At 72.5% G+C, this 56,385-nt stretch carries 53 protein-coding genes (2 of these 53 running past the window's edge); 24 read left to right on the forward strand and 29 right to left on the reverse strand.

Translation table 11 applies throughout. From position 1 onward, the window contains the following. Nucleotides 1-504 carry the 3' portion of a sensor histidine kinase gene (locus ACZ56E_RS37670; RefSeq protein ID WP_471221417.1) on the forward strand. It extends 804 nt beyond the left edge of the window, so only the last 504 of its 1,308 coding nucleotides appear in the window; its start codon lies beyond the left edge, outside the window; it ends in the stop codon at nt 502-504. Next, a complete protein-coding gene (locus ACZ56E_RS37675; protein ID WP_471221419.1) occupies nt 501-1,166 on the forward strand; it encodes a response regulator in 666 nt (221 codons plus the stop codon). The genes ACZ56E_RS37670 and ACZ56E_RS37675 overlap by 4 nt, the downstream gene beginning before the upstream one ends. On the opposite strand, the gene ACZ56E_RS37680 is transcribed toward ACZ56E_RS37675, so the two are convergent. Next, complete coding sequence (locus tag ACZ56E_RS37680) at nt 1,127-1,402, reverse strand: DUF6332 family protein (RefSeq protein ID WP_471221421.1); 276 nt, start codon at nt 1,400-1,402, stop codon at nt 1,127-1,129. The genes ACZ56E_RS37675 and ACZ56E_RS37680 overlap by 40 nt on opposite strands. Nucleotides 1,403-1,527: 125 nt before the next feature. Here ACZ56E_RS37680 and ACZ56E_RS37685 point away from each other — a divergent pair, with 125 nt between their 5' ends. Then, nucleotides 1,528-1,929: a MarR family winged helix-turn-helix transcriptional regulator gene (locus ACZ56E_RS37685; RefSeq protein ID WP_398308261.1), complete on the forward strand. Its 402-nt coding sequence runs from the start codon at nt 1,528-1,530 to the stop codon at nt 1,927-1,929. A 35-nt stretch (nt 1,930-1,964) separates the two neighbouring features. Here ACZ56E_RS37685 and ACZ56E_RS37690 read toward each other — a convergent pair whose 3' ends face one another. After that, complete coding sequence (locus ACZ56E_RS37690) at nt 1,965-2,708, reverse strand: maleylpyruvate isomerase family mycothiol-dependent enzyme (RefSeq protein WP_471221423.1); 744 nt, start codon at nt 2,706-2,708, stop codon at nt 1,965-1,967. A gap of 51 nt (nt 2,709-2,759) precedes the next feature. Further along, on the reverse strand, nt 2,760-4,124 hold the full coding sequence (locus ACZ56E_RS37695) for an MFS transporter (protein WP_471221424.1): 1,365 nt from the start codon (nt 4,122-4,124) through the stop codon (nt 2,760-2,762). Nucleotides 4,125-4,279: 155 nt separating this feature from the next. On the opposite strand from ACZ56E_RS37695, the gene ACZ56E_RS37700 reads away from it, so the two are divergent. Further along, on the forward strand, nt 4,280-5,524 hold the full coding sequence (locus ACZ56E_RS37700) for an ROK family protein (protein WP_468605634.1): 1,245 nt from the start codon (nt 4,280-4,282) through the stop codon (nt 5,522-5,524). 40 nt (nt 5,525-5,564) lie between these two features. Here ACZ56E_RS37700 and ACZ56E_RS37705 read toward each other — a convergent pair whose 3' ends face one another. The 6 genes from ACZ56E_RS37705 to ACZ56E_RS37730 form a co-directional block, all read right to left on the reverse strand. Then, nucleotides 5,565-6,779 (reverse strand): MFS transporter, encoded by a 1,215-nt coding sequence (locus ACZ56E_RS37705; protein ID WP_471221427.1) that lies wholly within the window; start codon nt 6,777-6,779, stop codon nt 5,565-5,567. A 127-nt stretch (nt 6,780-6,906) separates the two neighbouring features. Beyond that, a complete protein-coding gene (locus ACZ56E_RS37710; RefSeq protein WP_471221429.1) occupies nt 6,907-7,506 on the reverse strand; it encodes a TetR/AcrR family transcriptional regulator in 600 nt (199 codons plus the stop codon). Between the two features lie 106 nt (nt 7,507-7,612). Continuing rightward, complete coding sequence (locus tag ACZ56E_RS37715) at nt 7,613-8,542, reverse strand: phosphotriesterase family protein (protein ID WP_471221431.1); 930 nt, start codon at nt 8,540-8,542, stop codon at nt 7,613-7,615. Next, nucleotides 8,539-9,123, reverse strand: a complete 585-nt coding sequence (locus ACZ56E_RS37720; RefSeq protein ID WP_471221433.1) for a DUF4865 family protein — start codon at nt 9,121-9,123, stop codon at nt 8,539-8,541. The genes ACZ56E_RS37715 and ACZ56E_RS37720 overlap by 4 nt, the downstream gene beginning before the upstream one ends. A 56-nt stretch (nt 9,124-9,179) precedes the next feature. Next, nucleotides 9,180-9,575 carry a (R)-mandelonitrile lyase gene (locus ACZ56E_RS37725; RefSeq protein ID WP_471221435.1) on the reverse strand — a complete coding sequence of 132 codons (396 nt, stop codon included), beginning with the start codon at nt 9,573-9,575 and terminating at the stop codon, nt 9,180-9,182. Nucleotides 9,576-9,586: 11 nt separating this feature from the next. Beyond that, complete coding sequence (locus ACZ56E_RS37730) at nt 9,587-10,198, reverse strand: TetR/AcrR family transcriptional regulator (RefSeq protein ID WP_471221437.1); 612 nt, start codon at nt 10,196-10,198, stop codon at nt 9,587-9,589. Nucleotides 10,199-10,387: 189 nt separating this feature from the next. Here ACZ56E_RS37730 and ACZ56E_RS37735 point away from each other — a divergent pair, with 189 nt between their 5' ends. From ACZ56E_RS37735 to ACZ56E_RS37745, 3 genes are all read left to right on the forward strand, one after another. After that, nucleotides 10,388-10,681, forward strand: a complete 294-nt coding sequence (locus ACZ56E_RS37735) for an SHOCT domain-containing protein (protein ID WP_471221439.1) — start codon at nt 10,388-10,390, stop codon at nt 10,679-10,681. Further along, entirely contained in the window at nt 10,678-11,508 is an 831-nt protein-coding gene (locus ACZ56E_RS37740; RefSeq protein ID WP_471221440.1) for an ABC transporter ATP-binding protein, read from the forward strand. The genes ACZ56E_RS37735 and ACZ56E_RS37740 overlap by 4 nt, the downstream gene beginning before the upstream one ends. A 68-nt stretch (nt 11,509-11,576) precedes the next feature. Next, nucleotides 11,577-14,138: an ABC transporter permease gene (locus tag ACZ56E_RS37745; protein ID WP_471221544.1), complete on the forward strand. Its 2,562-nt coding sequence runs from the start codon at nt 11,577-11,579 to the stop codon at nt 14,136-14,138. 38 nt (nt 14,139-14,176) lie between these two features. On the opposite strand, the gene ACZ56E_RS37750 is transcribed toward ACZ56E_RS37745, so the two are convergent. Together ACZ56E_RS37750 and ACZ56E_RS37755 are read right to left on the reverse strand one after the other, a co-directional pair. Beyond that, nucleotides 14,177-14,650 (reverse strand): ATP-binding protein, encoded by a 474-nt coding sequence (locus ACZ56E_RS37750; protein ID WP_471221442.1) that lies wholly within the window; start codon nt 14,648-14,650, stop codon nt 14,177-14,179. Nucleotides 14,651-14,843: 193 nt separating this feature from the next. Beyond that, nucleotides 14,844-15,176, reverse strand: a complete 333-nt coding sequence (locus tag ACZ56E_RS37755) for a hypothetical protein (RefSeq protein WP_468605614.1) — start codon at nt 15,174-15,176, stop codon at nt 14,844-14,846. Between the two features lie 329 nt (nt 15,177-15,505). Between ACZ56E_RS37755 and cds1 the strand changes: the two genes are divergently transcribed. Further along, on the forward strand, nt 15,506-16,603 hold the full coding sequence (gene cds1, locus ACZ56E_RS37760) for an L-cysteine desulfhydrase Cds1 (protein ID WP_471221546.1): 1,098 nt from the start codon (nt 15,506-15,508) through the stop codon (nt 16,601-16,603). 21 nt (nt 16,604-16,624) lie between these two features. On the opposite strand, the gene ACZ56E_RS37765 is transcribed toward cds1, so the two are convergent. Together ACZ56E_RS37765 and ACZ56E_RS37770 are read right to left on the reverse strand one after the other, a co-directional pair. Next, the gene (locus ACZ56E_RS37765) at nt 16,625-17,137 is read right to left on the reverse strand and encodes an SRPBCC family protein (protein ID WP_471221444.1); all 513 of its coding nucleotides are present in this window, start codon (nt 17,135-17,137) and stop codon (nt 16,625-16,627) included. 62 nt (nt 17,138-17,199) lie between these two features. Further along, a complete protein-coding gene (locus ACZ56E_RS37770) occupies nt 17,200-18,081 on the reverse strand; it encodes a DeoR/GlpR family DNA-binding transcription regulator (protein WP_471221446.1) in 882 nt (293 codons plus the stop codon). A gap of 249 nt (nt 18,082-18,330) precedes the next feature. Here ACZ56E_RS37770 and ACZ56E_RS37775 point away from each other — a divergent pair, with 249 nt between their 5' ends. Continuing rightward, nucleotides 18,331-20,670, forward strand: coding sequence for a hypothetical protein (locus ACZ56E_RS37775; RefSeq protein WP_471221448.1), 2,340 nt, complete (start codon nt 18,331-18,333; stop codon nt 20,668-20,670). Here the strand turns inward: ACZ56E_RS37775 and ACZ56E_RS37780 are convergent. From ACZ56E_RS37780 to ACZ56E_RS37790, 3 genes are all read right to left on the reverse strand, one after another. Further along, nucleotides 20,630-23,044, reverse strand: a complete 2,415-nt coding sequence (locus tag ACZ56E_RS37780; protein WP_471221450.1) for a right-handed parallel beta-helix repeat-containing protein — start codon at nt 23,042-23,044, stop codon at nt 20,630-20,632. The genes ACZ56E_RS37775 and ACZ56E_RS37780 overlap by 41 nt on opposite strands. Before the next feature lie 157 nt (nt 23,045-23,201). After that, nucleotides 23,202-23,807: an Rv1733c family protein gene (locus ACZ56E_RS37785; RefSeq protein ID WP_471221452.1), complete on the reverse strand. Its 606-nt coding sequence runs from the start codon at nt 23,805-23,807 to the stop codon at nt 23,202-23,204. A 144-nt stretch (nt 23,808-23,951) separates the two neighbouring features. Then, the gene (locus ACZ56E_RS37790; protein WP_468605602.1) at nt 23,952-24,377 is read right to left on the reverse strand and encodes a DUF6643 family protein; all 426 of its coding nucleotides are present in this window, start codon (nt 24,375-24,377) and stop codon (nt 23,952-23,954) included. A 290-nt stretch (nt 24,378-24,667) separates the two neighbouring features. On the opposite strand from ACZ56E_RS37790, the gene ACZ56E_RS37795 reads away from it, so the two are divergent. Next, complete coding sequence (locus tag ACZ56E_RS37795) at nt 24,668-25,960, forward strand: TerD family protein (RefSeq protein WP_471221547.1); 1,293 nt, start codon at nt 24,668-24,670, stop codon at nt 25,958-25,960. Between the two features lie 4 nt (nt 25,961-25,964). On the opposite strand, the gene ACZ56E_RS37800 is transcribed toward ACZ56E_RS37795, so the two are convergent. Then, a complete protein-coding gene (locus ACZ56E_RS37800) occupies nt 25,965-27,167 on the reverse strand; it encodes a glycosyltransferase (RefSeq protein WP_471221454.1) in 1,203 nt (400 codons plus the stop codon). A gap of 58 nt (nt 27,168-27,225) precedes the next feature. Here ACZ56E_RS37800 and ACZ56E_RS37805 point away from each other — a divergent pair, with 58 nt between their 5' ends. Together ACZ56E_RS37805 and ACZ56E_RS37810 are read left to right on the forward strand one after the other, a co-directional pair. After that, the gene (locus ACZ56E_RS37805; RefSeq protein ID WP_471221456.1) at nt 27,226-28,029 is read left to right on the forward strand and encodes a glutamate racemase; all 804 of its coding nucleotides are present in this window, start codon (nt 27,226-27,228) and stop codon (nt 28,027-28,029) included. A 99-nt stretch (nt 28,030-28,128) separates the two neighbouring features. Next, entirely contained in the window at nt 28,129-28,695 is a 567-nt protein-coding gene (locus tag ACZ56E_RS37810) for a hypothetical protein (protein WP_468605596.1), read from the forward strand. Here ACZ56E_RS37810 and ACZ56E_RS37815 read toward each other — a convergent pair. Next, nucleotides 28,676-29,719 carry an O-antigen ligase family protein gene (locus ACZ56E_RS37815; RefSeq protein ID WP_471221459.1) on the reverse strand — a complete coding sequence of 348 codons (1,044 nt, stop codon included), beginning with the start codon at nt 29,717-29,719 and terminating at the stop codon, nt 28,676-28,678. The two genes, ACZ56E_RS37810 and ACZ56E_RS37815, sit on opposite strands and share 20 nt — an antisense overlap. 244 nt (nt 29,720-29,963) lie before the next feature. On the opposite strand from ACZ56E_RS37815, the gene lnt reads away from it, so the two are divergent. The 5 genes from lnt (at nt 29,964) to ACZ56E_RS37840 (ending at nt 36,688) form a co-directional block, all read left to right on the forward strand. Then, the gene (lnt, locus tag ACZ56E_RS37820) at nt 29,964-31,577 is read left to right on the forward strand and encodes an apolipoprotein N-acyltransferase (protein ID WP_471221461.1); all 1,614 of its coding nucleotides are present in this window, start codon (nt 29,964-29,966) and stop codon (nt 31,575-31,577) included. A 78-nt stretch (nt 31,578-31,655) separates the two neighbouring features. After that, on the forward strand, nt 31,656-32,138 hold the full coding sequence (locus tag ACZ56E_RS37825; protein ID WP_468605590.1) for an NUDIX hydrolase: 483 nt from the start codon (nt 31,656-31,658) through the stop codon (nt 32,136-32,138). Nucleotides 32,139-32,215: 77 nt separating this feature from the next. Next, nucleotides 32,216-33,385: a methyltransferase gene (locus tag ACZ56E_RS37830; RefSeq protein WP_471221463.1), complete on the forward strand. Its 1,170-nt coding sequence runs from the start codon at nt 32,216-32,218 to the stop codon at nt 33,383-33,385. 253 nt (nt 33,386-33,638) lie between these two features. Further along, the gene (locus ACZ56E_RS37835; RefSeq protein ID WP_471221465.1) at nt 33,639-36,029 is read left to right on the forward strand and encodes a phosphoketolase family protein; all 2,391 of its coding nucleotides are present in this window, start codon (nt 33,639-33,641) and stop codon (nt 36,027-36,029) included. After that, nucleotides 36,017-36,688 (forward strand): alpha-ketoglutarate-dependent dioxygenase AlkB family protein, encoded by a 672-nt coding sequence (locus ACZ56E_RS37840; protein ID WP_471221467.1) that lies wholly within the window; start codon nt 36,017-36,019, stop codon nt 36,686-36,688. Before ACZ56E_RS37835 ends, ACZ56E_RS37840 begins: the two co-directional genes overlap by 13 nt. A 30-nt stretch (nt 36,689-36,718) precedes the next feature. Here the strand turns inward: ACZ56E_RS37840 and ACZ56E_RS37845 are convergent, their stop codons facing one another. Further along, nucleotides 36,719-37,216, reverse strand: a complete 498-nt coding sequence (locus tag ACZ56E_RS37845; RefSeq protein WP_471221469.1) for a methylated-DNA--[protein]-cysteine S-methyltransferase — start codon at nt 37,214-37,216, stop codon at nt 36,719-36,721. Nucleotides 37,217-37,398: 182 nt separating this feature from the next. On the opposite strand from ACZ56E_RS37845, the gene ACZ56E_RS37850 reads away from it, so the two are divergent. Both ACZ56E_RS37850 and ACZ56E_RS37855 read left to right on the forward strand, forming a co-directional pair. Next, nucleotides 37,399-39,420, forward strand: a complete 2,022-nt coding sequence (locus ACZ56E_RS37850; RefSeq protein ID WP_471221470.1) for an NADPH-dependent 2,4-dienoyl-CoA reductase — start codon at nt 37,399-37,401, stop codon at nt 39,418-39,420. Between the two features lie 66 nt (nt 39,421-39,486). After that, the gene (locus ACZ56E_RS37855) at nt 39,487-40,029 is read left to right on the forward strand and encodes a PadR family transcriptional regulator (protein WP_471221472.1); all 543 of its coding nucleotides are present in this window, start codon (nt 39,487-39,489) and stop codon (nt 40,027-40,029) included. 19 nt (nt 40,030-40,048) lie between these two features. Here ACZ56E_RS37855 and ACZ56E_RS37860 read toward each other — a convergent pair whose 3' ends face one another. The 4 genes from ACZ56E_RS37860 to ACZ56E_RS37875 form a co-directional block, all read right to left on the reverse strand. Continuing rightward, the gene (locus tag ACZ56E_RS37860) at nt 40,049-41,167 is read right to left on the reverse strand and encodes a Gfo/Idh/MocA family protein (RefSeq protein WP_471221475.1); all 1,119 of its coding nucleotides are present in this window, start codon (nt 41,165-41,167) and stop codon (nt 40,049-40,051) included. Continuing rightward, complete coding sequence (locus tag ACZ56E_RS37865; RefSeq protein ID WP_471221477.1) at nt 41,164-41,931, reverse strand: sugar phosphate isomerase/epimerase family protein; 768 nt, start codon at nt 41,929-41,931, stop codon at nt 41,164-41,166. Before ACZ56E_RS37865 ends, ACZ56E_RS37860 begins: the two co-directional genes overlap by 4 nt. 164 nt (nt 41,932-42,095) lie before the next feature. Continuing rightward, the gene (locus ACZ56E_RS37870; protein WP_471221478.1) at nt 42,096-42,599 is read right to left on the reverse strand and encodes a hypothetical protein; all 504 of its coding nucleotides are present in this window, start codon (nt 42,597-42,599) and stop codon (nt 42,096-42,098) included. 220 nt (nt 42,600-42,819) lie between these two features. After that, complete coding sequence (locus ACZ56E_RS37875) at nt 42,820-43,251, reverse strand: nuclear transport factor 2 family protein (protein ID WP_471221480.1); 432 nt, start codon at nt 43,249-43,251, stop codon at nt 42,820-42,822. 102 nt (nt 43,252-43,353) lie between these two features. On the opposite strand from ACZ56E_RS37875, the gene ACZ56E_RS37880 reads away from it, so the two are divergent. Continuing rightward, on the forward strand, nt 43,354-43,926 hold the full coding sequence (locus ACZ56E_RS37880) for a PadR family transcriptional regulator (protein WP_471221482.1): 573 nt from the start codon (nt 43,354-43,356) through the stop codon (nt 43,924-43,926). Between the two features lie 57 nt (nt 43,927-43,983). On the opposite strand, the gene ACZ56E_RS37885 is transcribed toward ACZ56E_RS37880, so the two are convergent. Further along, nucleotides 43,984-44,979, reverse strand: coding sequence for a fibronectin type III domain-containing protein (locus ACZ56E_RS37885; protein ID WP_471221483.1), 996 nt, complete (start codon nt 44,977-44,979; stop codon nt 43,984-43,986). 401 nt (nt 44,980-45,380) lie between these two features. Beyond that, on the reverse strand, nt 45,381-47,357 hold the full coding sequence (locus ACZ56E_RS37890) for a BTAD domain-containing putative transcriptional regulator (protein ID WP_471221485.1): 1,977 nt from the start codon (nt 47,355-47,357) through the stop codon (nt 45,381-45,383). Nucleotides 47,358-47,766: 409 nt separating this feature from the next. Here ACZ56E_RS37890 and ACZ56E_RS37895 point away from each other — a divergent pair, with 409 nt between their 5' ends. The 4 genes from ACZ56E_RS37895 to ACZ56E_RS37910 are packed head-to-tail and all read left to right on the forward strand — an operon-like array spanning nt 47,767 to nt 51,974. Further along, on the forward strand, nt 47,767-49,140 hold the full coding sequence (locus ACZ56E_RS37895) for an aminotransferase family protein (protein WP_471221487.1): 1,374 nt from the start codon (nt 47,767-47,769) through the stop codon (nt 49,138-49,140). A gap of 19 nt (nt 49,141-49,159) precedes the next feature. Next, complete coding sequence (locus tag ACZ56E_RS37900; RefSeq protein WP_471221489.1) at nt 49,160-49,804, forward strand: nitroreductase family protein; 645 nt, start codon at nt 49,160-49,162, stop codon at nt 49,802-49,804. Nucleotides 49,805-49,813: 9 nt separating this feature from the next. Next, nucleotides 49,814-50,818 carry an aldo/keto reductase gene (locus ACZ56E_RS37905; protein WP_471221491.1) on the forward strand — a complete coding sequence of 335 codons (1,005 nt, stop codon included), beginning with the start codon at nt 49,814-49,816 and terminating at the stop codon, nt 50,816-50,818. Between the two features lie 16 nt (nt 50,819-50,834). Further along, nucleotides 50,835-51,974 carry an acyl-CoA dehydrogenase gene (locus tag ACZ56E_RS37910; protein ID WP_471221493.1) on the forward strand — a complete coding sequence of 380 codons (1,140 nt, stop codon included), beginning with the start codon at nt 50,835-50,837 and terminating at the stop codon, nt 51,972-51,974. 32 nt (nt 51,975-52,006) lie between these two features. On the opposite strand, the gene argJ is transcribed toward ACZ56E_RS37910, so the two are convergent. The 4 genes from argJ to ACZ56E_RS37930 all read right to left on the reverse strand — a co-directional run. Then, the gene (gene argJ / locus ACZ56E_RS37915; RefSeq protein WP_471221495.1) at nt 52,007-53,194 is read right to left on the reverse strand and encodes a bifunctional glutamate N-acetyltransferase/amino-acid acetyltransferase ArgJ; all 1,188 of its coding nucleotides are present in this window, start codon (nt 53,192-53,194) and stop codon (nt 52,007-52,009) included. Nucleotides 53,195-53,299: 105 nt separating this feature from the next. Continuing rightward, nucleotides 53,300-54,274, reverse strand: coding sequence for a clavaminate synthase Cs1 (cs1, locus tag ACZ56E_RS37920; protein ID WP_471221497.1), 975 nt, complete (start codon nt 54,272-54,274; stop codon nt 53,300-53,302). Continuing rightward, nucleotides 54,271-55,221 carry an agmatinase gene (gene speB, locus ACZ56E_RS37925; protein ID WP_471221499.1) on the reverse strand — a complete coding sequence of 317 codons (951 nt, stop codon included), beginning with the start codon at nt 55,219-55,221 and terminating at the stop codon, nt 54,271-54,273. Before speB ends, cs1 begins: the two co-directional genes overlap by 4 nt. Before the next feature lie 38 nt (nt 55,222-55,259). Further along, nucleotides 55,260-56,385: the 3' portion of an asparagine synthase-related protein gene (locus tag ACZ56E_RS37930; protein ID WP_471221501.1), read on the reverse strand. It continues 449 nt past the right edge of the window; the window shows 1,126 of its 1,575 coding nt (coding positions 450-1,575); its start codon lies off the right edge, out of view; its stop codon occupies nt 55,260-55,262.

Consider the following 56,385-nt stretch of genomic DNA (forward strand, 5'->3'; position numbering starts at 1 on the left):
GCGAGCAAGGAGGCGCTGGGGGAGGTGCGGCAGGTCCTGGGGACCTTGCGCGCCCCCGGGGAGGCGCCGCGCGCGCCGGCGCCGGGCCTCGACCGCCTGCCCGAGCTGGTCGAGCAGGCGAAGAGCGCGGGGCTGGCCGTCGAGGTCACGACCGAAGGCGCGCGGGCGAAGGTGCCGCCGGGCACCGACCTCGCCGCGTTCCGCATCGTCCAGGAGGCGTTGACGAACGTCGTACGGCACTCCGGTTCACGCCACGCGCGCGTGCTGGTGCGCCACGGGACGGCGTCGCTCACCCTGCGGATCGACGACGACGGACCCGCTACCGCCTCCGACGCGGGCGGCAGCGGCAACGGACTTGCCGGGATGCGGGAGCGGGCCGCCGCCCTCGGTGGCAAGATCGAGGCGGGCCCGCGTCCGGACGGCGGCTTCCGCGTCACCGCCGTACTGCCGATGGCGGCGGGCCGGGATCCCGAGGCCCGCACCGCACCCCGGGAGGCCCAGTGATCCGCGTACTGCTCGCCGACGACCAGTCCCTGGTCAGGGCAGGCTTCAAGGCGCTCCTCGACGCGCAGCCCGACATCCGGGTCGCCGGGGAGGCCGCGGACGGCGAGGAAGCGGTGCGGCTGGTGCGGGAACTGCGCCCCGACGTCGTCCTGATGGACATCCGCATGCCCCTGCTCGACGGGCTCGCCGCCACCCGCCGCATCACCGACGAGCCGGCACTCGAGGAGGTGAAGGTGGTCATGCTGACCACCTTCGAGCTCGACGAGTACGTCTTCGAGGCGATCCGCTCCGGAGCGTCGGGGTTCCTGGTGAAGGACACCGAACCGGAGGAACTGCTGCGTGCGGTACGGGCGGTGGTCGGAGGCGACGCGCTGCTCTCACCCGGGGTGACGCGCCGCCTCATCGCCGAGTTCGCGGCCCGCTCCAAGGAGCCCGCGGCCGCCGACGCCCTGGGCGCGCTGACCGAACGGGAGCGGGAGGTCATGGCCCTGGTCGGCATCGGCCTCTCGAACGAGGAGATCGCCCGCCGCCTCGTGGTCAGCCCGCTCACCGCCAAGACGCACGTCAGCAGAGCCATGGTGAAGTTGAACGCCCGGGACCGCGCCCAACTCGTCGTACTCGCCTACGAGTCGGGGCTCGTGCGCCCCGGCTGGCTGGGCTGACGCGTCGCGCGCCGGTGTCGTACGAGGATCGTCACCAGGGCGGCGACGAAGACGCAGGCCCCGGCGATCAGGCCGGCCCTGACCAGGGTCCCTTCGCTGGGCGACCGCACTCCGAAGAAGAACGCCGGAGACGCCACGGCCAGTACCGTGCAGCCCGCGAGGGACGTCGCGATGAACAGGGCGTAGGCGATCTCGACCGTGTTCGCGTCGCGCTCGGCCTGTGTCCGTCGCCCCATCCTTGAAGTGTGCGGTGCGCGGACTATGCGGACAAGCGTCAGGTGGTGGCGGGGCCTCTCATGTGAATGCATGTGCAATAAATGCTAGTGCAACGAATCGGCGGATCTCTGCTACCGTGCGTGTCATGGCGGCGAAAACGGCCGAGCGTGGGCTCGTGGATCAGTGGCGGGGCATCCTCGCGGTGCATGCGCGCACTCTGTGCGAGCTCGACCGGGAGCTGCACCCGCATGGGCTCGGGGCGAGCGACTTCGAGGTCCTCGACGTGCTGGCCGAGGGATCTTCGGACGACGGCGGCTGTACGTTCCGTGTGCAGGAGATCTCCGCGCAGGTCCATCTGAGCCAGAGCGCGCTCTCCCGCCTCATCGGGCGTCTGGAGAAGGACGGCCTCGTGGAGCGCGGCATGTGCAGCGAGGACAGGCGGGGCGTGCGCGTCTCCCTCACCGACAAGGGGCGCGCCCTGCACCACGAGGTGCGGCCCCTGCAGCGGGCGGTCCTCAAACGGATGCTCGACGCCCCCGCCGACTGACGGCCACCCCTGTCGCCGGCCACTCCTGTCGCCGGTCACCCCATCACGATCGCTGACCTCTCCCGCCACAGCGCCGCCAGTGCCTGGTCGCCCGTCACCCGCGGGAACGGCAGCCGGTTCCACAACGCCAGATAGAGCCGCGCCGCGGGTCCCGACACCTCGCAGTCGGCGGGCGCCGCCCTGCCGCGCTCCGTCACCGGCGGCCCGTCGGAGAGGCGTACGGTCCAGCACCGCTCGTCCGGCGTGTCCGTGGCCCGCACCCGCAGCACGCTCGGCACATCACTGCGCACCCGGCTCTTCTCGCGGGCGTGGAAGCCGAGCAGCAGCTCCTCGATCCCGTCCACGGCGAAGTCGACATCGATCGGCGCCGGGGTGCCCGAGCGCGCGGACTCGGCGTCCACCCGGTGGATGGTCGTCTCGTTCGCCTGCCGGCGCGCCCAGAAGGCCAGCGGTGAGGGAGCGGGCAGGAACGCCCAGCACTCGACGTCGGGCGGCGCCGTGGTGAGCGTCTCGACCAGCGCGGCGTGCCCTTCGCGGAACCAGTCGACGAGCTCTTCGCCGTCCAGGTCGGGGAGTTCACCGCCGAGCCGGTACGAGGTGCGCCGCTCGGTGATGAACGCGGCGGCCCAGCGGTGCACCATCCCCGTGTGCCGGAGCAGGTCCCGCACCTGCCAGTCGGGGCAGGTGGGAACCTTGGCGTCGGTCCCCGCCTCCGAGGCGGCCCGGGCCAGCAACAGGCCTTCCCTGTCCACGACTTGTATGTGCTCGGAAATATCCATGGGGGGATTGTGTCGGACGGAGCGCGCTGGAACCGGAACCTCCGGGTGATGTCAGACCGATTCGGTACGCTCCCCGGTCTCCGTACGTCGGGTCGCGAGGCCGATGACCGAGGCGACGGCGGCGAGCAGCGCGACGCTCGTCAGGGCGGTGGGCAGTGAGTACCAGTCCGCCATGAACCCGATCAGCGGCGGCCCGACCAGCATGCCGCCGTAGCCGAGCGTCGACGCGGCGGCGACCCCACCGGGGCCGGCGAGCGCGCCCGCGCGTTCGATCGCCACCGGGAAGATGTTGGCGAGCCCGAGCCCGGTGACGGCGAACCCCGCCAGGGCCAGGCCCGTCGACGGGGCCAGCGCGCCGAGCAGCATTCCGGCACAGGCCGTCGCACCGCCGCCGACCACCGTCCGGGTTCTGCCGAGCCGCTCAAGGAGCGCGGTGCCGGAGAGCCGGCCGATCGTCATGGCGAAGGCGAAGCACGAGTAGGCCGCGGCGGCGACGCCCGGGTGCGCGTGCAGGTCCTCCTCCAGGTGCAGCGGACCCCAGTCCGCGATGGCGCCCTCGCCGTACGCGGTGCACAGCGCGACGAGCCCGAAGACCATGACGAGACCGCGGGTGCGGCGGTCCATGCGGGACGAACCGCCGCGCGCGGCGGAGGCGCCGGCGGTGGTATCCGCAGCCGTATTTCCAGCCGCCGCGCCGACAGCGGTGTCCGCAGCCGTACTCTTGGCCGCCGCGTCCGCAGCAGTGCTTGCCGCAGCAGTGCTCTCGCTCTTCGCCGCCTCGGTGGCTCCGCCGAGACCGGCCGCCGCCCCGTGCCGGAGCAGCGCGGGCGCCGTCACTGCGGTGATCGCGAGGCCGACGACGGTGATGCCGAGCAGGTGCGGGGTGGGGGAGAGGTGCCCGGCGACCAGTCCGCCGAGGCCCGCCCCGAGCATGCCGCCCAGGCTGAACGCCGCGTGGAAACTGGGCATCACGGGCCGCCGGAGGGCACGTACGAGATCTACGGCGGCGCTGTTCATCGCCACGCTGATGCCGCCGTACGCGGCCCCGAAGAACAGCAGTACGAGACCGAGGACGACGACCGAGCCCGTCAGCGGCGGCAGCGCGACGCTCAACGGCAGCGCCACCCCGCACGCCACCGTCATCGGGATGCTGCCGAAGCGCCGGCAGAGCCGCCCGGTGAGCGTCATGGTGACCACGGCCCCGGCGGAGACCGCGAGCAGCGCGAGCCCCAGCTCACCGGCCGAGGCTCCCGTCTGTTCCTTGATGGCGGGGATGCGGACGACCCAGCCGGCGAAGACGAAGCCGTCCAGGGCGAAGAAGACGGTCAGGGCGATGCGCAGGCGGCGGAGGTCGGGAGCGGGGGCGGGGACGGAGGGCCGCGGCGCTGCGAACCCGAGTTTGTTTAGTAGCGGCACAAAGTCAGGGTAGGGTGCGCGCGGGGGCGTGTACAAGACAGTGGTGCGGCGGTGTACGAGACGGGTGTCACTTCTCGCGCGGCGGTGCGGGGGAGGAACGAACAGATGACGGCTGAACGGCGAGGCCGTGTACGGATCATGGGAGACTCGCCCTCATGAACGGCAAGGCTGACCCCCGTGCCGAGGGGGAAGTGACCACGCGTACCCGCCTGGAGCGAGGGCGCGGCGCGCTGGGCCCGGCGCTCGAACTGGTCCACACCGGACGCGCTCCCACCCGTGCCGTGCTCACCGCCGAGCTGGGCGTCACCCGTGCCACGGCCGGTGCCGTCGCCGCGGAGCTGGAGGCGCTCGGGCTGATCCGGATCGACGCGAAGCCGAGTGCGGCCGCGGGCTCGCAGGGCCGGCCCTCGCACCGGCTCGCCGTCGCGGACGAGGGGCCCGTGGTGCTCGCCGCGCAGGTGCACGCCGACGGTTTCCGGGCCGCCCTGGTCGGGCTCGGCGGGAGCATCGTGGCGACCGCGCCGGGCTGCGAGACTGTGGACGCCGACCCCGCGCAGGTGCTCGGGGCGGTCGTCGACGCGGGTGCGCGGCTGCTGCGCGAGACCGGCAGGCGCTGTGTGGGCGCGGGCCTCGCCGTGCCGTCCGCGGTCGCGCAGCCGGAGGGCACCGCGCTCAACCCGCTGCATGTGGCGTGGCGCGCGGGCGCGCCGGTCAGCGAGATCTTCGCGGACCGCGTACGGGACGCGGGCATCACGGGGCCGGCCTTCGCGGGCAACGACGTGAACCTCGCCGCGCTCGCCGAGCACCGCCACGGCGCGGGCCGCGGCGCCCGGGACCTGCTGTGCGTGGCGACGGGGCACCGCGGTGTCGGCGGCGCCCTCGTCCTCGACGGGCGCCTGCACACGGGGAGTTCGGGTCTCGCCCTGGAGGTGGGGCACCTCGCCGTGAACCCCGAGGGGCGCCCCTGCCACTGCGGCAGCCGGGGCTGTCTGGACGTCGAGACGGATCCCCTCGCCTTCCTGACGGAGGCGGGCCGTGAGCCAGGCCCGGAGGGGCTGCTCGTGCAGGCGCGCGACCTGCTCAGGAACGCGTACGGCGACCTGTCGGTGCGCTCCGCCGCCGAGGCGCTGATCGACCGGCTCGGCCTCGGGCTCGCAGGTCTGGTCAATATCCTCAACCCCGACCGGATCATCCTGGGCGGGCTGCACCGCGCCCTCCTGGAGGCCGACCCGGAGCGGCTGCGCGCCGTCGTGGCGGACCGAAGCCTGTGGGGACGCAGCGGCGGCGTCCCGATCCTGGCCTGCACGCTGGACCACAACAGCCTGGTGGGGGCCGCCGAGCTGGCCTGGCAGCCGGTGCTCGACGACCCCCTGGGGGCGCTGGGGCGGGTGGACGCTTAGCCGGGCTCCGCCGGGGCCGGTGGACGGGGCCGGTGGATGGTCAGGCGGGCTGGGGTACGTCGTCCGCTGTTTCGCGCGCGGTGTCGGCGGGCGCGATCCGTCCCCCGGCCGAGGTCCGGCCGCGCAGCAGGTCCGGCAGCAGGGAGAGCAGGCCGAGAGCGGCGAGGCCCGCGCCGATCCACAGCGGCGCCCGCAGCCCGAACGTGTCGATGGCGGGGCCGCCGACGGACGTGGCGATGATGATGCCGAGCGTGATGAACGACGAGTGGACGGTGTTCACCAGCGACCGGGCGTTGCCGACGCGCTGGACGCGGGTCACCAGGGCGGGATTCATGGTGACGCCGACCAGGCCGATGCCCAGCATGAACACGACGGCGGGGACGCTCAGCCCGGCGAAGAGCGCGAATCCGACGAGGAAGGCCAGGTTCAGCGTGAGGCCGACGACGAGCACGGGGACGGTGCGGCGGTCGGCGAGCCGACCGACGACGGTGTTGCCGATGACGGTGGCGGCGCCGTACGCGATGAGGAGCAGCGGCACGGTTCCGGTGGAGAAGCCCGTGAGTTCTGTGAGAATCGGGTTGAGGTAACTGAAGGCGGAGAACGTCGCGCCGATCACGAAGGTGCTCGTGGTGAGGACGAGCCACAGCCGGGGGTTGCGGAAGGCGCCCAGCTCCTGCCGGAGGCCGCCGCTCTGCTCGCCCGCGCCGTCGTCGCCGCTCGGCACGCCGACCAGAGTGGCCGCGGCGGCGAACAGGGTCAGGACGGTGATCGCCCAGAACGCGGCGCGCCAGCCCAGGTGTTCACCGACGACGGTGGCGAACGGAAGCCCGAGCAGCGTGCCCAGCATCAGCCCGTTGAGGGCCACCGCGACGGCACGGCCGCGCACTTCGGGCCGGGTGAGGCTGGAGGCCAGCGAGATCGAGACGCCGAAGAACGCCTGGGAGGCGATGCCCGTGAGCACGCGGGCGACCAGCATGGTGCGGTAGTCGGGCGCGAGGGCCGCGAGCACATTGCCCGCCAGGAAGACCCCGAACAACAGCATGAGGGCGGACTTCTGACGCATCCTCAGCACGGCGACGGTGAGGAAGGGCCCGCCGAGGGCCATCGCGGCGGCGAAGGCGGTGATGAGATAGCCGATCTCGGAAATCGTGGCGTCCAGTCCGTCGGCCATCTGCGGCATCAGTCCTGCGACCACGAATTCACTGGTCACCATGGCGAAAATGCCGAGGGCCAGTACGTATACGGCGCGGGGCATGGCGGAGTGCTCCTGTCGGGTGAGGGGCGAGTTTTGGATTAGTCAGTACAGAATGAAGGCATGGAAGGGCGCGGCACGGCGCTAGGGCTGGCCGTGGCCGGGATTTAGGGGGGGAGGGCCGGTGTCGCTACCGGGCCGTCAGGGCATCCAGTGCCGTCTCGGCAATGGCCCGCAGGCTCGCTCGGTCGGCGCCGCCCTGTGCGGAGACCCGCATGCCGCCGATGACCGCGTTGAGGTAGCGGGCGAGGGTGTCGGCGTCCCGTCGGGACGTGATGTCGCCCGCCTGCTGGCCGGTCCGGATCGTGTCGCGCAGGGCGGTGAGCCGCGCCGCGAGGTCGCGCTCCAGCATGCCGGCGGCCTCGGGGTCGCGCCCGGCCAGTTCGACCGTGGTGTTGACGGTGAGGCAGCCGACGCTGTGGCCGTTCTCGCGGTGCTCGAACTCTCCGTCGATGATCCGGGTGAACAGTGCGCGGATGCGCTCCGTGGCGGACCGCTCCACATCCCCCAGAATCTCGACCTGCGAGGCGTTCATCATGTCCATGTACCGGGACAGGGCTCGCCGGAACAGGTCGTGCTTACTGGTGAACGTGTTGTAGATGCTGCTGCGGCCCAGGCCGGTGGCTTCGCACAGGTCCTGAGTCGAGGTGGCCTCGTAGCCGTTCGCCCAGAAAGCGTGCATCGCCGCGTCCAGGGCCCGCTCCTCGTCGAAACTCCTCGGTCGGGCCATGTCGGTACCGTACAGGTTTTGGAACGGACGGTGCAATACGTGTCCCGCGGTCCTGCGATACGTGGGTGATGGCAGTGCTACACGTCGCTGACGGCGAGGCGAGGTTCTATCTCCACTCCACCCCGAAAGCGCGCCCCGGATTCACCGCCAGGATCCGCTCCACCAGTTCGTCGCCCACCTCCAGGGCCAGCCGGGGCCGCACCCTGCGCAGCAGATACGGCATGCCGGGTCCTCCGTCGACCGACCGTGCCGCCGCGGTCGTCGTGTCGCCGCCCAGGAGGAGTTGGTCCCCGAAACCCGCGTCCGCCAGGGAGCGCACGGCGTCCGGCATGCGCCAGTCCGTGGCGTGATGGGAGCGCGACGGGCCGTCGAAGGCCAGATAGGCACCCGACTCGGCGGCCCGCAGATGGTCGGTGAGATCGGGGGCGCGGTTGAGGTGGCCGAGGATCACCCGGTGCGGCGGCACGGCGAACTCGCCGCAGAGCAGGTCGAGTACGTCCGGAGCGCCGGTGCCCAGCTCCAGATGGACGGCGATCGGCGCACCCGTCGCGTGGTGCGCCTCGGCCGCCGACGCCATCGTCCGGCGCGCATGGCCGTCGAGGCCGTGGAAACCGCCCGCGACCTTGATCAGTCCGGCTCGCACGCCGGACCCCCCGATGCCTTCGGTGAGTTCGCGGACGAAGAGATCCGTGAGCCCGTCCGCGCGGAGCCCGTCGATGAACTCCGGGGTGTAGTGCACCGCTTGATGCAGCCCTGTCGCGGCGACGAGGTGCACGCCCGTCGCCCTGGACAGCTCGGGCAGCCGTCCGGCGCACCGCCCCATCCCGTGGGGTGTCCACTGCACGACGCTCCGGCCGCCCGCCGCGCGGAACGCCGCCAGCTCGGCGGCCGCGGCGTCGGCCGAGTCCAGTTCCTGGCCCGGCAGTTGGGGGCTGCGCAGGAAGAGATGGTCGTGGGCGTCACAGACGCCTAGGTCGGTCGGGTCGATGTCCCCGAGGACGGTACGAACCCTGCGAACCGGCTGCGTTTCCTTCACCACTGCCGCCCGCGCGGCAGCTTCTCGCGCTCGGGCGCCGAGAGGTGCAGTACCTGGAACACGTCGCCGAGACCGTCCGGTGCCTCGTGTTCCCAGAGCGAGAAGTGCACGGCCTCCCAGGTGCGCGGGTCGACGGCGGCCAGCGCGTTCGACGCGCCGTCCTCCCGCACCGTCCGCCGCGCCTCGGCGGCGAGTTCGCCCGCGAGCTCGGGCAGCCTGGCCTGCGAGGGGATCCGCTGGCGCCGGCGGACGGCCACCCTCGGTACGGCTCCGGGTGCGTCGGCCTCCTCGTACGCGAGGACGGTCCAGTTCTGCACCACCGGCCGCCCGAAATCGTCGACGAGCCCCTGGAACCCGGGCCCCCAGAGGAAGGAGTTCATGCCCTCGGCGGTGTTCCAGAGGTAGAACGGCGCGTACTGGTTCACGGGCGAGCCGTCCCTGCCGCGCTCGCGCATCAGATACGCCTTGAACCCGAGCCCGGGGAACGTGTCGAGGAGGTGGCCCTTCGACGCGACTCGGTGACGGATGACGCCCATGTCGTAGTCGGCGGGCAGGGTGATTTCGTACTGCATCGCATGCACGGTGGTGTACTCCCTTGGTGGCACGGTGAGTTGGGTCGGGATCAGTTGGGGCAGCCTCAGTTGGGGTAGGCGCCGGCTTCGACCAGGGCGCCCCATTCGGCGGTGGTCCCGTCCGCAGCCGCCTCGACCACGGCCAGGTGCGTCATGAACGTGCGCGGACCGGCGCCGTGCCAGTGCGCTTCGCCGGGCTCGATCCGGACGGTGTCGCCCGCCCTGATCGACTCGACCGGGCCTCCCTCGCGCTGCACGAGTCCCTCGCCCTCGGTGACGTGCAGGACTTGGCCGTGGGGGTGGCGGTGCCAGGCCGTGTGGGCGCCCGGCGCGAAGTGGACGTTGAACAGGCGCAGCCGTGACGGGGGTTCGGGCGCGGCGATCTCGTCGAGCCAGACGGTTCCGGTGAAGTGTTCGGCGTTCCCGCGCACGCTGTCGGGTCGGTTCCGGGTGATGTGCAACGCAGGCATCCTTACGCGGGGGTGGTGGAGGCGGGGGAGGAGGTGGCAGGGGGCGGGGTGGTCGTACGAGAGGCCGCGAGCAGCGTGAGCAGACCGCGTACCGCCGCGTCGAAGGCGGCCGGCGCGCCCGACGAGCGGGCCAGGACATAGCCGCCCTGCACCGTCGCGACGATCGCCGACGCGGTGTCCCGCGGGTCGAGCGCCGCAGTGAACTCGCCCTGGGTCCGGCCTTCTTCGACGATTCCGGCGAGCCGGTCACGCAGCCAGTCGAGCGTCTCGGTGACGGGCGCGCGCAGCTCGTCGCTCGCGATGACGTCCGGATCCATCGTGAGCCGGCCGACCGGACAGCCCTTTAACACATCGCGCTCGCGCAGCAGATAGGCCTCGATGCGCGGGTACGCAGGGCCGTCGCCGCTCAGGACGGCCTCGGCGGTGGCCCGCATCTCCTCGGCAGTACGCCGGATCGCGGCGAGCGCGAGGTCGGGCTTGCCCGCGAAATGGTGGTACATGCTGCCCTGCCCGGCGCCCGCGTGCTGCTGGATGGCCTTGGGGCTCGTACCGACGTACCCCCGCTCCCACAGCAGCTCGCGGGTGGACTCGATCAGACGCTCCGGAGTGCTCATGCGCTCACTGTACATACTAGTAGGTACAGAGATCCATCAGGCGGTGGAAGCAGGCGCGCACGCCGCACGTACTCCCCGGGTGGTACGCGTGGTGCCGCTGGCCGTACGACGACGTGAGGGCACCTCAGGGGCGAGTTTGGAGGCATCAGGCAGCACACCCGAAAACCGCTTCGTAGGAGATGAGTTCAGATGCAGACCCTGGCGCACTGGGACGGCGGGCCCGGCCCGTGGATCCTCTTCTTCCCGCTGATCTGGGCGGCCGTCGTCATCGGCGCCGTCACCCTGCTCCGCCGCACCGTGTGGCGCGGCCGTCGCGGACCGCTCCGGGCGTCGGGCGCTCCCGTCGGCATCGACGAGAACTCGCCCATCGCCGTGCTCGGCCGCCGCTTCGCCGCGGGTGAGATCGACGAGGACGAGTACTGGCGCAGGCTGACCGTCCTCAACGAGGAGTTCGGCGGCGCGTCCAAGGGCGGCGCGGCATGAGCGCCGGGACCGGTCGGCCCACCCACCCCGTGGAGACAGCCACCAGCGCCGGCGCCGACGCCGCCCGCGTCGCCGACGCCGTGAAGGTCTACGGCAGCGGAGACACCGCCGTACGGGCCCTCGACGGGGTGAGCGTCGCCTTTCCTGCCGGGCGGTTCACCGCGATCATGGGCCCGTCAGGATCGGGCAAGTCCACCCTGATGCACTGTGCGGCAGGCCTGGACACGCTCACCTCGGGTGCCGCCTTCATCGGCGACACGGAGCTCGGGAAGCTGGACGACCGGCGCCTGACGCTGCTGCGCCGGGACCGCGTCGGCTTCGTCTTCCAGGCCTTCAACCTGGTCCCGACGCTGACCGTCGCCGAGAACATCACCCTGCCCATGGACCTCGCGGGCATCGACGGCGACCGCGAGTGGACGGACGCCCTCGTCGACGTCGTCGGGCTGCGCGACCGGCTGCACCACCGGCCCGCCGAACTCTCCGGCGGGCAGCAGCAACGAGTCGCCGTGGCACGGGCGTTCGCAGGACGGCCCGACGTCGTCTTCGCCGACGAGCCGACCGGCAACCTCGACTCGCGCTCCGGTGAGGAGGTGCTGAACCTGCTCGGCGACGCGGTGCGCCGGATGGGCCGCACCGTCGTCATGGTCACCCACGACCCGGTGGCCGCCGCCCACGCCGACGAGGTCGTCTTCCTCGCCGACGGACGTCTCGTGGACCGGATGGCGGGGCCGACCGCGGACAAGGTCCTCGACCGGCTGAAGGCGTTCGACACGAAGCAGCCCACGCGCCCCGCCCCGGGCACCCGCACGAAGGGCCCGGCGTCATGAACTCCCCGAACTCCCCGGACTACCCGAACACCCCGGACTACCCGAACACCCCCAACCATAGAAGGGCCCTGACCGCCTCCGCGCGCATCAGCATGGCCTCGCTGCGTGGCCACAAACGCCGCTTCGCCGGTACGTTCCTCGCCGTCATGCTCGGCGTCGCCTTCCTCGCGGGCACGCTCGTCATGGGCGACACCCTGCGCGCCGGCTTTGACACCATGTTCGGCAACGCCACCAGCGGCACCGACGCCGTCGTCCGCAGCGCCGCCGCCATCACCACCCCCGACGACAGCCAGGGCACCCGCGAGCCCGTCAGGACCGACCTCGTCGAGAAGATCGGGAAGACGGGGCCGGTGGCGGCCGCCGCCCCCAGCATCGAGGGCGCGGGCCAGCTCCTCGGCAAGGACGGCGAGCCCATCGGCGGTCAGGGCCCGCCCACCCTCGCGGGCAACTGGATCGACGACGAGGAGCTGAACGCGTACCGACTCGCCGAAGGCCGGGCCCCGGCGCGCTCCGGCGAGGTCGTCGTCAACCGCGGCGCCGCCGAGACCGGGAACCTGAAGATCGGCGACACGACGACGCTCCGCACCCCCGACCCGGTCGAGGTGAGGATCGTGGGCCTCGCGACCTTCGGCGGCGAGGACGGCATGGCGCAGACCACGTTCACCGGCATGACGCGGGCCGACGCCGAGAAGTACCTCATGCCGCAGCCCGGCGAGGCCTCGGCGATCCGGGTCCGGGCCGGCCCCGGCGTGAGCGAACAGGAGCTCGTCGACGCGCTGACCCCCGTGCTGCCGCGCGGAGTCGAGGCCATCACGGGTGAGGCGTCGGCCGCGGAGAACACCGACAACATCTCGGGCCAGTTCCTCGACCTCTTCACCAGCTTCCTGCTGGTCTTCTCCGGTGTGGCGCTGCTGGTCGCCACCTTCAGCATCCACAACACCTTCGCCATCGTCGTCGCCCAGCGCACCCGCGAGAACGCCCTCCTGCGCGCGCTCGGCGCCTCGCGCCGCCAGGTCACCGCCGCCACCCTCGTCGAGGCGAGCGCCGTCGCCGCGGTCGCGTCGGCCGCAGGCCTCGCGGGCGGCGTCGGGGTCGCGGCCGGGCTGCAGGCGCTCTTCCCCGCCATCGGATTCCCGTTCCCCGAGGGCGAGTTGGTGATCAGCGCGCTCTCGATGCTGCTGCCGCTCGCCGTCGGCGTCGTGGTCTGCCTGGGCTCCGCGGTACTGCCCGCCGTACGGGCCGGGCGCACCGCCCCGCTCGCCGCGCTGCGCGAGACCGCCGTCGACCACTCGGGCTCCTCGCGCCGCCGCGCCGTCGTGGGCGCGGGCCTCGCGACCGCCGCCGTGGGGCTCACCCTGACCGGCGTCCTGGTCAGCCCCTCGGTCTGGCTCGCCGGGGCCGGGGCGGCGCTGGCCCTCGTCTCCTTCGTGGTGCTCGGCCCGGTCGCCTCCTCGCGAGCCGTACGCATCCTCGGCGGGCCCCTGGACCGGCTGCGCGGCGTCACCGGCGGCCTCGCCCGGCGCAACGCCCTGCGCAGTCCGAAGCGGACCGCGGCCACCGCGAGCGCGCTGATGATCGGCGTCGCCGTCGTCTCCCTCTTCACGGTCTTCGGCGCCTCGCTGAAGGCCACGATGGACCAGACCGTGAACCGCTCCTTCGCCGGTGACGTCGCGGTCAGCGCCCCCGGCTTCGGCGGGGGCGGCGCCGGTCTGAGCCCGAAGCTGGCCCCCGCGCTCGCCGAGCGGCCGGAGGTCGAGACCGCCGTGGGTCTCGGCAGGGGAGCCGCCGAGGTCGACGGGGAGGGCCGCGCGCTGACCGTCACCGACCCGAAGCCCTTCGCGGACTCCTTCGACCTCGGGAAGGTCGAAGGCGCGCTGGGCGCGCTCGGCGACGACGGCATCGCGATCACCAGGACCGAGGCGGAGAAGCAGGACCTGAAGGTCGGCTCCCGGGTCCGGCTGGCCTTCGCCGACGGCAAGAAGGAGACCTTCACGGTCCGCGCGGTCTACGGCCTCTCCGAACTCGCCGGTGACTACGTCATCACCCGTGAGGCCTGGGCTCCGCACCGCGTCCAGGACGCCGACAGCGTCGTGTCCGTCACCTTCAAGGACGGCGTGAGCACCGCCGAAGGCAAGGCCGCCATCGCGGGGACGGTGCGGGACCACGGCGATCCGGACGTGCAGACCCGCTCCGAGTACGCGGCGGCCTCCGCGGGCGGCATCGACATGATGCTCACCCTCGTCTACGCGCTGCTCGCCCTCGCGGTGCTCATCGCACTGCTCGGCATCGCCAACACGCTGACGCTCGCCATCCACGAGCGGACCCGCGAACTGGGTCTGCTGCGCGCGGTCGGCCAGACCAGGGCCCAGCTGCGGGCCATGGTCCGCTGGGAGTCGGTGCTCGTCGCCGCCTTCGGCACGGCCGGCGGGCTCACACTGGGCGGCTTCCTCGGCTGGGTGCTCGTCAGGGCGTCCGACGGCGCGACCGCGAGCGCCTTCGCGTTCGCCGTGCCGCCGACGCGGCTCGCGGTGGTCGCCCTGGTGGGCCTGGCCGCGGGCGCCTTGGCGGGCCTGCGCCCGGCTCGGCGGGCGGCCCGGCTCGACGTGCTGCGGGCCATCGCCACCGAATGACGTGCCTGTCGCACACGGAACGGGACGTCACCGCCCGGTCAGCCGACAACGGCCGACCGGGCGGGAGTCTTCTCGACCACCCCGCACACGGGATACGGGGACACGGTCACCGCGGGGGAGGGGGCCGGAAGCGTGAACCACACGACCTTCCCCGCGTCGCCCTGCGGGCGGACGCCCCAGCTCTCGCTCACCGCGGCGACCATCGCGAGCCCTCTGCCACAGGTGGCGAGCGACTCCGCGTCATGGACCTGGGGAAGCCGGGGATCGTGGTCGTGGACGGAGACCGTGAGCCGGTCGAGCAGCAGCTCGATCTCCACGGTGCACAGTTTGTCCGGCTCGGCGTGCAGGTGGACGTTGGTGAGCAACTCCGTCACACCGAGGGCGGCCTGGTCTATCAAGGGATCGAGATGCCAGTAGCGCAACTGCGCAGATACGATTCTGCGGACCTGGCGGATCCGCGACGGCAGGGCTTGGAGCTCTACCGTGCAATGCCTGCTTGGCTGGCTGATCACGGCTGCGACTCCCCGAATTGAGGTCCGGAAGAAGACGACGATCGGATCCAGCAGGGGCCGCGTGGTCTGCCGCCTGCTGTGTGGCCGGCGGGGCTGGTTCGCAGCGTCATCGCCGGTAAACCCAGAGTGATGTGAGACCAGAGTGACCCAGGGGGTGGGGGCGTGCAAGTCGCGCGTCGTGCGGCGAGTCCGCTCAGCTCCGCGGACGCTGGTGTTCCGTGGCGCTGCGCACCGCCTCGATGAACCTGCGCACCGTCGGCGGCCCGGCCTCACCCGGACGTGGTTCGTGGTCGGCGAGTGTGAGCAGATAACGGGTGCCGTTCACCTCGGCGAGAGCCCGGTCCTCCGGGGCGAACCACGGCTTTCCCGTCCGCACCGCCTGCAGCGGCGCGCTGTCGATCTCCGTGCCGTAACTGGTCAGCAACTCCAGCCTGCCGTCGGCGATACGGACCTGACCGGCACGCGTGAGGGAGCGCAAGCGCCGCCCGATCCGCACGCCCGTAGCCGTGAACTCCGGCTCCGCCATGGCTCTGTGCCCCCTTGTGCGTTTCGGTGAATCGCTCCGACCGGGACAGGCGTCCCGTGCGGTGAAGTCTGCACGCACCCGGCGGCGAGCACCAGTGCGCACGGGGGTGCCGGGCAGGCACTTCGGAGCGGCCCACAGCGGTGCTCCGCGCGCTCCCCCCGTGGCTGCGCCAGCTGTGCCTTTGAGGTGCTCAAAGGTGTGTTTATGCAGGTGAGAAGCGTGTGGCGGGTGTTTAAGATCGAGGTGTACGGCCGCGTCGAATCGCGTCCGGCACGACGCGAAGGAGCCCCGCCGTGAGCACCCCACAGCAGATTCGAGCCGACGAGCCGATGCCGACGCTCGACGTCGACCACAGCGACGAAACGTACCGTTCCTGGCTCAAAGAAGCCGTTCGCAAGGTCCAGGCGGACGCGAACCGTTCGGCCGACACCCACCTGCTGCGCTTCCCGCTGCCCGAGCAGTGGGGCATCGACCTGTACCTCAAGGACGAGTCGACCCACCCGACGGGCAGCCTCAAGCACCGCCTCGCCCGCTCGCTGTTCCTCTACGGCCTGTGCAATGGCTGGATCCGCCCGGGCCGCCCGGTCATCGAGGCGTCCAGCGGGTCCACGGCCGTCTCCGAGGCGTACTTCGCGAAGCTGATCGGGGTGCCCTTCATCGCGGTGATGCCGCGCACGACCAGCGCCGAGAAGATCCGCCTGATCGAGTTCCACGGCGGCCGGTGCCACTTCGTGGACGACCCGCGCACGATGTACGCGGAGTCCGCGGCCCTCGCCGTCGAGACGGGCGGGCACTACATGGACCAGTTCACCTACGCGGAACGGGCCACCGACTGGCGGGGCAACAACAACATCGCCGAATCGATCTACCAACAGCTCAGGCTGGAGCGCTATCCGGAGCCCGCGTGGGTCGTCGCCACGGCGGGCACCGGCGGCACCTCGGCCACCATCGCGCGCTACGTCCACTACATGCAGCACGACACCCGCATCTGCGTCGCCGACCCGGAGAACTCCTGTTTCTTCGACGGCTGGACGAAGAACGACCCGGACGCCACGAGCGACTGCGGCTCCCGGATCGAGGGCATCGGCAGGCCCCGCATGGAGCCGAGCTTCGTGCCCGGCGCGATCGACCGCATGATGAAGGTGCCGGACGCGGCGTCCGTCGCCGCGGTGCGCGCCCTGGAACAGGCCATCGGCCGCAAGGCGGGCGGCTCGACCGGCACGGGCCTGTGGAGCGCCCTGAAGATCGTCGCCGAGATGGTGGCCGCGGGCCGCACGGGCAGCGTCGTGACCTTGATCTGCGACCCCGGTGACCGCTACCTGGACAAGTACTACTCGGACACGTGGCTGGCCGAGCAGGGCCTGGACATCGCGCCGTACACGCTCGCGATCGACACGCTGCTGACCACGGGGGCGTGGCCCGAGTAGCCGCCCTCCCCGACCCGGAGCCTATGCCCCTGCTGCGGCGAGCTGCCGGTCCAGCGCCGTGACGGCGTCGCGGAACGACCGCCCGAGGCCCGGGCGTACGAGCCTCATGGCGCCGCGCAGTGGCGCGGTGCCGTCCATGGCGAAGGTCCACTGCACCCGGGTGCCGGTGGCTCCGGCGTCGGTGGCTCCGGTGGTTTCGGCCCGGGCCGGGGCCAGCCGCCACTCCTCGACGAGGGCGCGCAGGCCTGGCGCGTTCGTCTCGTCGACGCGATAGGTGTACCGCTCAGGCCCGTCGGCGGCGAGGATCGACTCCTGGAAGCGCGTCCCGCCCTTGAGCCGGACCTCGCGGCCGGTGCCCCCGCCGGTCGGCCGGCACAGGGTGACCGCGGTGAACCACCGGGGCCAGCCCGTCACATCCTCGGCCAGGGCGCGGTAGACCACCTCGGGCGGCGCGCTCACCTCGCGTACGAAGACCAGGCGTACCGGAGCGGAATCCACGAACTCAAGCCCCACGGGGCGAAGTCGGCGCGCCATGTAACTCTGCCCCCCAGCGGACGGACGGTTGACCGAGCACCGTCACCATAGCTGGCGGGCCGTCAGATGTCTGCGTCGTCCTCGGAGTTGTCGGCGCCCGCCGCGGCGGAACCGTCGGTCTCTTCGGACGTCGCCTGCTCGCCCGTGATCATCAGCCGGTTCAGATGCTCGGAGATCTCCGACCGCGCCTCCGCGGGCAGCCCCGCGTCGGTCACCAGCGTGTCGACCTGCGAGAGCGTCGCGAACGAACTCAGTCCCACCGTCCCCCACTTGGTGTGGTCCGCGACCACCACCACGCGCCGCGCCGACCGCACCAGACGCCGATTGGTCTCCGCCTCCGCCAGATTCGGCGTCGACAGACCGGCCTCCAGAGATATGCCGTGCACCCCGAGGAAGAGCACGTCGAAGTGGAGCGCCCCGATCGCCTGGTCCGCGACCGGGCCGACCAGCGAGTCCGACGGGGTCCGCACGCCGCCCGTCAGCACGACCGTCGCCGCGCCCTGCCGCTGCCCCGAGGTGCGCTGCGCGGAGTGGAAGACGTCCGCCACCCGCACCGAGTTCGTCACCACCGTCAGGTCCGGGACGTCCAGGAGATGGTGGGCCAGTGCGAACGTCGTCGTACCACCGGACAGGGCGATCGCCGTGCCGGGCGCCACCAGGGACGCCGCCGTCCGCGCGATGTCCTCCTTGGCGGTCGGCTCCAGGCCCGACTTGGCCTCGAACCCCGGCTCGTGCGTGCTCGCCTCGACCACCGGGACCGCGCCGCCGTGCACCTTCTCCAGCACACCCTGGCGGGCCAGCGCGTCGAGGTCGCGGCGGACCGTCATGTCGGACACCCCGAGCTTGCGGGTGAGTTCATTGACACGGACGCCGCCGCGGCGGCGCACCTCGTCGAGGATCAGGGCGCGGCGCTGCTCGGCGAGGAGGTTCTGATTGTCGCTCACGCCCGGTCCGGCCCTTCTGCCTCGTCACGTCCGTCGCGCCCACCCGGCGCGCTGCCTCATCCTCGCACGCGCGACCGACAGCAGTGCCACCGACCGGCGGCCCCCGCACGGGCCGCAACAACCGGAAACAGCCGGAAACAGCCGCGAAGCTCACCAGGAAGGAGGAGATTGCGTGACGAGGGGTGCGCGGCGGGCCCCGACCCGAGATCCTTGTGCTCTCACCATGCGCATCTCGGGGGAAGCGGAACAGTGGAGCGTGCCACGCAGGACGAGACCGCCCTGGAACTCCTGGTCCATGGAGTCGGGGGAACCACACCGGAACGCATGCTGGACGACCCGCGCACCGTGCGGATCACCGGCGACGACACGGCGGCCATGTTCCGCCGCACCGAGGACGCCGACGCGGAGCGGCGCCCCGACGACTACCGGGGCAAACCGGTGCCCGAGGCGTACGTCTGGTGCAACCTGACGTCGGGCAACGGCTCCCGCGCCCTGTGGCTCCTGCTGCTGCCCTTCATGGTCGTCAACCTCGCCCACTGGATGCGCCCCACCTCGCGCCACCGCAAGCGACTCGTGCGCACCTACGGCCTCCTGGTGCGGCTCGTCGGCCTCACCCTCACCGTGCTGCTCGTCGCCGCCGCCTGCGAGCTCGCCCTCGACCTCACGGCGTGGCAGTGCGCGGGCACCCCCGAGTGCGCCGACGACCGCTCCTGGCTCGGCTTCCTCGCCACCGACGCCACGGGCCATGGCGGCTGGTGGTCCCAGCCCGGCCGCCGGCTCGCCGTCGCCGCGCTGCTGCCCGCCGCGCTCACCGGCCTGCTCTGGTATCTGTCGCACCGCACCTGGAGCGCGTACGAATCCCAGCAGCCGCTGCCCCAGCAGCCCGACCCGGAGGAGGAGACCAGCCGCACCGCGCTCGGCAGGCCCGGCTTCTGGTACGGCCGGCGCCTGGTGGCCCGGCTGCGCGCCGCCCACACCGCCGCGGGCCTGCTCACCGTCGCCGCCGCGGTCGGCACGGCGGCTGCACGGCACGACCGGCGGCCCGGCGGCCCCGCCCCGCTCGACGCCCTCGGCTGGGCCCTCGGCGCGACACTCGTCCTGAGCGGGGGAGTCGTCGTCTGGGTCGTGTGCCGCAGGGGGCGCACCGAGAACCGGCTCGACCGGAAGCTGGACCGGACCCTGGTGCGCTGGCTGCCGCTGAGCGCCCTCGCCCTCCTCACGCTCGTCCTGGTGTACGCGGGCTGGTCCCGCCCCGGCTGGCGCTCCGCGGGCAGACTGCCCGGTGACGCCACCTTCGGCGGCATCGCGCTCGTCCAGGGCCTCCTCGTCCTGTGCCTCGCGGTGGCCGCCCACCTCCTGTACCGCACCTCGCCCGACTCCCGCACCGCCATCCGCGGCTTCGGAGGACCCGCCGTCGCCATGCTGTCCTGCGCGCTCGGCGGCGTCATGACGGGCGGCGGCGCGCAGCGCGTGTCCGACTGGCTCGACGGCACCCAGGGCTCGATCGCGGGACCAGCTGTGGTGCTCACCTGGCAGGCCTCGGTGATTCCACTGCTCCTGGTGGTCGTCGCGGTGCTGTGCGGCTGGTTCGGCGTCCGCACCATGCAGCGCAAGCGCCGCGAGATGGCGCAGCTGGCGCGGGACTACCCCGACGAGCGCACCGACCTCACCCGCACCCGCCGCATCGCGGGCACCCGCGCGCGGGCCGCCCTCACCGACCGCGCGCCCCTCCTCGTCGGCATCATCTCCGCCGTGACGCTGCTGCTCGGCGCCGCCGCGCTCACCGGCGCATGGGTCACGGACGAGGTGCCCGCGCAAGCGGCGCACGGCGCGCCGAACGTCCTGGAGGGCGCCGCCGAGACCTCCCAGGCCCTCGGCTCCTGGCTCATCGGCTTCGGCTTCATACTCTTCATCACCTGGGGCCGCCGCGCCTACAAGGACCCCTCGGCCCGCCGCACCATCGGCATCCTCTGGGACGTCGGCACATTCTGGCCGCGCGCGGCCCACCCCTTCGCACCCCCGTGCTACGCCGAGCGCGCCGTACCCGACCTGACCTGGCGGATGGCCAGCTGGACGCGCGCCACCCACGCCACAGGAGGCCGGCTCGTCCTCTCCGGCCACTCCCAGGGCAGCGTCCTCGCGGCGGCCGCCGCCTGGCAGCTGCGCCCCTCGGTCCGCAGGCGCGTTGCCCTGCTCACCTACGGCTCACCCCTGGAGCGCCTGTACGGCCGGTGGTTCCCCGCCCACTTCGGCCCCGCGGCCCTCTCCTCCCTGCACCGCGAGGTCGACTGCTGGCGCAACCTCTACCGCACCACCGACCCCATAGGCGGCCCCATCCAGCTGCACGGCGACTGCGGCCCGCAGGTCGACCGCGCCGCCCTCCAGGACCCCCTCGCCTACGGCCGTACGGAGGAACACCCGCTGCCCGCGCCGATCCTCGGCCACAGCGACTACCAGGCCGACCCCGCGTTCGCCGAGGAGCGGGCACGGCTCCTCGCCCGCCTCAAGCCCTGCGTGCCGCCTCCGAGGCCCGCGACGGCCGAAGGTGTCACACCGGCTCCGGCAGATCCTCCGGATACAGCAGGGTGAGGTCGTCCGTGCTCGGCTCGTCGAGCTGGGCGACCCGCCCCGCGTGCCGCTCCACCATCGCCTCGAAGGTCTGCCGCGCGGTACGGCCGTTGCCGAACGCGGGGCCCTTCGGGAGCACCGTGAAGTACTTCAGGAGCGCCTCGGACGCACCGGTGCCGAGACGGTACTCGTGCTCGTCGGCCTGCTGCTCCACGATCCGCAGGAGCTCCTCGGGGGCGTAGTCGCTGAAGGTGATGGTCCGTGAGAAGCGGGACGCCACACCGGGGTTGACGGACAGGAACCGCTGCATCTCCGCGGTGTAACCCGCGACGATCACCACGACGGCCTCGCGGTGGTCCTCCATCAGCTTCACGAGCGTGTCGATGGCCTCGCGGCCGAAGTCACGTCCCGAGTCCTCCGGCGACAGGGCGTACGCCTCGTCGATGAACAGCACACCCCCGCGTGCGCGGTCGAAGGCCTCCTGGGTGCGGATCGCCGTCGAGCCGATGTGCTCGCCGACCAGGTCGACCCGCGACACCTCGACGAGATGGCCGCTCTCCAGGACGCCGAGCGAGGCGAGGATCTCGCCGTAGAGCCGGGCGACGGTCGTCTTGCCCGTGCCGGGGGAGCCGGTGAAGACCAGATGGCGGCGGACCGACGCGGCCTTGAGCCCGGCCAGCTGCCTGCGGCGGCCCACCTCGATCATGTCGGTGAGGGCGCGCACCTCCCGCTTGACGCTGTCCAGGCCGACCAGGGCGTCCAGTTCGCCGAGGACCTCCTTGGAGGCACGGGCGGTCTTCTCCGGTGCCGGCGCGGCCGGCTGCGGGGTCTGCTGGGCCGGCAGGGAGCCGAGCAGCCCGACGGTCTGCGTGGCCGTCTGCACGGCGGGCGTCGTCGGCTGCGCGGCGGGCGCGGGGGTGCGCAGGCCGCCGCTCTCGTCGCTCGCGCACTCCTCGACGAGCGGCCCCTCCTCGGAGAACTCGAAGCCGCCGCGGGCGCACCGCTCCGTGCGGCACTTCTTCAGCGTCGTACGACAGCCGTCTATGACGTGGAAGCCGTAGCCGTCGCTGCCGCTGACCCGGCAGCCGTGGAAGCCGCCGCGGCCGCCCGCGGAGACGTAGAAACCGGCCTCGGCGGGCGAAGTGACCGTGCAGCGCTCGATGGTGGGGTCCGCGCCCTTGGTGACGATCACGCCGGTCTGCACGGAGTCGATGGTGCAGTTGGCGAGGGTGCCGCCGCTGCCGTGGTCGCGGAACCAGGCGCCCGTGGCGGCCTCGCGGATCCGGCAGTCGTCGAGCTGCGCGGTCGCGCCGTCGCTCACCGACACGGCGGTGTTGCGCACCTGCGAGAGGTCGCTGTCGACGACGTCGGTGCGCGAGCCGCGGTCCAGGACGAACAGCGCGTCCGGCACGTCGTGCACCCGGCACGACTCCAGGACGGCGGTCGCGCCGTCGCTGACCCAGACCGCCGGGTAGTCGCCCGTGCTGTCGTGGATCTCGCACTGGTTGGCGTCCACGCGCGTGCCGGGGTCCCAGACCGAGAGTCCGTTGCGGCCGAACCGGCTCACCGTGGACCGGGTGAGGGTCAGCACGGAGCGCGACCGCAGGTCGATCGCGTTCTCCGGGATGTCGTGGATGCGGCAGTCCGCGAGGGTGAGCACGGCGTCCGTGTCGAGCGTGACGCCGTCGGACGTGGTGCGGTGCACGTCGCAGTCGGTCAGGTGCGCCGCGGCCCGCCCGGTGACCTGCACACCCGAACCCTTGACCTCGTACACCTCACAGCCGATGGCCTCCAGCCCCGTGTGCTCCCCGGTCACCGAGAGGCCCGCGCCCGAGGTGTGGTGCACCCGGCAGCGCTCCAGGCGGGGATGGGCGCCGCCGCGCACCGCGACACCGGACTGGCCCGCCGCGACGATCTCGCACTCCTCGAAGACGCCGCCCCCGCCGTCGAGCACCGCGATGCCGATGCCGCCGGGGTTGTCGACGGTGCAGCGGCGCACCGTCGGACGCGCGCCGCCGCGCACCTCAAGGCCGGCCGCGGACCGCGTCACCACGCGGATGCCGATGAGCTCAGGGGCGCCGTCCTCGACGAGCAGCGCGGGCGCGGACGAGTCCTGGCCCTCGATGAGCAGGTCCTGCACCACCGCGGAGGAGCGGACGGTCAGCGGCACCCCGTCGGACGGCGCGATGCGCACCGAGCCGGGGGAGCTCTCGGGGCCGCGCAGCGTCACCGCGCGCTGGACGACGAGGTTCTCGCGGTAGGTGCCCGCGGCGACGGTCAGTACGTCCCCGTCGCTCGCGGCCTCCAAGGCAGCGGCGAGCGATGCGTATTCGCCGGTGCGGCGCCGCCACCGCGACGTGCCGGTGTGCGTCACCTGGACCGTGCCCTGTGCCATGGAGTTGCTCTGCCCCCACCTTGTTCGTACGCCGGACCTTGCGGGATGTGCCGTGTCACCGCGTGTCGCGGCAGTGCGCAAGGGGCCGAGGAGTTCGGCCGGTCCACCGTAGCGCGCGCGGGCAGGCGGAGTTGACCCGATGGCCGGGGCGGCCGGGTCAGGAACCGGTGCCGGTGCGGCCCCAGTCCGGGCCCGCCTTCTCCCACGCCCTGTCCAGGCGCGCGTAACGCCCCTGCAGGATGCGCCAGAGGATCAGCCTGCGGGTGCCCTCGACGACCCCGACGCCCGCCGTGGCCGCGCCGAACCCGGCGAGCACCGCGTGCGTCGTCGCGGTCGCGTCGTCCAGCGGGCGGCCGACGACCCGGCCCCGCTCGTCGGTCCACAGCCGGAAACGGTCACCGGGGCGCGGGGACTTGAGGTCGGACAGGACGACACCGCGACGCTCGGTGAGGTCCGGTGCCTGCCAGCGCGCGAGGACACGACTGTGCGCGTCGCGGGCCGAAGAGGTCTCGGGGTCGGGGTCGACCGGTGGCGATTCGACCTTCCGCAGGACGGTGCCGGTGATCGGGTGGCGCTCCGCGCGCTGCTGGTGCACCGAGGCGAGGAGGGCGTCCCGCGCCATGCCCGTGGTCCACACGCCGACGACAGGGACGGCGACGATGATCGCCACCAGAGCGACCAGGGCCAGCCAGGCCTCGGCGAGGTCGGTGCCGCGGCACAGCGGATTGTGCCGCCACCGCCAGAGGCCGACGATTGCCCGCACTGCCCCGTACCCCCTTCCGCGTACGTCTCAACGTCCATGCCCCGGCGCCGGGTTCCCCACCCGGGCGCGGGCATGCGGATGCCGCCGCCGGGCCGAGGCCCGACGGCGGCGTCACGCAGAGCGTGCCCCCGGCCGCTCTTAAGGTCAGTACCCGCGGTAGGGGCGGTTGTACGGATCCTCGTAACTCGCGGGGGCCGGGCGGGGGGCCGCCGGGCGCATCGCCTCGTAACCCGTACCGGGCGCCGGGCGCTGGGGCTGGGCGCCCGGGTAGCCACGCGGGGCCGCGGCCTGCTGCGGGATGTACGGCGCCGGGGCCTGCTGCAGCGGTGCGGGCTGCTGGGCCTGCGGATAGCCGTACGCCTGGTTGGGGTGGGAAGGGGCGGCCGGCAGCGCGGGCAGCGCGGCCGGCAGTGCGGGCAGGTGGTTACCCGTGTCGTACGCGGAAGGGACCCGGATCGGGGCGATCTGAGGAGTGCCCCGCTCTGCGACGAGGGAGTCATAGATCGGGGTGTCCGGGAAGGACGGCGCGGAGTAGTAACCGCCGCCATAGGTGGAGCGGGGGGAGGTCATGCTCCATAAGTTAAGCCCTTGATGTGCTGGTTGGGGAGACCGATAAGAGGGTTGTTTTACGTGTCGACAGTGGTCGTGGCTCCCCAATGCGAGCGAACTTGGGAAAATCGGTCGCTCAACGGCGTACGGATCGTGTAAAGGCCGAGCTCCTGGCGGGTTACCCGCGGTTGGCCGGGAAGGCCCCTCGGGGTGCCGTCGTGGGCCTCTCTGCGGTCCGGGTAATAGGTTGGCCGTGAACGGAAAACGGCGGCCCTGCCGGACGGCGACTTGCTTTGGGGGCGGACATGACAATGCCTAAAGGATCGAACGTTCCCGTACCGGCACCCGCGGTACGGATCGAATTGGGGTGGGGTTCCGGAGCCGGAGTGCCGGACGCCGACGCGTCGGCGCTGTTGTTGTCACCTTCCGGAAAGGTGCGCTCGGACGCGGACTTCGTCTTTTACAACCAGCCGGAGCACTCCTCCGGAGCGGTGCGCCACGAGGGCAAGCAGCGCTCCGGCGCCGGTGTGATCGATGTGCTGACGGTCGACCTCGCGCGCGTGGAGCCCGGCATCGAGACCGTGGTGCTCGCCGTGTCGGCCGACGGCGGCACGTTCGGACAGGTGCCCGACCTCCACATCCGTGTCCTGGACGCGTCGAGCGGCGCCGAACTCGCGCGCTACGACAGCGCGGACGCGACCGTGGAGACCGCCTTCGTCCTCGGCGAGCTCTACCGGCGCCAGGGCGCGTGGAAGTTCCGCGCCGTCGGACAGGGGTACGGCAGCGGGCTCGAAGGCCTCGCGACGGACTACGGCATCTCGGTGGACGAGCCGCAGCAGGCGGCGCCCGCCCCGGTGGCGGCGCCGGCCCCGGTAGCGGCGCCTGCCCCCGTGGCCACACCCGACCCGGTGGCCCCGGCTGCCCCCACGCCCCCGCCCGCTGCCGCCACTCCCGCCCCCGCCCCCGTACGCCTGACCAAGGTCACCCTCACGAAGGACGCGCCGTCCGTCTCCCTGACCAAGCAGGGCGGCACCTCGGGCGGCATGCGCGTGAACCTCAACTGGGAGGTGCGCAAGCAGTTCAAGGGGTGGGGCGCCAAACTGGGCAGGGCCGTCGCCATGCACGCCGATCTGGACCTCGACCTCTGCGCCCTCTACGAACTCGCCGACGGCCGCAAGGGAGTCGTCCAGGCGCTGGGCAACGCCTTCGGAGCGCTGCACCAGCCGCCGTACATCCTGCTCGACGGCGACGACCGCACCGGAGCCGTCGCCACCGGCGAGAACCTCACCATCAACCTCGACCACATCAAGGACTTCCGGCGCATCGTCATCTTCGTGACCATTTACCAAGGCGCGCGGAGCTTCGCCGACCTCAACGCCACGGTCACCCTCCAGCCGCAGCACGGCGCCCCGGTCGACTTCTCGCTCGACGAGTGCACGGTCCCCTCGACCGTGTGCGCGCTGGCGCTGCTCACCAACGACGGCGGCGACCTCGTCGTCCAGCGTGAGGCCCGCTACCTGGTGCCGGAGCGCGGCGTGAGCCCGCAGCGCACCATGGACCACACCTACGGGTGGGGCATGAACTGGACGCCCGGCAGGAAGTGACGCGTCAGCGCTGCTCTGGGGCCGGGTCGGGGGCAGGGTCCGGAGCGGTGGTGTCGGGACGCGCGTACGTACGGCCCTTCCACGCCGCACCACGCCCCCTGTAGTGCTGCACCGCCGAGTCCACGGTCATCAGGAGATACAGGAACGCGGTGGCCGGCAGCAGGGGGGCGAGCGACAGCGGCTGCCGGTAGTAGCGCAGCATCGGCAGGTACGTCGCCGTCATCACCAGCCAGGCGAGACCACCGGCCGCGACCGCCGCCGCGCTCCCCGTGGCGAGACCCGCGCACAGCGCCACCGGCGGGGCGAGGTACACCACGGCGAGCCCCGCGACCGTCCCGACGAGCAGCAGCGGGCTGTGCCGCAGCTGGGCGTACGCGCTGCGCGACACCATCCGCCACAGATCACCGAGGCGCGGATACGGGCGCACGCTGTCGACGCGGGTCGCGAGGCCGAGCCAGATGTGACCGCCGGAGCGCTTCACCGCCCGCGCGAGCGCCACGTCGTCGATCACCGCGTGCCGGATGGCGTCGGGAATCCGGGCGCGCTCGGCGGCGTCCGTGCGCAACAGGACACAGCCGCCCGCCGCGGCGGCCGTCCGCGAGCCCTTCCCGGCGATCCACCGGAACGGGTAGAGCTGCGCGAAGAAGTAGACGAACGCCGGGACCACCAGGCGCTCCCAGCCGCTCTCCACCCGCAGCCTGGCCATCTGGGAGACCAGGTCGAAGCCCCCGTGGTCCGCCGCGGCCACCAACTGGCGCAGGCTGTCCGGCTCATGGGCGATGTCCGCGTCGGTGAGCAGCAGGTACTCGGGGGCACGCGCGCGTGCGAGGGCGATGCCGTGGCGTACCGCCCAGAGCTTGCCCGCCCAGCCCGCGGGCGGCTCGCCGGGGGAGCCGACGGTCAGCGGCAGACCGCCGTGCCGCTCGGACAGGGCGCGGGCCAGCTCCCCCGTGCCGTCCGAACTGCCGTCGTCGACGAGGAAGACCTCGGCCCGCCCCGGATAGTCCTGCGCGAGCAGCGACGGCAGGCTCATCGGCAGCACCGCCGCCTCGTCCCGGGCCGGGACGACGACGCAGACCGACGGCCACTGCGCGGGATCCCGGCGCGGTGGCAGACGCACGTCCGTACGCCAGAAGAAGCCCTGCCCGCACAGCAGCCACAGCCACGCGGCAAGCGATCCGGCGGCGATCCACGCAACGGCGCTCATCCGACGCAGTCTGCCCCACGGGAAGGGGCCTGTGGGGCCCATCGACTATGGTGACCGGGTGAAGATCGCGCTCATGGACTCCGGCATCGGACTGCTCGCCGCGGCGGCCGCGGTGCGTCGCCTGCGACCCGACGCCGATCTCGTCCTCTCCTCGGACCCGGACGGAATGCCGTGGGGGCCCCGCACCGCCGAGGACCTCACCGGGCGGGCCGTCGCCGTCGCCGAGGCCGCCGCCGCGCACCGTCCCGACGCACTGATCGTGGCCTGCAACACCGCGTCCGTACACGCGCTGCCCACCCTGCGCGCCCGTCTGGAGCCCGCGATCCCGGTGATCGGGACCGTGCCGGCGATCAAGCCCGCGGCCGCGGACGGCGGGCCCGTCGCCATCTGGGCCACGCCCGGAACCACCGGCAGCCCCTACCAGCGCGGCCTGATCGACGAGTTCGCGCGCGGCATCGACGTCACCGAGGTGCCCTGCCCCGGCCTGGCCGACGCCGTGCAGTACGCGGACGAGGAGGCCATCGACGAGACGATCGCCGCCGCCGCGGCCCTCACCCCGCGTGATGTAAGGGCCGTCGTCCTGGGATGCACCCATTACGAGCTGGTCGCCGAGCGTATTCGCGCCGCCGTGCAGCAGCCGGGTCTGCCGCCCCTGGTCCTGCACGGATCGGCCGGTGCGGTGGCCGCCCAGGCGCTGCGCAGGATCGGCGCCCGCCCCGGCACCGACCCCACCGGCACCGATCCCACGACGGCCGCCCCCGGCCTCACCGTCCTGCTCAGCGGCCGCGCGGAGCAGCTGCCGCGGACAGCGCTCACCTACGCGGAGGGGCGCATGCTCGCGGAGACCAGCCCGGCGCTCTGACGCGCACCGGTTTCCGCCGCGCGGCGGTTTCCGCGTGAACGGTCGGTGACGTTCCGCTACGCGGTGGCTTCGGCGCGGAATCTGAGTAGTCTCGATGGCATGAAGGACCACGCCCCCGACGAGCGCGGCGAGCACGACGAGCGGGCCGCATCCGACAACCCGCACGAGGTCTGGACCGGACGCGCGACCAACCGCGTCCAGTGGCTCCTTGCGTGTGCCGGTGCCGCCTGTCTGGCGCTCGGCATCGAGCTCGCGGTCGGCTCCATGTGGACCTCGGGCATCGCACCTCTGGTCATGTCCGTCGTGGGCTGCATCGCGGTCGGCCTCCTGATGCTCTTCGGGACGCTCGCCTTCGTCCATGTGGCCGTGAAGGTCGACAAGGACTTCCTGGAGGTGCGCTGCGGTCATCTGGGGCTGCCGCGCCGCCTCATCCCGCTCTCCCATGTCGTCGGCGCGGAGTTCGCCCCCGCTGTGACACCCCGGCAGTGGGGCGGCTGGGGCTACCGCTGGCGGCCCGAGAAGGGCACCGCCGTCGTGGTCAGGCGCGGCGAGGGCCTGGTGCTCAGCCTGGGCGACGGCCACAAGTTTACGGTGACGGTGGACAACGCCGAGTCGGCGGTGCGTGCCATCCGGGCCAGGCTGCGGCTCATGGGGAACTCGGGCTGACCGGACGGTCGCCGCGCAACGGGTCCTCGTGCAGGGGCCGGGCCGTCGCGATGCCCGCGAGGAGTCCCGCCCCGGTCGTCACCGTCGTCACGCTCAGCGCGTTGCCCACCGTCGCCACGGCCGTCAGCGCCGTCAGGGCCGCGCCCGCCGAGAGCACGACCTGAGTGGAGCCGGGCGAACGCCACAGCGCGTACAGCAGCCAGCCGAACACCGCCGCCAGCAGCCCCACCCCGACGAAGCCCTGCTCCGAGGCCTGCTGCAGCGGCGCCGAATGCGGCTTGCCGTCCGCCAGGAGATACTCGGCGGCCACCGGACTGACCTCGCCGAACCGGCCGGGGCCCACCCCCATCGCGGGCTCCCGCTCCGCCAGGACCAGCGCGTCCTGCCACAGCAGCACCCGGTGCCGGCCGAGGCCGCTCTCCACCGGCTCCGTCAGACCGCCCGGCAGCGCGTCGTCGGCCACCGCCAGCGAAACGCCGGTGATCAGCACCGACGCGACCGCGAGCCCGGCGATTCCGAGCGCCCTGCCGCGCAGCCGGGCCGCCGCCAGCGAACAGAGCAGCACCACGAGGGCCCCCGCACAGCCGACCGGTGAGCCCAGCGCCGCCGCGGCACCCGCGATCCCCGCCGCGAGCAGCCGCAGCGCGAGGCGTGCCGCCGGAGTCCGGGCCGCCCACGCCGCGCAGCAGGCCGCACCGGCCGAGAGGATCAGCAGCGCGGCCGTGGCACCGGTGTGGCCCAGGGATGAGGACGGGCCGAGCGTGAGACGCGGCGCCGCCACGGCTAGGACCAGCCCCGCGAGCGCGCCCGCGCAGGGCGCGGCGACCGGAAGCAGCGCCCCGGAGATCCGGCCGCCCGCGTAACCCGCGGCCACGGCCAGTACCGCGAGGAGCACACCCTCGGGGCTTCCGCCGTGCACGCCCGCGGTGATCAGCGACCAGGCGGCGCACGCCCCGAGCAGCGCGCCGCCCGTCGCGTCGGACGTGGCAGGGCGCTCCCGCGCCGCCGCCGGACCGGCCGGCATGGCCGTCCCCGTTGACCCCACCCCGTCGCCCCCCGGTATATGACGGGCCCCCGCCGACGCGGGCCGCGCTCGCGGTGACGCGAACGGGCCGGAGGCAGAGGACTCGGCCACACGCTAACGGCTGGCGCCGCACCGCGGGACCGGTTGCGCAGGAACGATACGGCCGGCGGCGCCGCGCGAGGCCCCCCGTCGCCCCGGCCGACCGAGCTGTCGGCGCCCAGGTGACGCGCCGTACACTCCCCGGGTGACCGCCACCACCACCTCCGTAGACGAGCCGGACCAGCTCGATCCGCAGCCCCCGCGGGCCCACCGGGCCGTGCGCGTCCTGCGACGGCTCGTCCCCGCCGCTGTGGCGGCCCTCTCCGGAGTGCTGCTCTACGTCAGCTTCCCGCCCCGCACGCTGTGGTGGCTGGCGCTTCCGGCCTTCGCCGCCCTCGCCTGGTGTCTGCGCGGCCGGACCTGGAAGGCGGGCCTCGGCCTCGGCTACCTCTTCGGCCTCGGCTTCCTGCTGCCGCTCCTCGTGTGGACCGGCGTCGAGGTCGGCCCCGGCCCGTGGCTGGCGCTCGCGGCGGTCGAGGCGGTCTTCGTCGCGCTCGTGGGCGCGGGCATCGCGGCCGTCTCGAGGCTGCCCGCGTATCCGCTCTGGGCGGCCGCCCTGTGGATCGCGGGGGAAGCGGCACGCGCGCGTGTGCCGTTCAACGGATTCCCCTGGGGGAAGGTCGCCTTCGGCCAGGCGGACGGCGTCTTCCTGCCGCTCGCCGCGCTCGGCGGCACCCCCGTGCTCGGGTTCGCGGTCGTCCTGTGCGGGTTCGGTCTCTACGAAGTCGAGCGTCAGGTCGTCGACGTACGCGGCACCCGTGTCGTGCGCAGGGGCGCGGCGGCGGTCGCGGCGCTCAGCGTCCTCGTGCCCGTGGCCGGCGCCTTCGCGGCGCGGGCGCTCGTCAGTGACGAGGCGGAGGACGGCACCGCGACCGTCGCCGCGATCCAGGGCAACGTCCCGCGCGCGGGGCTCGACTTCAACGCGCAGCGCCGCGCCGTCCTCGACCACCACGTGCGCGAGACCGAACGCCTCGCCGCCGAGGTGAAGGCCGGCAAGATCAAGCGTCCCGACCTCGTCCTGTGGCCGGAGAACTCCTCCGACATCGACCCCTTCACCAACCCCGACGCGCGCCTCGCGATCGAGGGCGCGGTCAAGGCCATCGGGGCGCCCGTCTCCGTCGGCGGCGTCGTCGAGAAGAAGGACGGCAGGCTCTACAACGAGCAGATCCTCTGGGACCCGGCGAAGGGTCCCACGGACACCTACGACAAGCGGCAGATCCAGCCCTTCGGCGAGTACATCCCGCTGCGCTCGCTCATCAGCGCCTTCAGCAGCGACGTCGACAAGGTGCGCCAGGACTTCAGCCGCGGCTCGGAGCCCGGCGTCTTCACCATGGCGGGCACGAAGGTGGGCATCGCGACCTGTTACGAGGCGGCGTTCGACTGGGCGGTGCGCGACACCGTCACCCACGGCGCGCAGATCATCTCGGTGCCCAGCAACAACGCCACCTTCGACCGCAGCGAGATGACCTACCAGCAGCTCGCGATGTCCCGGATCCGCGCGGTCGAGCACAGCCGCGCCGTCACGGTGCCCGTGACCAGCGGCGTCAGCGCGATGATCATGCCGGACGGCGAAGTGACGGCGAAGACGACGTGGTACACCGCCGATTCACTCGTACAGGAGGTGCCGCTGCGCTCCTCGCGGACCCCCGCCACCCGCCTCGGCGTGCTGCCCGAGGCCGTCCTGGTGCTGCTCGCCGCGGGCGGGCTCGGCTGGGCCGTGACCTCGGCGGCGCGGACCCGGCGCACCGGAGCGGAGTAGGTCCCGGCCTCAGCGCACCGGAGCGGAGCAGCCCCGTCCTCGGCGGGGACGCCGGTGCCGCGCCATTAGGGTCGGACCATGGCTACTCCTGATTTCATCCGCACCATCCGGGCCGCCGCCGGCCAGCAGCTGCTCTGGCTCCCCGGGGTCACCGCCGTCGTCTTCGACGACGAGGGCCGGGTGCTGCTCGGGCGGCGCTCCGACAACGGCAGGTGGGCGGTGATCGGCGGCATCCCCGACCCGGGTGAGCAGCCCGCGGAGTGCGCGGTGCGCGAGGTGTACGAGGAGACGGCCGTGCACTGCGTGCCCGAGCGCGTGGTCATGGTGCAGGCCCTCCGGCCGGTCACCTACGACAACGGCGACACCTGCCAGTACATGGACATCACCCTGCGCTGCCGTGCCGTCGGCGGCGAGGCGCGCGTCAACGACGACGAGTCGCTGGAAGTGGCGTGGTTCGACGTGGACGCGCTGCCCCCGCTGAACGAGTTCGCGCTGTCCCGGATCAAGTACGCGATGGCCGACGGCCCCACCTGGTTCGAACAGGCCCCGGCGGGCCAGTGAGAGTCCGTGCCCGCGCCGGGTGCGGCCCGCGGGCTGCGCCACGGCCGCTGGGGGCCCTCCGTTAGCCTGAGGGCACGATGAACCGTTTGAGCACGTCATGGGGCGCGTACGACCTCACCCGCTTCCCGGAGGACCCCCGCGACCAGCTGCGCGCCTGGTCGGCGGCCGACGCCTATCTGCTGCGGCACCTGGCGGGCGAGGAGGGGACGGCGGCCGTCGACCTCTCCGGGACCGTGGCCGTCGTCGGCGACCGATGGGGCGCGCTGACCACCGCGCTCGCGGGGCACGCGCGCGTGCCGGTGCAGATCACCGACTCCTTCCTCGCCCAGCAGGCCACCCGGGCCAACCTGGCACGGGCCGGACACCCGCCGGACGCGGCACGGCTCCTGACGACCAGGGACACTCCGCCCGCCCGCGTCGACGTACTCCTGGTCCGCGTACCGAAGAGCCTCGCGCTCCTCGAGGACCAGCTGCACCGGCTCGCGCCCGCCCTGCACGACGGCACGGTCGTCGTCGGCACCGGCATGGTCACCGAGATCCACACGTCGACGCTGGAGCTCTTCGAACGGATCATCGGCCCGACCAGGACGTCGCTGGCCCGGCAGAAGGCACGCCTCATCTTCAGCACCCCCGGCCAGGGGCAGGCGTCGGGAGACAGCCCCTGGCCCCGCAGTTACGTGCTGCCCGCCGACTCCGGCGCCGGCGCGGGCCTGACCGTCGTCAACCACGCGGGCATCTTCTGCGCCGACCGGCTCGACATCGGCACCCGCTTCTTCCTCAAGCATCTGCCGCGCGCCCGCGGCACGGCCCACGTGGTGGACCTCGGCTGCGGCAACGGCGTGCTCGGCACCGCCGCCTCCGTCGCGGACCCCGACGCCACGGTCACCTTCATCGACGAGTCGTTCCAGGCCGTCGCCTCCGCCGAGGCCACCTTCCGCGCCAACGCCGCCGACGACGCGAAGGCGCACTTCGTGGCGGGCGACGCCCTCACCGCCGTACCGCCGGGAACCGTGGACCTCGTCCTCAACAACCCGCCCTTCCACAGCCACCAGGCGACCACCGACGCGACCGCCCGCCGCATGTTCACCGGCGCCCGCGCCGCGCTGCGCCCCGGCGGCGAACTGTGGGTCATCGGCAACCGCCACCTCGGCTACCACGTACGCCTCCGCAAGCTCTTCGGCAACGCGGAGGTCGTGGCGAGCGACCCGAAGTTCGTCCTGCTGCGGGCGGTCAAAGGCGATCGGTGACGGGCGGTCGGTGACGGGCAGGCGGTGAAGGGCAGGCGGTGAAGGCGGGGGCGCCACCGGGCGGGCCGGTCAGCCACGCCGTGCTCCGCCGCGCGGCCCGCCCGGTGGCGGTCACCCCGCACGGCTGATGTGCTGGACGCGGAGTCAGCCGCCCCGTACGGCCGACCCGCCGTACGAAAGCACCGACGACAGCGTCCCGCACGACTGACCCGCCACTCACGTGGAACCCGATCGGCACGCCTGACCCAGCCGTATGCCCCGAATCTCGCGAGGAGGACCCGTGGCACCCGTGGCGAAGGACCACCTGGCGGCGCTCGACGCCCACTGGCGCGCCGCCAACTACCTGGCCGTCGGCCAGATCTATCTGATGAGCAACCCCCTGCTGACCGAGCCGCTGCGGCCCGAGCACATCAAGCCGCGCCTGCTGGGCCACTGGGGCACGTCGCCCGGCCTCAACTTCGTCCACACCCACCTCAACCGCGTCATCCAGGAGCGGGATCTGGACGCCCTGTGCGTGTGGGGGCCGGGCCACGGCGGTCCCGCCGTGCTCGCCAACTCCTGGCTGGAGGGCTCGTACAGCGAGGTCTATCCCGATGTCTCGCGGGACGCGGAGGGCATGGCGAAGCTGTTCCGCCAGTTCTCGTTCCCCGGGGGTGTGCCGAGCCACGTGGCGCCCGAGACGCCCGGTTCGATCCACGAGGGCGGTGAGCTCGGCTACTCGCTCGCGCACGCCTACGGAGCCGCCCTCGACAACCCGGACCTGCTGGTCGCCTGCGTGATCGGTGACGGCGAGGCCGAGACCGGGCCGCTGGCCGCCTCCTGGCACTGCAACAAGTTCCACGACCCGGCGCACGACGGCGCGGTCCTGCCGATCCTCCACCTCAACGGCTACAAGATCGCCAACCCGACCGTGCTCGCGCGCCTCCCCGAGGCCGAACTCGACGCGCTCCTCAAGGGCTACGGCCACGAGCCGCTGTACGTCGCCGGTGACGACCCGCGCAAGGTCCACCAGGCGATGGCCAAGGCCATGGACCAGGCGCTCGACCGCATCGCCGCGGTCCAGCGGGCCGCCCGCGGCGGCGGGGGAGTGCAGGGCCGCCCGCGGTGGCCGGTGATCGTGCTGCGCACGCCCAAGGGCTGGACGGGTCCTGAGGCCGTCGACGGGGAGCCCGTCGAGAACACCTGGCGCGCGCACCAGGTGCCGCTCTCCGGGGTCCGCGAGAACCCGGACCACCTGCGGCAGTTGGAGAAGTGGCTGAAGTCCTACCGCCCGCAGGAGCTCTTCGACGCGGACGGCCGCCCCACCGAGCAGGTCCTGGCCTGCGTCCCCGGGGGCGAGCGCCGCCTCGGTGCCACCCCGCACGCCAACGGCGGCCGCCTGACCCGCAGGCTGCCCGTCCCGCCCCTGGAGAAGTTCGCCGTCCCCGTGGACAAGCCCGGCACGACCCTGCACGAGCCGACCCGGATCACCGGCAAACTGCTCGCGCAGGTCATGGCGGACACCGCGGGTCGCCGCGACTTCCGCGTCGTGGGCCCGGACGAGACCGAGTCCAACCGGCTCGGCGCGCTCTACGACGCCACGGGCAAGGCCTGGCAGGCCCGGATCCTCGACACGGACGAGCACCTGGCCCGCGACGGCCGCGTCATGGAAGTCCTCTCCGAACACCTCTGCCAGGGCTGGCTCGAGGGTTACACCCTCACCGGCCGCCACGGCCTGTTCTCCTGCTACGAAGCGTTCGTCCACATCGTCGACTCGATGGTCAACCAGCACATCAAGTGGCTGAAGACCTCCCGCACCCTGCCCTGGCGCGCGCCCGTGCCGTCCCTGAACTACCTGCTGACCTCGCACGTGTGGCGGCAGGACCACAACGGCTTCTCGCACCAGGACCCCGGCTTCGTGGACCACGTGCTCAACAAGAGCCCCCACGTCGTACGCGTCTACCTCCCGCCGGACGCCAACACCCTGCTCTCCGTGACCGAGCACGTGCTGCACAGCCGGGACTACGTCAACGTCGTCGTCGCGGGCAAGCAGCCCTGCTTCGACTGGCTCTCCCTCGACGAGGCCCGCGCCCACTGCGCGCGCGGGGCGGGCGTCTGGGAGTGGGCAGGGACGGACGACGGCTCGCGGGAACCCGACGTGGTGCTCGCCTGCGCGGGTGACGTGCCCACCCAGGAAGTCCTCGCCGCCGCGGCGCTGCTGCGCGAGTACCTGCCGGAGCTCACCCTGCGCGTCGTCAACGTCGTCGACATCGCCCGGCTGATGCCCCGCGAGGAGCACCCGCACGGCATGGCCGACTCCGAGTACGACGCGCTCTTCACCCGCGACAAGCCGGTGATCTTCGCCTATCACGGCTACCCGTGGCTCATCCACCGCCTCGCCTACCGCCGCACCGGCCACGAGCACCTGCACGTGCGCGGCTACACGGAGGCGGGCACGACCACCACGCCCTTCGACATGGTCGTCCGCAACAACCTCGACCGGTACCGCCTCGTCATGGACGTCATCGACCGCGTCCCGGGCCTGGCCGTGCGGGCCACGGCCGTACGTCAGGCGATGGCCGACGTCCGCACCCGGCACGACGCCTGGATCCGCGAGCACGGCACGGACCTGCCCGAGGTCGCCGACTGGACGTGGCCCTACTGAACGACGTGGCGAACTACGAACTGTTCCCCCGGAGCCGCACCGTCCTCGGCCCGGGGGCGGTGCACCTGCCGGACTGGCTGGCGCCGGAGGAACAGCTGCGTCTGGTGGCGGCCTGCCGGGCGTGGGCGGCGCCGCCCGCCGGGCTGCGGCAGGTCAGGACGCCCGGCGGCGGCGCGATGACGGCGCGGCAGTTCTGTCTGGGCTGGCACTGGTATCCGTACGGGTACGCGCGGACCGTGGTCGACGGGGACGGCGCCCCCGTGAAGCCGATGCCGCCGTGGCTCGCCGAGCTGGGCCGCCGGGCGGCCGAAGCGGCCGGTCACGCCGTCGAGGAGACGTACGACATCGCCCTCGTCAACTTCTACGACGCCGACGCGCGCATGGGCATGCACCGCGACGCCGACGAGAAGTCCGGCGCACCCGTGGTGTCACTCAGCCTCGGTGACACGGGCGTCTTCCGCTTCGGCAACACGGAGACACGCACCAAGCCGTACACGGACGTCGAGCTGCGCAGCGGCGACCTGGTCGTCTTCGGCGGCGCCTCCCGCCTCGCCCACCACGGGGTGCCGCGGGTCATCCCCGGCACCGCGCCGCCGGAGCTGGGGCTGACCGGGCGGCTGAACATCACGCTGCGCGTCAGCGGCTTCAGCGACGGGTGATGACCGGCGGGGGCGTCCGTGCGGTGGCGGTCAGGCCGCCTCCAGGTCGAGGAGCCGCCGCTTGCGGTCGAGGCCCGCGGCGTAACCGGTGAGGGAGCCGTCGGCGCCGATCACGCGGTGGCAGGGGCGCACGATCAGGAGCGGGTTGCGTCCGATGGCGGTGCCGAGGGCGCGGACGGCGGCGCGGGAGAGGCCGAGCTGCTCGGCGAGCCGCCCGTACGTGGTCGTGGTGCCGTAGGGGACCGTGTCCAGCGCTGTCCACACCTTGCGCTGGAATTCGGTGCCCGCCCCGGCGGCGTACTCGATGTCGAAGTGGGTCAGGCTCCCGGCGAAGTACGAGCGCAGCTGCGCGGTGATCACGTCGAAGGCCGCGTCGTCGCGCACCCAGCCGTCCAGGACGACGGCGCCGCCCTTCTGGCCCGGCATGGACAGCGAGGCCAGCGCGGTGCCGCCCTTGGCGGTGGCCGACTCCTCTCCCACCAGCAGCAGCTCGCCCAGCGGACTGTCGATCGTCGTGTGGACGGTCATCGGACTCTCCTCAAGCGTTCGGGTGCTGCCTCCAGTCTGAGGCGTGCGCGACGGCGCGGCTGGCGGGATTCGGACATCGCGTCGGCCGCGGCGGTCCCCTCCGACGAGGTTATGCAACTAGTTGCACAATGCCCGCGCCTGGTCTACAACTGTCCTGTAGACACCGCGTACGGAGGGGCCGCATGAGCCGTTACCCGAACCTGCTGAACCCGCTCGACCTGGGCTTCACCACCCTGCCCAACCGGGTCCTGATGGGCTCCATGCACGTGGGCCTCGAAGAGGCGCCCAACGGCTTCGAGCGGATGGCGGAGTTCTACGCGACCCGTGCGCGCGGTGGCGTCGGCCTCATCGTCACCGGCGGCATCGCCCCGAACGAGCTCGGCAGGCCCTGGGACGGCGGTGCCAAGCTCACCACCGAGGCGGAGGCGAAGGAGCACGCGGCGATCACCGCCGCCGTGCACGCCGAGGGCGGCAAGATCGCGATGCAGATCCTCCACTTCGGCCGGTACGCCTACCACGACAAGCTCGTCGCACCCAGCGCCATCCAGGCGCCCATCAGCCCCTTCGTGCCCCGCGAGCTCACCGACGACGAGGTCGAGCAGACCGTCGAGGACTTCGTGCGCGCCGCCGAACTCGCCAAGCTCGCGGGCTACGACGGCGTCGAGGTCATGGGCTCCGAGGGCTACCTGATCAACGAGTTCATCGCCGCCCCCACCAACCAGCGCACCGACCGCTGGGGCGGCTCCTACGAGAACCGCATCCGCTTCCCCGTCGAGATCGTCCGCCGCACCCGCGAACGCGTCGGCGCCGACTTCATCATCATCTACCGCCTCTCCATGCTGGACCTCGTGCCCGGCGGCTCGACCCTCGAAGAGGTCGTCCACCTCGCCAAGGAGATCGAGGCCGCGGGCGCCACGATCATCAACACCGGCATCGGCTGGCACGAGGCACGCATCCCCACCATCGCGACGTCGGTGCCGCGCGGCGCGTACAGCTTCGTCACGAAGAAGCTCATGGGCGAGGTCTCCGTGCCGCTCGTGACCGTCAACCGCATCAACACCCCCGAGATAGCCGAGCAGTTGCTCGCCGAAGGCGCCGCCGACATGGTGTCGCTGGCCCGCCCGCTGCTCGCCGACCCGGACTTCGTCAACAAGGCGAGGGCCGAGCGGCCCGAGGCCATCAACACCTGCATCGGCTGCAACCAGGCCTGCCTCGACCACACCTTCAACCTCCAGATCACCTCCTGCCTGGTGAACCCGCGCGCCTGCCACGAGACCGAGCTCGTGCTCTCGCCCACCCGCACCAAGAAGCGCATCGCCGTCGTCGGCGCGGGCCCCGCAGGACTCGCGTTCGCCGTCTCCGCCGCCGAACGCGGCCACGACGTCACGCTGTACGACGCGGCAGCCGAGGTCGGCGGCCAGCTCAACGTCGCCCGCAAGGTCCCCGGCAAGGAGGAGTTCGACGAGACCCTGCGCTACTTCCGCACCCAGCTCGACCTGCGCGGCGTCGACGTCCGGCTGAACACCGTCGTCACCGCGGACGGGCTCGCCGAGGAGGCGTACGACGAAGTGGTCGTCGCCGCCGGCGTCACCCCCCGCATCCCGGAGATCCCCGGCATCGACCACCCCAGCGTCGTCGGCTACCTCGACGTGCTGCGCGACGAAGCGCCCGTGGGGGAGCGGGTCGCGATCATCGGCGCGGGCGGCATCGGCTTCGACGTCGCCGAGTTCCTCACCGACGGTGGCGAGAAGGCGAGCCTGGACCCGGCGACGTACTTCCGGCAGTGGGGCGTCGACATGGACTTCCGCGAGCGCGGCGGTCTGACGAAGCCCGAGCGGCCGACGCCGCCGCGCACCGTCCATCTGCTGCAGCGCAAGGCGTCCAAGGTCGGCAAGGGCCTCGGCAAGACCACCGGCTGGATCCACCGCACCGAACTGCGCCACCGCGGCGTCGCGATGGTGGCGGGCGCCAGCTACGACCTGATCGACGACGCGGGCCTGCACATCACCGTCGACGGACAGTCGTCCGTGATCCCCGTCGACACGGTCGTGCTCTGCTCCGGGCAGGAGCCGCGCCGCGACCTGTACGAGGAGCTCGTCGCGGCCGGCGTCGCGGCACACCTCATCGGGGGCGCGGATGTCGCGGCCGAGCTGGACGCCAAGCGCGCCATCAAGCAGGGCACGGAGCTGGCCGCCGCGCTCTGAGAGCCCGTGCCATGACCCCGCGCCCGGCGCGGCCCGTCCCCAGGATCGCCTCCCTAGGATTGCCCCATGTCACTCCCGCACGCGATCCTCACCGCCCTCCTGGAGAAGCCGTCGTCGGGCCTCGAACTGACCCGCAGGTTCGACAAGTCGATCGGCTACTTCTGGTCGGCCACGCACCAGCAGATCTACCGCGAGCTGGGCAGGCTGGAGCGCGAGGGCGCCATCCGCGCGCTCCCGCGGCAGGGGGCGACGCGGGGGCAGAAGAAGGAGTACGAGGTCCTGCCGGCGGGCCGCGCCGAACTGGCCCGCTGGACGGCCGCGAGCCAGGACCCCAAGCCGCTCCGAGACACCCTCCTGCTGCGCCTGCGCGCCGCGGCGGTCGTCGGCCCGGCGGGCATCACGGGCGTACAGGACGACCTGCACCACCATCTCGACCTGCACCGGCGGCAGTTGGCCGAGTACGAGGAGATCGAGCGGCGCGACTTTCCGCCGGGAAAGGACGCCGTCGAGGACCGGCTGCGCCACGCGGTGCTGCGGGCGGGCATCGACCTGGAGACGTTCTGGACACAGTGGCTCACGCGCACCATCGAGGAGCTGGAGGCGCCGTAGGGGCTCCCGACGCAGCCCCCTAGCCGAGCGTGGCCTCCCGGGGGTCCCAGTCCACGGGCAGCGGCTGCGGCGGCACGACCTGTGTGGCCAGCGAGGCGAACCGCTCGTGCTCGGCGGAGTCCGCGATCGCCGTCATCGTCTGCAGGACGTGCAGCGCGAGCGCGCCGGACGCCCGGTGCGCGGTGCCGTGCCGCAGGGCGCGCGCCATGTCGACCACACCGAGGCCCCGCCCGTCGGTCCGCCCCCGCACGGGCAGTTCGCGCCACTCGTCGGAGCCGTTGGGCAGCAGCTTCAGCGGACCGCCGAACGTGTTCGGGTCGGGCACCGCGAGGGTCCCCTCGGTCCCGGTGACCTCGAACCGGATCCGGGGCAGCGCGGAGTCGAAGCTGAACGTCGAGGCGGCCCGCACCCCGGAGGCGAACCGGAGGAGCGACGACACATGCGTCGGTACGTCGACGGGGAACGCCTGACCCGCCTTCGGCCCCGACCCGACGACGCGCTCCACGCGCGCGCGTGCCGCCGTCGCCGCCACCTGCTCCACGCCGCCGAACAGGGCGACGAGCGCGGTCAGGTAGTACGGCCCCAGGTCGAAGAGCGGTCCCGCGCCGGGCTGGTAGAAGAACGCCGGATCGGGGTGCCAGCCCTCGGGACCCAGGCTCTGCGTCACGGTCGTCGCCGCCACGGGTGCGCCGATGTGCCCGGCCGCCACGGCCCGCAGCGCCGACTGGAGCCCCGCGCCGAGGAACGTGTCCGGCGCGTTGCCCACGAGCAGCCCCCGCTCCGACGCCTCGGCGAGCAGCTTCTCCGCCTCGCCAGGGGCGAGCGTGATGGGTTTCTCGCCATAGACGTGCTTCCCGGCGCGCAGGGCCGCCGTCGCCACCTGCGCGTGCGCGACGGGAACGGTGAGATTGACGACGAGCTCGACCTCGGACAGCGCGAGCACCGTCCCGACGCCGCCCGACACGGGTATGCCGTGGGTGACGGCCGCGGCGGCCGCCCGCTCCTCGTCGAGATCGGCGACGGCCACGACCCGGACGTCCGGGAACCCGCTCAACGTACGCAGATACTCGGCGCTGATGACGCCCGCGCCGACGACGGCGACGCCGACCGGGCCCGAGCCGACGGGGGCGGGAGTCACAGCGCCTCCAGGGCGGTGAGGTAGGCGTGGCTGGCCGCGAGCTCGTCGAAGAGGGCGTCCGCGCCGCCCGCGCAGGAGTCGAACTCGACGATCCGCCAGGCGTCCGGCGCGGCGGCGAGGATCTCCGGCACCGGCATGGTGCCACTGCCCACCGCCACGTTCGGGTCCTCCCGGGTGCCGGGGCCGTCCTTGAGGTGCAGGGCCCGCACCCGGTCGCCGAGGCGGCGCAGCAGACCCGGGACGTCGGCGCCGCCGACCGCCGCCCAGTAGGTGTCGATCTCCAGGAAGACGTCCGCGTCGAGCAGCCCGGCGAGCACGTCGACGGCGTGCGGGGCTTCGGCGTCGTCACCGCCGAAGCGGGGCTCGATCTCCCACCAGTGGTTGTGGTAGCCGATGCGTACACCGTGCTGACGGGCCAGCGTGGCAAGGGAGTTGAGGCGGTCGGCGGTGCGCGCGAGCCCGTCGCGGGAGGCGAACTCCTCGGGCGGGATGCCCGCGGGAACGATCGCGACATCCGTCCCGAGCGTCCGCACCGCGTCGAGGACGTGCTTCGGCTCCGGGCCGAGCAGCTGCACGGCGTGCGTGCCGGACACGGTGAGGCCGAGGTCCTCGACGACGCGGCGCAGCCCCTTGGGGTCGCCGAGCACGTCGTACGCCTCCACCGCGCCGAACCCCAGACCGGCGAGGCGGCGCAGCGTCCCCTCCCGGTCGGCGACGAGCTGGTCGCGCACGGTGTAGAGCTGAACGCTGAGCGGTCGTGGCATGAACGCGCCCTCCCCTGTCGGCTGGGAGGACGGTAAGGCGGTTCGGTGGGGTCGGCAAGGGTGCCTCGGCGTGCGTCGGCAGGCGTGCCCTCGGCGTGCGACCGCCGCCCACCCGGAGTGTGCCGGATGGGCGGCGGTCGTCGGTGCCGTGCCGTGGCCCTCGGTCAGAGGCGCCCCGCGGCTGCGCGGCGGCGCAGGTACCAGACGCCGCCGCCCGCGGCCACGGCCACCAGGGCCCCGCCGATGACGAGCGTGATCGTGCCCCGGTCCTCGGAACCGCCCCCGAGTCCTCCGCGGACGCCCCGCGCGGGCGTGGTCGTCGAGGAGGCCGTCGGCGTGGTGCCGACGGTGACGGTCCGAGGTCCGACCTGCGTGCCGTCCTTGCAGGAGACGAGCACGGTGTAGGAACCGGCGCTGACGTTCCGCCAGGAAGCGCTGCCGTTCACCAGCGCCACCTGCTGACCGCCGGCGAAGCTGGCGTTGGCGGCGCCCATGAGCGAGGCCGTACCGCCGTCGGGACACGCGGCGGTGGTGGCCCGCACCGTGGAGCCGGTGGCGGTGACGGTGAGATCGTCGGCCGCGGACGCCGAAGGAGCACCCATGATCAGCGGCAACGCGGCGGCGGCGACGGTCAGGCCGGTACGGACACATATCTGAGTAGTACGCATGAGTCTGCCCTCCGGTGACACGGGAGGCGGTACAACCCATGCGCCGCCGAGAGTCGGGGAACGCCCGTGCTACCTGACGAAGAGCCAACGTGCCGCGAGCGGCCACCGCATGCGGACGGCCGCCGGGCAGGTGACGGAATCCTTCATCCGGCGCAGGGGGGCCGGCGCAGGCGTGTCCGGCAGCGGTGTCGAGCGGAGCCAGCGGTGTCGAGCGGAGGTGTCAGCGGGGGGCGGGCACGAGACCGTCCGCGACGAGCCCCTCGTACACCGCCTGCCCCAGCGCCTGCACCGCGGACTGCGGTCGCACCATCACGGTGAACTCCTTGATCCGCCCCTCCTCGTCGAAGTGCAGCAGGTCGATGCCGTGGATCTCCTTCCCGTTCACGGTGGTGCGGAAGAGCAGCACGTCCGACTCCGCCTCGCCGCCGTCGGAGCTGGTCCGCGCCTCGCCCGAGTACGCGCCGACGTACCGGAAGTCCTCGAAGGTCCGCAGCAGCACGCCGAAGAGCCCGAGCACCATGGGGCGGCCCTCGAAGGGCGTGAACTTCACCGGGCTGTAGAAGCGGATGTCCGGTGTGAACAGCTCCTCCAGGCCGTCGAGATCGCGCTGCTCGACGAGGGCACGGAAGCGTGCGGCGGTGGGATGAGTCATGGTTCCTCCCTAGGTAGCCAGGTGCATAGTCATCATTCTGACTAGTCAGAATGATGACTATGATGGGGTGAAGGGCGGCTGAGGGGAAGGGGATACCGGACGATGGCTCTGCGACACGCGGTGCTCGCGGCACTGCTGGACGGCGAGTACAGCGGATACCAGCTGGCCAAGGGCTTCGACATCGGCGTGGCCAACTTCTGGCACGCGCTGCCCCAGCAGCTCTACGCCGAGCTGGCCAAGCTGGAGACAGAGGGCCTGGTCGCAGGGCGGGAGGTCGTCCAGGAGGGCCGCCCCAACAAGCGGCTGTTCAAGGTCACCGACGAAGGCCTCGCCGAGATGGAGCGGTTCGCCGCGCGGGCCGCGAAGCCGTCCTTCATCCGCGACGACCTGCTGGTCAAGGTGCAGGCCGTCGACGGCGTGACCGCCGCGCCGGTGATCGAGCAGCTCTCGGAGCGGGCGGCGGTCGCCGACGCGAAGATCGAGGTCCTGGAGAAGCTGCTCGTACGACTGCGGGGCGGCGCGGACGAGGACGAGTTCCTGCGCACCGGCGAGCGCGTCGGCCCCTATCTGACCTGCCTGCGCGGACTCGCCTTCGAGCGCGAGTCCCGCGACTGGTGCCGGCGCGCGGCGGCGCTGCTGAGCGAGCGGGAGGCCGCCGCGCGCGGGCGGGGTTGAGCCTCGGGGCGGTTGGGGCGTGCTGTCTCTTCCCGCATGAGTCGGTCCGCGGGCGGCTCAGCCGGTGGTGACCGTCCGTTCGGGGGAGTAGCCGCCCCACGTCCCGTCCGGCAGCTTGGGCCGGACCCGCACCCGGTGCCGCTCCCCGGCCTCCCTGCCGATGTAGAAGCTGTGCTCGGCCTTGTCGCGCGGCGCGGTGCCGCCGAAGACGAGCGAGGTGGCGGTGCGGCCGTCCAGCTGGATCTGGTACTCCGTCACGGCGCCGCCGGTGCGCGGCGGTGTCCACGACAGGTCGATGTAGTACGCCCCGTCGGCGCGGTGGGTGTCCGCGCGGAAGCCGGTGGGCGCGGTGCCGCGCCCCGAGCCCTTGCCCGCCGCGGTGGTGACGCGGACCTGGGGGCTCGCGGGCGAGAAGTTGTCGGCGGCGTCGCGTGCCTTGACGGTGAAGGTGTAGTCGGTGCCGGGCCGCAACCCGGTGACGAGCGTCGCGGTCTGGCCCCCGCCCACACTGTGGATCTTCGTGCCGCCCTGGAAGATCTCGTACGAGGCCACCTTCTTGTTGTCCGACGACTTGCCCCAGGAGAGCATCACGGCCCGGCTCCCCTCGGCCTCGCCCGTCAGGCGCCCGGGCCTGCTCGGGGGCTTGTGGTCGGCGGCGGCCGCGGCGGGCATCGTGACGGAGAGCTCCTTGCTCTCCTCGCTGACGTTCCCCTCGGCGTCGCGGGCCCGGACGGTGAAGGTGTACGTGGCGGACGGCCGCAGCCCGACGACGTCCACCATGTGCTCCCGGCCAGGCACCTCCTTGACCTTCTTGCTCCCCCGGTACACCTCGTACCCGGTGACTTCGGTGTCGTCGGTGGCCTGGTTCCACATGACGTGGGCGGTGGTGGCGCTGCCCGCCTGCACGGTGAGGCCGCGGGGGGCCGCCGGCGGCCTGGTGTCGGTGTCCTTGGTGTCACCACCGCCCCACGCGCAGCCGCTCAGCGTGGCCGCGGCCGCGGCCGTCACCGTCAGCAGGGCCAGAGGGGCGGACAGGCGGGGGATCCGTCGCACGGTGCTGCCTTCCACTCGACGGCATAGGTCCGGACCAATAGGCCCGGACCTATTTGACACAGCTGACGAGGGCACATCAAGGGCTGGGGTGTGGGCAGTCGGGATGTGATCGCCGGGACGGGTGGGCAGCGGCGCACAAACCGGGATATCCGGCCACGAACGGGGCGTCCACCAGCCGTGTCCTGTCCGGGAGTTCGTCACCGGCGATCAGCGCCTGGAACGGTCGGGACTGTCGTCGTGTCCGCGAGCTGCGACCAGGCCGTCTTCCTGGCGGCCGGCCTGCCCACGCCTCCGCGGGGAAAACTTGCCAACTGTGGTTCGAATGAGGGCGACACCTTGCGGGCGACGCTGCCGCGGACCGGACCCAACCGTCCCGTGCCTGCCGCCCGCAACCAACCCCCCTAATGGGGACGGGCAAGACGCCGAGGCGGGCGGCGCTTCCCGGGGGTCAGTTCCTGGCGCACTATGTCGCGTACGAGCGGATGGACGAACTCGACCCGCCGCGGGGTCCTTTCGTCGAGCAGCAGCAGGCCGCCGCGGATCGCTCGGCGGGTGGCTTCCGGTGGCACGCGTGTGCCGGACGCCGCGTCTGTCTGCGCCGGCGCGGCACCGCGGTCGCCGTCCAGGTCGGGGGCGGCGCATGCGATGAGTGCCGCGAGGACGTCCGCAGGAAGGTCGGAAAGCCGTTCCATGATCACCTCGCGGAGCACGGCGGGCACCAGTGTCCTCACCTCCTCGGCCGTGGCCCCGTCCGGAAGCGCTTCCATCAGGCCGAGCAGGAAGTAGGGGTTGCCACCGGAGCGTTCGTGGAGCGCGGCGCAGAGCTCCGGGGGGACGTCGGGGCCGCGCCTGGCGGTGATGATCCGCCGGGTGTCGCGGTGCGGGAGTGCGCGCAGGCGTATCTCCTCCGTATGAAGCAGCTGCAGCACGGCAGCCCGAGCCGCGCGGAAGTCGGGGTCGTCGGCGATGCGGAAGCTGCGCGAGGTGACCACCAGCAGGAGCCGGAATTCGGCTGCCTGCCGGGCGAGAAAGGGCAGGAGGGAGAGCGAGGCGGCGTCGGCCCAGTGGAAGTCCTCGACGACCAGCGCCAGCGGACGGTGCGCCAGCCCCGTCAGGGCCTGGCTCAAGGCGTCGTGGAACTCGAACCGGCCCGCTCCGGTCGGCCGTGGACGCTCCTCCGCGACGAGGTCGGGAACCAGCTCGGGCACGAGCGACGCCAGGACCCGCCGCGTACTGCCGGGCAACGCCGCCACCGGGCCGGGTCGGCCGGCCGCCGCGCGGCGCAGGGCCTGGGACCACGGCCAGTAAGGAGGCGTGTCCTTCCGCTGCGGACAGTGGACGGTGACCACATCGGTACCGCCTTGCCGGCACAGCCGGCCGAACTCCTGCACGAGGCGCGTCTTGCCCCCGCCGGCCTCACCGACCACCAGCAGAGCGTGCCCGCCCTGACGGTGGCGGACCGCCTCCCCGGCCGCCAGCAACCGGCGCAGGTCGTCCCGCCGCCCGATGAACGCCGAAGGGGCACCGTTCGCGCCCCCGCCCGGCATGCCGTGCCGACCGGGCGCCGCGACCGGCCGTGCCGTCGGCGCGCGGCGCTCGGCGGAGCGCGCGACGACGATCGGGCTCACCGTTGTCCTGAGGGTGGCGGCGAGCGACGGATCGTGCCGGAGGATCTCCTCGTGCACCTGGCGCAGCTCCGGGCTGACGTCCGCGCCCAGCTCCTCCGCCAGGTACCGCCGTGTGTGCTCGAACTGCCGCAGCGCGTCCGCCTGTTGGCCGTTCCGGTACAGCGCGCGCATCAGCTGGTGCACCAGCCGTTCACGCATCGGATGGCGGGCCGCCTCGCTCCGCAGGTCGGGCAGGACTTCTGCGCTGCGGTCGAGGGCGAAGGCCGTTTCGGCGCGGGCCTCGACCGCGGTCAGCCGGACCTGGTCGAGTCGCTCCGCCTCGCGGTCCGTGAAGTCGTAGTCGGCGAGGTCCTCGAAGGGCGGGGCGGTCCACAGGCGCAACGCCCGCGACAGCAGGGCGAACGCCTCCAGGGGCTCACCGCCGCGCTGCGCCGCGAGGCCCTGCTCGACGATCTGCTCGAACCGCATGACGTCCACGTGCCGCGGGAGCACGTCGAGGATGTATCCCGGCGAGCGGTAGGCCAACCGCAGCGCAGTCCCGTCGAAGAGCGGCTGAGTGGAGATCAATCCGCGTAAACGGGACACGTACGACTGCAGCGTGGCGACGGCCTGGTCAGGGGGCTCGTCCTGCCAGATGCTGCGGACCATGGACGACGTCGACACGACCTTCCCGGCGTTGATGAGCAGCAGTGCGAGCACGGCACGCCGACGTGGCGGCCCCAGCTCCAGCGGCCCCCCGGGTAACCGCACGGTCAGTCTGCCGAACGCGGAGATCACGGCGGCGGATTCGGCGCCCGTGACAGGTGTCCGGGTCCGCTGCGTCCGCTGCGTCGTTCCATGGCAGAGCTGACCAGCCTCGGCTGACCTTCTCATGCTTGTCCTTCCCCCTGTTGAGCTTCGGCCCCCGTCGGCCCGAAGCACACCCACTCCTCTCATGGGTACGAAGGCTCCGCGCATTTGGTTCAGAGGCCCGCAGCGGAGGCCCGTGAACCGTGGCACGCCGTCGCCCGGCGCCCCCGCCTTGCGGACCGCTTGACGCTCCGCTCGCGTTCGCCGCCAGCCGGGCACAACGGGCGGCTGTGAGACTGCCTGCGATCCAGTGCCCTCAGCGACCAGCTGCAAGGACCGTCGTCAGGACCACTGCGAAGGAGTCCACGTCATGCCCGCATCCGCACCTACACCGCGTTCCGGTTCGGACCGTACGGCCCGCTGGGCCCGTGCCGACCGCGACCGGCTGATCCACCCCAACCTCCCCGACGGCCGGACGGACCGGACCGTCATGGTCGAGGGCCAGGGGTGCCACGTCACGGACAGCTCGGGAAGGCGGTACCTGGACGCCGCGGCGGTGCTCGGAATGGTGCAGGTGGGCCACGCGCGCCGCGAACTCGTGGACGCGGCCACCGCCCAGATGACCGCGCTGGAGTGCTTCCACCTCTGGGAGTCCATGAGCAACGACAAGGCGATCGAGCTGGCCGTACGGCTGACCGACCTCGCGCCCCCGGGCCTGGAACGTGTCTTCTTCACCAGCGGCGGTGCGGAGGGCAACGAGATAGCCCTCCGCATGGCACGCTACTTCCACTACCGCAGGGAGCAGCCCGAACGCACGTGGATCCTGTCGCGCAGGACCGCCTACCATGGCATCGCCTACGGCAGCGGCAGTGTGTCGGGGCTGCCCGTGTACCACCAGGGGTTCGGCCCCGTACTGCCGCACGTGCACCACCTCACGCCGCCCGACCCGTACCAGCGCGATGCGTACGGCGGTGAGGACGTCACCGAGTTCTGCCTGCGGGAACTGCGGGAGACCATCGAGCGGATCGGCCCGGACCGGATAGCGGCGATGATCGGCGAGCCGGTCATGAGCGTCGGCGGCGCGGTCGTTCCGCCCCCGGAGTACTGGCCGCGCGTCGCGGAGCTGCTGCGCTCCCACGGCATTCTGCTGATCCTCGACGAGGTCGTGACGGCCTATGGGCGGACCGGCAACTGGTTCGCCGCCGAAGCCTTCGGAGTCCGGCCTGACCTGCTGGTCACCGCGAAGGGCATCACCTCCGGCTACATCCCGCACGGCGCCGTCCTCGTCACCGAGGAGGTGGCGGCCACCGTGACCGGCGGCACCGGATTCCCCATCGGTTTCACCTACACCGGGCACCCCACCGCCTGCGCGGTCGCCCTGACCAACCTGGACGTCATCGAACGGGAAGACCTGCTGGAGAACGCGACGAAGATCGGCGGCTATCTGGCAGGCAGGCTGGCGCCGCTCCGAGACCTTCCCGTCGTGGGGGACATCCGCCAGCTCGGTCTGATGCTGGGCGTCGAGCTCGTCGCGGACAAGGCGGCGCGTACCCAACTGCCCACCGGCACCGCACCGGTGGCCCAGGCGCTTCGGGAGGACGAGGGCGTCATCGTGCGCGGCAACCCCAGGGCCCTGCTGATCAATCCGCCCCTGGTGATGGACCACGGCACCGCGGACGAATTGGCCGACGCCCTGCGAGCGGTCCTCGAACGCGTCGGGCCCGACGGCCGCATCCGGCACTGAGAAACGCGAGGAGACCCCCATGCCGCTCTTGAACCTCACACCGGACGAACTCCTGACGACCACCCGCTCCGTACGCAAGAGGCTCGACCTGACCCGCCCGGTGCCGCTGCCACTCGTCGAGGAGTGCGTCCGCATCGCCTTGCAGGCCCCGTCCGGAAGCAACCGGCAGACCTGGCACTGGGTCGTCGTGACGGACCCGGAGCAGCGGGCCGGCATCGGCGAGTACTACCGGCGCGCGGTGCGGACCTACCTGCGGTCCGAGGGGGCGTGCGGCTCCCTGTTCCCGGAGGACCCGGAGCGCCACGCCGTGCAGCGGCGCGTGGGTGACAGCGTCGCCCACCTGGGCGAGCGGATGGGCGACGTACCCGTGCTCGTCCTGCCCTGCCTCGACGCCACCCAGGCCCCCGAGTACAACGAAGCCGGCATGTGGGGCTCGATCATCCAGGCGGGCTGGAGCTACATGCTCGCCGCCCGCGCACGCGGACTCGGGACCGCCTGGACCACCCTCCACCTGATGTACGAGAAGGAGATCGCCGAACTCCTGTGTCTGCCCGAGGGAGTCGTCCAGGCGGCCCTGATCCCCACGGCGTTCTCGCTCGGCACCGACTTCAGGCCCGCCGCGCGGCAGCCGCTCGAACAGGTTCTGCACATCGACACGTGGTGAGGGGCAGTCATGGAGACCGACGGCGCACCGCTTCCGACCCGCCGACTCGGCGAACTGACTGTGCCCGCTCAGGGGTTGGGCTGCCTGAGCATGACGTCCTTCTATGCGCGGGCGGACCCCGCCGAGGCCGTCGCCACCGTGCGGCATGCGATCGACCGCGGGATCGTGCTGCTGGACACCGCGGACGTGCAAGGGCTCGGCGAGGGGGAGAGGCTGCTCGGCAAGGCCGTCGCGGGGCGCAGGGACCGCGTGCTGATCTCCACGAAAGTAGGCCTGGAACGCGACCGGGCGGGCGAGTTCCTCGGGGTGCGGGGCGACCGGGCCTACATCCGGCAGCGCTGCCACAGCTCACTGCGCCGTCTCGGCGTCGACCACCTCGACTTCTACGTCAAACACTGGGCGGCCCCGGGAGAACGGATCGAGGAGGCCGTCGGCGCCCTGGCGGAGCTCGTCTCCGAGGGCAAGGTGCGCCATCTGTGCCTGTCGGAGGTGTCCGCCGACACGATCCGCCGGGCCCACGCGGTGCACCCCGTCACCGCCGTGCAGAGCGAGTGGTCGCTGTGGAGCCGGGGCATCGAGGAGCACGTCCTGCCCGTCTGCCGGGAACTGGGCATCGGCGTCATCGCGTCCTGCCCCCTCGGCCGCGGCTTCCTGACCGGCAGGATCGGCTCGGTCGCGGACCTCGGCCCGCCGACGGACTTCCGGCGCGGCCTGCCGCGGTTCCAGGCACCTCGTCTCCAGGACAACGCGGCGGCCCTGGACGCGTTGCGGCCACTGGCGGCCGAGCGCCACGTCTCCCTCGCACAACTCGCCCTGGCCTGGCTCCACCACCAGGGCGGCGACGTCGTCCCCATACCGGGAACCAGCCGCCGTGACCACCTGGAGGAGAACATCAGGGCCGCGTCCCTGCCCCTGTCCGCCGAGGAGAGAGCCGCGATGGAGGCCGCCCTGCCCGCCGCGGCCGTGCACGGCGAACGGTACCCACCCTTCCTCATGCGGTTGGTCGACAACTGAAAGGACCACGAAACCCATGCGATTCCTGGACCTCGACCTCGACACCTGCGAGCGGCTGCTGCCGGGCCTCGCCGGCCGCCTCGCCGACGTACCGTTCGACCGACTGGAGTCCCCGGGAAGCCCCGCCATCCCGCTGTTCAAGGAGTACGGCGGTACCAACCTCCTGGTGCCGCGCGCCCATGGAGGAGTGGGCGCCTCCGCCCTCGAAGCCGTCAGGGTGGTCCGTGCGGTGGCGTCGCTCGCGCCCTCCCTGGCGGTGGCCACCGCGATGCACCACTTCTCCGTCGGCATGCTCTTCGCCATCGGCCCGCTGTACGAGAGCACCACCAGCATCCGCACAGCCGTGCTCGACGTGATCGCGGAGAACCGCTCGCTGATCGCCTCGGGATTCGCCGAGGGACGGTCAGGACACGGCATTCTCAGCCCGACGGTCGAGGCGCGGGAGACACCCGGCGGCTACCTCGTCAGCGGCTCCAAGAAGCCGTGCAGCCTCTCGCGTTCGATGGACCTCCTCACCGCGAGCGTCGCGCTGCGCGGCGCCGACGGCGCTCCCGAGATGGGCTTGCTGGTGCTCCCCGCCGGGACGCCCGGCATCTCCGTCCACGACTTCTGGTCCACGTTCCCGCTGGTCGCCGCGGAGAGCGACGAGGTGCGCCTCACCGACGTGGCTGTCGGCAAGGAGCACATTCTCCGGACTCCGCGGAATGCCGCCGAGAAGCTGGACGAGCTCAACGAGTCCGGCGTGATCTGGTTCCAGATGATCATCGCTGCCTCGTACACCGGTGTCGCAGGCGCCCTGGTCGACCTGGTGCTGCGCTCCGGGCGGGGCTCGGCGGCGGAGCACGCGCACCTGTGTCTCCTGATGGGGACCGCCGTGTCGCTCGTGGAAGGGGTGGCCCGCCGGATCATGGACGGTGACCTGGGCAACGACTGCGCCGCGGCCTCACTGTTCACCCGGTACTCCGTGCAGGACCTCATCATCAAGGTGGTCGGCCGGGCGGTGGAGATGCTGGGCGGCATGGCCTACATCGCCTCCCCGAAGATCGCCTACCTCGCGGCCGCCGCCCAGGCCGTCGTCTTCCACCCCCCGTCGCGGACGAGCATGAGCGAAGCGATCGTCGACTACTACGCGAACAAGCCGCTGTTCTTCTCCTAGCCCGGTATCCGGGCCGCCGCCGAAGCCGTGGATCACGTCGAGTAGTCGGCGTTGATCCGGACGTACCCTTCCGTGAGGTCGCAGCCGTACACGGTGAAGTCGCCGTCGGCGATGGCGAGATCGATGCCGATGACCACCTCGTCGGCGCGCAGCAGCTCGGCCACGGCGGCGCGCACCTCGTCCTCGTCCCGGCCGGCGAGGCCCTGCCGCCCGGGTGGGTAGACGGCCACGTCACCGAAGCTGATGACGACCTTGTCCTGGTCGATGTCGGTGTCGTCGGAGCACTTGCCGATCGCCATGGCCACCCGGCCCCAGTTGGGGTCGGCGCCGTGCACCGCGGTCTTCACCAGCGGAGAGTTGACGACGGCCTTGCCCACGCGCTTGGCCTGCGCGGCGTCCCGCGCCCCGCGCACCCGCACCTCGATGAGCCTGCCCGCGCCTTCGCCGTCCCTGGCGATGTCCTTGACGAGTTTCAGCGCCACCTCGTGCAGGGCCGCCTCGAACTCCGTGGGGCTCACCGGGCCGGCCAGACCGTTGGCGAACAGCGCCGCCGTGTCGCTCGTGGAGGTGTCCGTGTCGATGCTGACGGCGTTGAAGGTCCGGTCCATGACCCTGCGGAAGATCCGGTCCTGTTCGGCGGGGTCGAGCCGGGCGTCGGTGGCGAAGAAGGTCAGCAGTGTGGCCATGTCCGGCTCCAGCATGCCGACGCCCTTGGCGATGCCGGTGAGCACGGCCCGGCCGACCCGCGCGGTGGCCGTCTTGGGGCGTGTGTCCGTGGTCATGATGGCCCGCGCCGCCCGGTCGAAGCCTCCCTCGGGGAGGGGCGGGGACAGGGTCTTGATGTGGTCCCGGATGCCGCCCATCGGATATTGACGGCCGATCACACCCGTGGAAGCGATCAGGAGTTCGTGCTCGGCGAGGCCGACCGCCCGCGCCGTCGAGCCGCGTACCTCGCGGGCGTTGTCCAGGCCCTGCGTGCCGGTGGCGACGTTCGCGTTGCGGGCGAGGACGACCACTCCGCGTGCGGAGCCGCCGGAGGCCGCCGCACGGCTCAGAGTCACACTGGGTCCGGCGAAGCGGGAGCGGGTGAAGACCGCGCTCACCACCGCGGGCGCCGTGGACATCAGCACGGTGAAGTCGTCCCGTCCGTCGTCCGCGAGCCCGACCGGTGCCGTGTGCACAGCGAAGCCCCGTGGCTCGTCCGTCGTACTGGTGTGCATAATCATGCCCCTTTCTGATTGGCTATGCATAAGAGTAGTGGGGCAGGGTGCTGGCGGACGTGCCGATGGGCCGCCTGTCGGGGCGGCCCACGCGTGCGCCGTCGGTCAGTGGCGGGGCACGAAGTCCACGATGTCGCCGGCCCGTTCGCCACCGGACAGCTGCCCGCCGCGGTCGGTCCGGATGTAGACCCGGTGCAGCCACCGGTCCTTGCCGTCCCAGCGCGGTACGAAAGGCGTGCGGGCGTGCGTGGTACGGAAGTTGTCCACGATCAGCAGGTCACCCGGGACGAGCCGCACCGCCTCGCGCACCTCGTCGAGTGCCTTCGAGAGCACGGCGACGGCCGCGACGTCGGCCGGATCCCGTGGGGCGAGCAACTCCCGGTCGTAGCCGAGAAAGGGGTCCAGCGGGTCGCCGTACAGCGGCTTGACGTCGGCGATGGCGCCCGGATCCGCGACGCCACCACGGAAGGCGACATCGACACAGCAGGGCATGGGCCTGTCGAAGAGGCGGGCGCGCACGTCATCCGGCAACAGGGGCAGCGCCTTGCGGACCGACCCCACGAGGGTGGCCGCCTCGCGCTCGTGGTCCGCCCTGGAGCAGGCGAGCAGCACGTAGTTCGGCTGCCGCACGTGATAGGCCATCTCCGTGTGGAACTCCAGCAGGGTCTCGGAGGTCTCGGAGGAGAGGTGGTGGGCGCCGGGGGAGGGATACACGTCGTGGTACACGGAGGCGGAGCGCAGCTCGCGGTAGCCGGTGTGCAGGCCGAGCCTGCGGCCGACGACGGCCAGCATGGCCTCCATGCGCAGCAGCGGACGGTCCACCGGCGCGGGCGTGCTCGTGGGGGTCGGCGGCAGGTCGTCGTCGTCCTCCACCGGCAGGCCGCGCAACAGCAGGTAACCGTCAAGGTTGCCGTCGGCGTTGAACTCGTCCAGGGCCGTCGCCAGGGGCGCGGGGAGCGCCGCGGCGGCCGTGTGCGCCGCCTCCAGGAAGCCGTGCAGGTCCCGGCGCGGGACACGGGGCAGCCGGGCGGTCAGGGCGAGCAGCTCCGCGGAGTGTGCGGCGCAGTGCGACACGGTCATGAGGAACTCCTTTCTCGGGTGTGCGCGCGGGCGTACTGGTACAGGAGCTCGGCGCCGATCTCGGCGGCGAGAAGAGCGGTGATCCCGCCGTGGTCGTACGGCGGGGAGACCTCCATGACGTCGCAGCCCACCGGACGCAGGTCGCCGACGTGACGCAGCAGGGCGAGCACCTCCCGCGAGGTGGGCCCGCCCGGGGCGGGGGTGCCGGTGCCCGGCGCGAACGCGGGGTCGACGACGTCCACGTCCACCGACACATAGACCGGCGCGTCACCGATGACGTCCAGCGCCGCCCGTCCGGCGGCCGCGGGGCCGAGCGCGCAGAACGTGTCGGAGGTGACGATCCGTACGCCGTGCCCCCGGGCGTAGTCCAGCGAGTCCGGCCGCGGATTGTGTCCCCGTATCCCGATCTGCACCATGCGCCGCGGATCGACGAGCTTCTCCTCGATGGCGTGCCGGAACGGCGTGCCGTGGTGGTACTCGCCGCCGTAGCAGGCGGGGTTGGTGTCGGAGTGCGCGTCCAGGTGGAGGACGGCGACCGGCCCGTGCCGCGCCGCGACGGCGCGCAGTGCGGCGAGGGTCAGGGAGTGGTCGCCGCCCAGCATGAGGAAGGCGGCGTTGTCGTCGAGCAGGGCGCTCAGCCGCCGCTGGGCGGTGTCCATCGCGAGGAGCATGTTGAACGGGGTCAGGTCGATGTCTCCGGCGTCGACGCAGTCGATCAGGTCGAAGGTGCCGGGGCCGCGGTCGATGCCCACGCCGTGGATGAGTCCGGACTCGTCGCGCACGGCTCGTGGCCCGAAGCGGGCGCCGGGCCGGTAGCTGGTGCCGCCGTCGTAGGGTGCGCCGACGACCACGACGTCTCTGCCCCGGGGGGAGGGGTCGTAGGGAAGGCGCATGAAGGTGGAGATCTGCGCGTAGCGCGGGGAGATGCTGGTGTCGACGCGTTCCACGGTGTGGTCCCTCCTCTGTGGTGCGTCCTGGCGGGCGGTCATCGCGGGACGGGGCGGGCGGCGGATCCCAGCCGGTCGGCGACCAGTTCGACCACCGCGCCGGTGGACACCTCGTCCGGATGCCGTCCGTCGACGACGACGTGGTCGAAGATCTTCCGGACGACCAGCCGCTTGGCTTCGCGCACGCGGCCCGGTGGGACGCCGGCGTCCGTCAGGAGCGCGGTGAAGGACGACGTGGTGCCCGACCCCTCGTGCACGCCGAGTTTGGGACGGACCACGACCTCGTGCGGCAGTACGTCGCCCATGGCCGCGCGGAGCACCCACTTGTCCAGCCCGTAGCGGCGCTTCAGGCCGGCCTCCAGCGGCACCAGGGTGTCGAGGACGTCCCGGTCCCAGTACGGGTGGGTGGACCAGTGGCCGGCGATCCCCGAGAGGACGGGCGTCATCTCGTTGAGCCCGTCGAACGTGTCCATGTCGTGGCAGACGGCCGTCTCCAACTCGGGGAGTCGGCTCTCGCGGTGCATGCCGCCGAGCGGGATGTCCGCCCCGTAGCCGGTCAGGACGCGCCGGCCCGTGCCGCCCCGCCACCCTGCCCCTCCAGTGTCGTCCAGGCGCAGATACAGGGCCACCAGCGGCAGCAGGTACTCGACGACGTCCGGTTCGAGGCACTCCGCCGCCCACACCGTGTGCGGAAGCCGGCGCAGCAGGTCGTCGGTGGTGAGGCCGACCTCCCGGTGCGTCGAGCCGATGTGCCGCGCGACGACGCGCGCCTGCGGGAACTCGTCCGCCCGGTCGGTGCCCATCGAGACGGTTTCGACGGGCCCGGCCGCGTGGCGGGCGGCCAGCGCCGCGACGGAGGAGGAATCGATGCCGCCGGACAGGACGACGAGGGGCGCCGACCGGCTCATGCGGACCCGCACCGCGTGCTCCAAGGCGCGGCGGACCGCCTCGACCGCTTCCTCCTCCCGCAGGATCCGTCGCGCCGGCGGTGGCATCCACGTGCGGTGCGTACGGCACCGGCCGGTGGCCACCTCGACGTCGAGGACCGCCCCGGCCGGGACCTGGTGGACGCCGGGCAGCCCGCGGACCCGCCGGGCGGCGAGCGGCCGCCCCGCGGGAGCGGCTGCCCGCAGTGCCTTCGCCTCCGTCGCGGCCCGTACGCGG

The sequence above is a fragment of the Streptomyces sp. NPDC039480 genome (assembly GCF_055597165.1).

Coding starts and splice junctions, on each gene's coding strand:
- ACZ56E_RS37680 (WP_471221421.1), bottom strand. CDS start 1,402: ATGGGGCGACGGACACAGGCCGAGCGCGACGCGAACACGGTCGAGATC.
- ACZ56E_RS37685 (WP_398308261.1), top strand. CDS start 1,528: ATGGCGGCGAAAACGGCCGAGCGTGGGCTCGTGGATCAGTGGCGGGGC.
- ACZ56E_RS37690 (WP_471221423.1), bottom strand. CDS start 2,708: ATGGATATTTCCGAGCACATACAAGTCGTGGACAGGGAAGGCCTGTTG.
- ACZ56E_RS37700 (WP_468605634.1), top strand. CDS start 4,280: ATGAACGGCAAGGCTGACCCCCGTGCCGAGGGGGAAGTGACCACGCGT.
- ACZ56E_RS37705 (WP_471221427.1), bottom strand. CDS start 6,779: ATGCCCCGCGCCGTATACGTACTGGCCCTCGGCATTTTCGCCATGGTG.
- ACZ56E_RS37710 (WP_471221429.1), bottom strand. CDS start 7,506: ATGGCCCGACCGAGGAGTTTCGACGAGGAGCGGGCCCTGGACGCGGCG.
- ACZ56E_RS37730 (WP_471221437.1), bottom strand. CDS start 10,198: ATGAGCACTCCGGAGCGTCTGATCGAGTCCACCCGCGAGCTGCTGTGG.
- ACZ56E_RS37735 (WP_471221439.1), top strand. CDS start 10,388: ATGCAGACCCTGGCGCACTGGGACGGCGGGCCCGGCCCGTGGATCCTC.
- ACZ56E_RS37740 (WP_471221440.1), top strand. CDS start 10,678: ATGAGCGCCGGGACCGGTCGGCCCACCCACCCCGTGGAGACAGCCACC.
- ACZ56E_RS37755 (WP_468605614.1), bottom strand. CDS start 15,176: ATGGCGGAGCCGGAGTTCACGGCTACGGGCGTGCGGATCGGGCGGCGC.
- cds1 (WP_471221546.1), top strand. CDS start 15,506: ATGCCGACGCTCGACGTCGACCACAGCGACGAAACGTACCGTTCCTGG.
- ACZ56E_RS37765 (WP_471221444.1), bottom strand. CDS start 17,137: ATGGCGCGCCGACTTCGCCCCGTGGGGCTTGAGTTCGTGGATTCCGCT.
- ACZ56E_RS37780 (WP_471221450.1), bottom strand. CDS start 23,044: ATGGCACAGGGCACGGTCCAGGTGACGCACACCGGCACGTCGCGGTGG.
- ACZ56E_RS37790 (WP_468605602.1), bottom strand. CDS start 24,377: ATGACCTCCCCCCGCTCCACCTATGGCGGCGGTTACTACTCCGCGCCG.
- ACZ56E_RS37795 (WP_471221547.1), top strand. CDS start 24,668: ATGCCTAAAGGATCGAACGTTCCCGTACCGGCACCCGCGGTACGGATC.
- ACZ56E_RS37800 (WP_471221454.1), bottom strand. CDS start 27,167: ATGAGCGCCGTTGCGTGGATCGCCGCCGGATCGCTTGCCGCGTGGCTG.
- ACZ56E_RS37810 (WP_468605596.1), top strand. CDS start 28,129: ATGAAGGACCACGCCCCCGACGAGCGCGGCGAGCACGACGAGCGGGCC.
- ACZ56E_RS37815 (WP_471221459.1), bottom strand. CDS start 29,719: ATGCCGGCCGGTCCGGCGGCGGCGCGGGAGCGCCCTGCCACGTCCGAC.
- ACZ56E_RS37825 (WP_468605590.1), top strand. CDS start 31,656: ATGGCTACTCCTGATTTCATCCGCACCATCCGGGCCGCCGCCGGCCAG.
- ACZ56E_RS37830 (WP_471221463.1), top strand. CDS start 32,216: ATGAACCGTTTGAGCACGTCATGGGGCGCGTACGACCTCACCCGCTTC.
- ACZ56E_RS37835 (WP_471221465.1), top strand. CDS start 33,639: ATGCCCCGAATCTCGCGAGGAGGACCCGTGGCACCCGTGGCGAAGGAC.
- ACZ56E_RS37845 (WP_471221469.1), bottom strand. CDS start 37,216: ATGACCGTCCACACGACGATCGACAGTCCGCTGGGCGAGCTGCTGCTG.
- ACZ56E_RS37850 (WP_471221470.1), top strand. CDS start 37,399: ATGAGCCGTTACCCGAACCTGCTGAACCCGCTCGACCTGGGCTTCACC.
- ACZ56E_RS37855 (WP_471221472.1), top strand. CDS start 39,487: ATGTCACTCCCGCACGCGATCCTCACCGCCCTCCTGGAGAAGCCGTCG.
- ACZ56E_RS37865 (WP_471221477.1), bottom strand. CDS start 41,931: ATGCCACGACCGCTCAGCGTTCAGCTCTACACCGTGCGCGACCAGCTC.
- ACZ56E_RS37870 (WP_471221478.1), bottom strand. CDS start 42,599: ATGCGTACTACTCAGATATGTGTCCGTACCGGCCTGACCGTCGCCGCC.
- ACZ56E_RS37875 (WP_471221480.1), bottom strand. CDS start 43,251: ATGACTCATCCCACCGCCGCACGCTTCCGTGCCCTCGTCGAGCAGCGC.
- ACZ56E_RS37880 (WP_471221482.1), top strand. CDS start 43,354: ATGGCTCTGCGACACGCGGTGCTCGCGGCACTGCTGGACGGCGAGTAC.
- ACZ56E_RS37895 (WP_471221487.1), top strand. CDS start 47,767: ATGCCCGCATCCGCACCTACACCGCGTTCCGGTTCGGACCGTACGGCC.
- ACZ56E_RS37900 (WP_471221489.1), top strand. CDS start 49,160: ATGCCGCTCTTGAACCTCACACCGGACGAACTCCTGACGACCACCCGC.
- ACZ56E_RS37905 (WP_471221491.1), top strand. CDS start 49,814: ATGGAGACCGACGGCGCACCGCTTCCGACCCGCCGACTCGGCGAACTG.
- ACZ56E_RS37910 (WP_471221493.1), top strand. CDS start 50,835: ATGCGATTCCTGGACCTCGACCTCGACACCTGCGAGCGGCTGCTGCCG.
- argJ (WP_471221495.1), bottom strand. CDS start 53,194: ATGCACACCAGTACGACGGACGAGCCACGGGGCTTCGCTGTGCACACG.
- cs1 (WP_471221497.1), bottom strand. CDS start 54,274: ATGACCGTGTCGCACTGCGCCGCACACTCCGCGGAGCTGCTCGCCCTG.